A 57,671-nucleotide genomic window follows, 5' to 3' on the forward strand; every position below is an offset into this window, starting at 1 on the left:
ACCGGCTCCCCAATCAAGCAAGGAACCGGCTCCCCAATCAAGCAAGGAACCGGCTCCCCAATCAAGCAAGGAACCGGCTTCCGAATCAAACAAGGAACCGGCTCCCCAATCAAGCAAGGAACCGGCTCCTGAAAAAAACGCAGATCCGGCAACCAGGAAACCAGAAGATCAGATGCCCGGAAAGAAAAAGGAGACAGAGGCAACCTCGACGGCATCCCCGGTCCCACCGGCCCCTCAGGCAACCCCACCTGCAATGCCCCCTCCGGCGTCAACCCCCTCCCCCGCTCCAGCAGCGGTCCGCAAAGAAACCAGCTACTCCAACAGCGACCTCTTGATTGACACCGAACCTTCCACCCCGGTCAAAAAGAAAAAGTAGAATACAATACGATCAACCGTGCAGGGCGCGCTGCACCAGCCAGCCAATCACTTCAGACCGGGAGCCGCCACCCAGTTTTTTGGCCACAGTATCCAGGTCCCGGACCAGATCCTCACTCAACATCACATTGACCTGGGCGTTTTTGTCGATCACGTAAAAAACTTCGACGAAGAAAGGCTCTTCCTGCAAACGAAAAAATTTGCGGATGCTTTCCAGATCGCTTCGGTAGTCCACTTCATAATCAGCGCCGACAATCACGGTCGGCGGCGTCAGGTTGATCTGACCACAGTTGGCAAACCCTTCCATGCGCGTTTGAATGCCACCGGAAATCATATTGCCCAGTTCGGCAAAACCGTCCCTGGCCTCATCCGTCAGGGTGCGATACCCCTCACCGGAAAGGGCACCGGCCAGAATCCGTGCCACCTTGTTGGAAGTGACCAGACGCACGCCACCATTAAAGCCCCCATTCATGCCCACCATGGCCGAGGCCTCGGCCCGGGCCGCCACATGGGGCACATCCGAGGGTTTGGCCACCCCCTGGGCGGGCACCACATCCAGAAACAACATGGTATTGACAATCTCCATGACCGAATCTTCCGCAGCCTGGAGAATCAAATTCTTCAGTTCAGGTTTCATCTCCTCCCCCTCCTCCCCTGCCCCACACAAGCAGCCAGGGGCTGCCCCCCAACAGATATCATGCAGTACGGCATCAATCCAACCCCGCGCCACTCCCTCCCAGACCGATACCAGCCGTCTGGAATATTTCACTGTTGGCGGTGCTGATCCTCTGGATGCTCTGGATCATTTCCCCGGCGGTACTGGTCGCTTCCGACGCATTGGATTGGATTTCATCCACCCGCTCGGCAATCATGTTGGTGGCCTCGGCGGTCTGCCGGGAGAGATCCTTCACTTCGTTGGCCACCACGGCAAACCCCTTGCCCGCCTCACCTGCACCGGCAGCTTCGATGGAGGCATTCAAAGCCAGCATGTTGGTCTGTCCGGCAATGTTTTTGATCACCTTGACCGCCTTGCCGATTTCCTGACTCGACACGGCCAGTTTTTCGATCACGGCAAAATTGCTGCGGGCATGCTGAATCGCCTGTTCCAGTTCCCGATTGGTCTCTTCAGCCTTGCGATACAAGGCATCAACCAGCGCCTGTGCCTCTTCCAGTGTACCCACTTTCTTGGCCATAAACTCTCTGCCTCCCGGATCCCTGTTGGAAAGAAGGGTATATGGTACCGACTTCACCGGTCCAGGTAAATTGCTTTTGATCCTCCCGGCAATCTGGACGAACAAAAAGTTGGAATGGGAAAAACAGAGAGATCAAAGTGGTCGCGATTCAAAGGCTGGAGGCTGAAGAGATCGGTGAAAACTCCAGCCAGAAAGTCACCGGTCCGTCATTCACCAGCTCCACGTCCATATGTGCGCCGAACACACCCCGTTGCACAACGACGCCTTCGCCTTCCAAAAACGCACAGAAACGATTGAACAGAGGTTCCGCAACCTCCGGAACCTCGGCCCCCCCCAGGGAGGGGCGATACCCTTTTTTCAAATCAGCCGCCAGCGTGAACTGGGAGACGGCCAGAATTTTTCCCTGGATATCCCGGCAGGAGAGGTTCATGCGTTCCCGGGCATCGGCGAAGATGCGCAAACCGGCCACTTTGCGGGCGGCACGCTGTGCATCTTCCTCGCCATCCCCGCGTTCCACGGCCACAAATACCAGGATGCCCTGACCAATCCGTGCCACTTCCGCACCAGCGACCCGCACCGCCGCCTGCGAAACCCGTTGCACGAGCAGGCGCATCGCCCGTCAACCCGGTTGCAGAGCTGCGGCAACAGCCGCCAAAATTTCCTGGGATGTAAACGGTTTGGCAACCATGATGCAGGCCCCCAACCGTCTGGCAACATCCAGGCTCGTTTCTGCGGTGAGAACCCGCCCCCCACCCGACAAGGCAATGATGCGCATCCGGGGTTCCAGGGTTTGCAGTTCCCGGATCACACCGACACCATCCAGTTCCGGCATCAGCAGATCGGTGATCACCACATCAGGCCGCATCTCCTTGTAAAGAGCCATGCCGGCACGACCGTCAGGTGCCACGCGCACCGTGTGCCCTTCTTCCAGCAAGATTGCCGACAACAATTGACGAATGACAGGATCATCATCCATGACGAGAATCTGCGCCACGCTCCACCTCCCTGCCCCCACCCTTTGTACGACTATCCGTTGCGTTCTTTTTCCACTCTGGAGCAAAACACGTATCCGGCACTCCGCACCGTTTTGATCAATTGTGGTGTACGCGGATCATCATGCAACCGGCGTCGCAGCCGGCTGACCTGCATATCGATGGTGCGATCAAAATGGTCGGTTCCGCGACCCTGGGTCAAGTCCAACAATTGATCACGCGACAACACCCGATTGGGATGATTCAAAAAGATGCTCAACAAGAGGTACTCACTCCCTGTCAAAGCCACCGACACCCCTTCTGGAGAGGTGAGATTCCGGGAAAGGGCATCCAGTTTCCAGCCCGAGAAAGCATAGATGATGTCATCGAGATCTTCGGATTTTTGCTCCGGGGACAATCGAGTCCGTCGCAAGACACTTTTGACCCGAGCCAACAATTCACGCGGATGAAAAGGCTTGGGCAGATAATCATCAGCCCCCATTTCCAGGCCAATGATCCGATCCATCTCTTCGCCTTTGGAACTGAGGATGATGACTGGAATGCTGGAGCGGGCACGCAGATTCCGGCAGAGTACCAGACCATCTTCTCCGGGCAGGACAAGATCGAGAATGATCAGGTCCACCTGTTCAACACCACGCTCCAAACCCCGCCCATCCGGGGATGTGGTGACACGATACCCCTCTTTTTCCAGACAACTCCCCACGAGCTTCCGTATATCCGGGTCGTCATCAACCACCAGAATATGGCTTGCGGATTCCATGGTCATTCAGGTCCTGGACACCGGACACGGAGATGTGAATCAAGAGGCATCGGTTCAATCATAGCAGACTTCCACCCGTTGCAGGTACGCCACCAATTCGTCAATTTCATGTGAAATTTCAGAAATATGCCCATCTCTGGCAGCATTTTCCACCTTGCGGCCGATCTCCGTGATCACATCAAACCCGTAACCCGCCCCGGACCCTTTCATGCGATGACCGATAATCCGGAGACCATTCACGTCATTTGCCAGTATGGCTTGGCGCATGACATCCACATCGCGCCACCGATTTTGGATATATCCCGGGACGATCTCTGCCAGATCCTTGTCAATGCGAACCAATATTTTTTCGGTATCTGCTCCCATGGAACACCCCCCATTCGCATTTGTTAACCGCCTGATCATCGGAAAACAAAATCAAAAAAGCAATTTTCAACTGATAGACGGCAATCACTGAAAAAAAATGAAAGTCCCCTTGCAAAAAAGGTTGGGTCGTTAAAAATGCCCCGGTTTCTTCGTCGCGTCAAGTTCCTCTTGCACAACCTGCTGCAACTTTTGGCGGATCATGGCTTCTGCACCCGGCATATCGCCACCCAGGAAGCGCTCTGCCACTCCACCTTCGAGGATACTCTGCCAAAAACGCCCTCGTTCTGATAGATTCGGAAGATGTGTCGAGATGGTTTGCCGCCAGGCACCGAGCCATGTTGCCAGTGCCCCCATATGTTCAGGAAGCGCCTTGGCAATATGACGCCGCAGATAACCGGCCAATGCCGGACTGGCTCCACCCGTTGAAAAAGCCACTGTTACCGGATCCCGATGGATGACTGCCGGCCACAAAGCGGAACAATACTGGCGTTGATCGACGACATTCATGAAAATCTGGCGTCGTTGTGCCTCGGCCTGGACTGTCGAGTTGAGGATCGGATCGGTCGAGGTACTCAAGACAAACCATATCCCATTCAGGTGATCTGGACGAAATTGTTCCTGTGACCATTGCAAAGATCCATCGGCCACTCTTGTTGCCAGAGATGGATCGATTTTTTCAGCCAGAATGAGGACTTGCGCCTGGGCGAGCAGCAGTGCCCCAACTTTGGGCACGGCCTCCCCTTCCCCGCCCAGCACCAGGCAGGCTCGTTGCCTCAGATCCAAAAAAATCGGCAAACCGGGAATGATTTCCTTGTCAGATATTGTCATGAACGACACCATCCGCTTAAGATCATCGTCAAACCAGCCCACTCATGGCCCACAGAAGAGGATCTGCCATGGCTTCGGAAATACCGGCAACACGGTTCCTGGATGTGCGTGATCTGCCCGCCCCGGAGCCTCTTTTGCAAATCATGCAATACACCGCCACCCTGACCCCGGGTGAGCGTCTGATTGTGCATCACAACCGTGTTCCCTGTCTTCTCTATCCCAGGCTGGCCGAGCGAGGGCTTGAGGTCCATACCGAGCAACAGGCCCCCGACCTGGTCATCCTGACCATTCAACGGCCACTCCCGGGATGAAGATTTTTCAAGCATCCATCCGCGTCGCGAGGTATTTCAGGCATGACTGAAGAGGAAGTCATTCACAGGGTCGGCACGCTGGCCCGGAAGTACTATGCTGATACGCATTATTCCTGTGCCGAAGCCATCGTCAAGGCCTTTACCGAGGTCTTTGCGCCACACCGTTTTGACCCGGCCACCATCACCCGGATCGCCACACCGCTGAATGGCGGCTTTTCCGAATTGAAAAAGACCTGTGGTGTGCTGACCTCCGGCTTATTGGCCATTGGTATTGTCGCCGGGCGCGAAAAACCCGGCGACGAGGATGCAAAAGAGGAAGCATACACCCTGGCGCAAATTTTCCACCAGCGTTTCATGGAGAGCGTCGGAACCGACTCTTGTCAGGAATTGTTGACGCGCTGGCAGGCTCAGGGAGAGGAAAAGGGCCTCTGTAAGGAGCATACCCGGAAAATGGCCGAAATGCTCGCCCGGACCATTCTCCAGGTTGGCTTCCATGACCTGCAGTTGGATGACGACCAGGATGATCCATCATAAAACGGGTCGGCCTGGACCAAAAAATCAGAACTCCTTGAATTTCGCAACGACCACGCCACAAAACATGGTCTTTTCATCGATGGAGATGATTGGATAGCGTGGATTCAAGGGCTTCAGATAGCGCTGACCACCGTCGATGATCAACTGTTTGAAGGTACATTTGTCCTCTCCGGCCAGACCCACCACGACATACTGTTTGTGGGCCGGTTTCTTCGTGGGGTCCACCAGGACGATATCCCCTTCCGTAAACTCGATTTCCATGGAGTCGCCGCTGACTTTCAGGGCGAACACCAGGGGATTGATTTTGTGTACGGCGGAGACCCAGTTGGCCACCTTCGGCGAAATCAGGGACTTGCCCCAGTTGACAGCCTCTTCCCAGGTGATCAGGGGCACCCGGGACGGAGAATCGACCTCTTCAGCCCGATAGGTTTCGGCCTGCTCTGCCACGGCCGGCAACGGCTCATTACTGTAAGAGGGCAGATTCATCCCTATGGCCATGCTCATGCCACCACCGGCCACCATGTCGCCCTGTCCGGTCTCCAGCCACACCGGGTCCACTCCACAGGTCATGGCAATGGCCACCGTGCGCCGGGAGGATCTGGAACGGCCACATTCCAGTTTATGAACTGCTGTCTGGCTGATTCCCACGCGGTCGGCCAATTCTTTTTGGGTAAACCCGGCGTGTTCCCGCGCAATGCGGATACGACTGCTCAATTTGTTCGGCTGCTTCAGATTCAGATTCATGGTTGTCTGCTTCTTATCGTTGGGGTGTTGAAAGAGGAACCAAATCTCTTGGAACTTAGTACGTTACGCTGATTTTCCGGAATGTAAGCGCCATCTTTTTTGCAATTTGCATCTCAAACTGCAAACCGAAAATTGCAAATTGCAATAAACCCTCAAGGACGACTTGCCTATGACTCTGGGGGAGAGTCACCCTCCATCGATTCATCGTCTGTGAGTATACATACACTTTCAGGTTATTTAAACTATTTATTTTCATCAAGGGTCTTTTTTTTTCTCCTTGCACGGACAGAACCTGTCATACCCCATTCCATCGCCTGGTTGACGGGTCTGGATTACTTTAGAAAGAGTTTACTGAAAAAATTTTCACAAAGGAAGAAATTTCCGCGTCCGTGCCTTGCATCCATGGATTTTTATTCCCGGATATAAGACCATGCGGCTGTTTCACCAGCGCCAGAGGCCACCAAAATCAATAAATGGGGTTATCAATTCATGGCAACGACCAGATCATTCGGCAACCTTCGGCCAAAACGTGGACAGAATCGTCCGGAAAAAAGCGACGCCATCGTCGCCGAAGCCCGCAGTTCTCGCAGCACCCGGGAAAGCGGCTATCGGGATCAATCCCTGAAAATCCATCCGTGGGTTTGTACCCGTTGTGGTCGTCAATTCACCCGGGAAACGCTCCACGAGCTGACAGTTCACCACAAGGATCACAATCACGACAACAATCCACCCGACGGCAGCAATTGGGAAAATTTATGCATCTATTGCCATGACAATGAACATGCACGCTATCATGATCATCTGACCGCAGGGGGCTTGGCCGATGCGCCGGAAGAAACCCCCGCTCCTGCCACCCATTCACCCTTCGCAAACCTGCGTAACTTGATGATTAAAAAAAATTGATGTGTTACAAATCAACCATGCTGTCCTGTTGAAAGAAATCAACCATGCCAGAACCTGAAATCCAAGAAAAAAATTCTCCCATCAACTATGATGAAATCATCAATGAACCCAACCGCATCCGATCACTTCTGCAACTCTGCCTCTTGCATCAGGAAAAAGTCGAGCTGCAAATCGGCGAGCAGGTGCGGATCTATTTTTCCAGAATGGCACCCCCCCCTATTTCAGACGGAACAACAGCAGCAGAAGGTCGTCCACCGGTAGAGACAGAACAAAAACCAGCCAACCCAGCCAGCGGTCCAGGCACCCCGGTAAATCCAAAAGACAATATTTTCCTGATCCCCATGGAACCACCCATCGGTAATGTCCAGCTCCGCAAGCATCCGGATATTCCCCTGACCCTGCGTTTTTTCAACCGCATGCAAACCATTGAGGGAAAAATTTTATTCCAGGGAACCTGTCAGGGCGGCGAGGGAACCCTTTTGCGCTTTTCCCTGCCTGTCGAGTTGGGTTCCTATCGACAGAGGCGCCACTACCGCGTCCAGGTCATTCCAGACTACCCGGCAAAATTGACGGTGCAGCTCCCCGGAAAAAAAATAGTAACCCCCAGGCTCCAGGATATCAGCTTCGGTGGCATTTCCTGCATTTTCCCCGGTCCGACCGATCTCCCCTCTCTCGGAGCAAAACTCAACCTCTCCCTGGAAATCCCGGATACAGCCAAACTGGATCTGGTTGGTTATGTCCGCAACCATGAACCGGTCCCCCATCAACCCGGATCCACGTTGCCCGCCAACTCCATCCGGGTCGGCATGCAATTGGACCAGGTCAACAGGAGTCAGGAAGATCGCCTGAACAACATTGTCGCCCGTATTCAGCAGGCTTTTCTGGCCAATCTCCGGCAAAAGGAGGCCCAATCACCCCAGAATGCAGCCGATGAGAAAAAACCTTCGGAATTATCAAAACTCATGGTGCTGAAAAAAAAGAAAAAATCTTCGATTATCGGTTGAAGCCGGCCAACCCCGGCGGGGTTGTCATACATCGATTTGGCAGATTGCTGGTCGCCAAAATGAACTTTTCGTCACTATTCAGCACCCTTGCAAGAGAAACCTGGATATGAAAGCCTTTATCAGGGCTTCGCCCCGAACCCACCAGGACTCTGTCCTGGACCTGCCAGGGAGCCAGCCCCCTGGACCCCAATCCGTTGCCGGGTGGTGGACAGTTACAACTTTTCACAACCGCTTCATTCCGTTGTCTTCTTTTCCTTTCCGCCGACCGTGATCGTCACGAAGCGCTCGACATCCAGAAACCGCCGGGCCACCCGGGCGATATCTTCCCGGGTCACAGCTCGAATCCGTTCCGGCCACTTTACAAGATAATCCGCCCCGCGCTGATAAAAACCAATCGCCGCCCAGGTGGCAGAAAGCTTGTCCAACCCATCCAGATGCAAGGGAAAAGATCCGGTCAGATACTGGATGGCATCCGTCAGTTCCTTCTGTTCGACCTCTTCCCGGGCCATGCGTTCGATCTCTTTGCGAACCAGGCCCAGGGCCTCCGTAACGGAAGTATTTTTGGTTTCCAGTGCAAAGACCAGAGGTCCCAACGCACTGAGCGGAGAGAAAGCCGAAGAAACCGAATACGCCAACCCCTTTTTTTCCCGAACCTGCTTGAACAGACGACTGGTCGATCCTCCCCCCAGGATATGGTCCATGACCGTTAATGCATAAAAATCGGGGTCCTGACGATTGATGCCGACCCGCCCCAGACGAATCGCCGTTTGGGGAACATCCAGGTCCAGATGCCGGGTCTGCCCCTGCGCCGCCACAACAGCCGGCGCAATGACCGGCCACGAGGAAGGCCGATTGTCCATACTTGTAAAATGGCGTTCCAATAACTCTTGAAGCCGCTGTTGATCGATATCGCCTGCCACCGCCATGACCATGTCTGGCCCACGGAATCCCTCTTCCCGAAACCGGCGCACATCTTCCAGTGAAATACTCTCCAGACTCTGCAAGGTTCCATTGATGGGGTGACCGTAGGGATGTCCGGCATAGAGCATTGCATAAAGGAGGCGTTCTGCCTGAACCGTCGCTTTTTCCTTTTCTTGAATCAGATCGGATCTTTTATCGGCAACGGCCCGCGCCAGGGCGTCCGCATCATAACGGGGCTGCAAAAGGGCCAAGCCCAGGCTTTTGAAAGCCTCATCCAGATAGGCAGTCAACGTGGTCAGACTCACCTGAAAAAAATCTCTTGCCGCAAGCCCCTGGAGACGAATGCCAAAAAAGTCGAGCTGTTCCTGGAAGGTTTCGGCGGTCTTCTCCCCGGCCCCTTCATTGAACAGCCAGGCCGTGACATCGGCCAACCCCTCCTTGCCGACAGGATCATAGGCACTGCCGGCCCGGACCATGAGACGCACTTCAACCATGGGATTGGTATGACTCTCCACGAGCAGGACTCGCATCCCCCGGGAGGTCACGAATTCATGGGCAGAAAAATTCATCTCACCAGCATAAACCGGACGGAGCAAAAGTCCGACTCCCAGCAGCAAACCCACCACAGTCATCAGGAGATGCCGAATCATTCCTGTACCTTCCTGGGCGTTGGCGTTGGCAGGGGCAGCAACACCCCCACAATCCACCTGTCTGGTTTCAGATAACGCACGACGGCCTTCTGGACAGCCTCTGCTGTCACGGTACGGATCCGGTCCGGATAGTCGATGAGCATTTTTTTCCAGTCAACACCGCTCGTGATGGCCCGCCCGATGTTCCAGGTCAGGGAATGGATCGAATCCTGATCATAGACATGTTCGGCAATGATCGAATTCCGGGTTTTGGCCAACTCCCGTTCCGGAACCGGTTCCTGTCCCAGGCGCTCGACTTCAGTACGCACGATCTCTTCAAGGCGTATCAAGGATGCGTCCTTCCTGGGTGTGACCTGAATCATGAACAAAACCGGATCCCGACTGAGGCTGGCATAATCCGCACTGACGGAGACCGCCAATTTTTCTTCGGTCACCAGGCGTCGATAGAGGCGACTGGACAACCCCCCTCCCAGAATGGTACCCGCCACTTCCAGGGCAAAGGCATCACTCTCTGCCTGGATGTCGGCAAAGGTTGGTGTCAGAAAGCCGACCATCCACACGGGGATTCTGGCTTCCGGATCCAAAACATACAACTGTTTCTGGGCTGAGGGGGTCGGTTCCTGGGTAAGCGGTGAACGGGAACGCTGCCCAGTGCCAGGCAAAGAGGCAAAATGGTGCCGGATCCGCTCTTCTGCCGCCGCAAACTCCAGATCCCCTCCCACCACCAGGGTGGCATTGTCGGGAGCATAATATTTCTGGTAGAAGGCCTGCATGGCCGCCACCGAATGCTTGCGGATATCCGCCATCCAACCAATGATTGGCCGTCCATAGGGATGGACCTGGTAGGCCATGGCCCGATACTTTTCCACCATCCGTGCCGCAGGGACCGCATCCGTGCGCATCCGTCGCTCTTCCTGAACCACCTTGTTCTCGGAAATGAATTTTTCTTCCTTCAGGACCAGGTTGCGCATGCGGTCCGCTTCCATGCGCAAGGCCAGATCCAGATGTTCTGAACCCAACTTGATGTAATAGTTGGTATAATCCTGAGACGTGGAGGCATTATCGACACCGCCGTGGCGGGCAATGATGGACGAAAACTCTTCCGGGGCCAGCGTGCGGGTTCCCTGGAACATCATATGTTCCAGCATGTGGGCCAAACCGGTCTGGCCGGCCACTTCATCTGCCGAACCGACACGATACCAGACCTGAACCACCACCACCGGTGCCCGTTTTTCCTGGAGGAGGACAACCCGCAAACCGTTGTCCAGGGTAAAATCCCGATAGGCAAGGGTGGCGGCATGCACTGTCTCGGCTTGCGCGGCACCTGCCTGTACAGGCAGGGCGCAAAACAGCAACAGGCCGGCAAACACACCCAATCCGACAAAACCGGCAAACCGTTTCCGACAGGAGATCATGACACCTCACTCGCCACGTTTTTTGATCCACCCCGGCAATTTTTCTTTCTGATCGCGTGACACCGGATCTGTCTGTTTGGCAACCCTGGTACCGAACAAAATGTTGCCGGCCGTCGGCGGCACATCCTGCGTCAGGGTATCGGTGCCAGCCGTTTTGGGTTGGGATTCTCCCCCACTCCTGGATTTGGCGTCCATGGTCCCCGCCCCCGTACCGGCACTCCCCGGCAAGGGGGGAAGCAGGTCCAGGTCCGGTGGAATTTCCAAGGGTTCCCTTGTCGCAATCCGGTTGATGTCCGGCATGTCATTTTCCCATGGCAGGCGGAATTTGCCGGAGCAACCGGTCAGCAGCAGGGCCAAAGCCAGGAAGGAAAGACACCCCGTTGATCTCATGATTGCGCATCTCCTGCGTGGAAAAAATGTTCCCAGAGCAACAAACCAATCCCCAGGGTAATGGCACTGTCCGCCACATTGAAGACCGGCCAGGAGAGATCATGCCAATGAAGGTGAATAAAGTCCACCACCCATCCGAAGCGCAGACGATCAACAAGATTGCCGACTGCTCCTCCCAGAACCAGAGCCAGGGCTGTGACTGACCAGTAGTTTGTGGCCTGACGGATGAGATGGAGCATCAACACAACGGCCAGGGAAGCCACCCCTACCAGGATACCAACCCGCCATGCGGATGGCAGATTGGTAAAGAGACCAAAAGCGGCTCCCACATTATGTACAATCACCAGATCGACAAATCCGGGCAGGATGATCAGACTGCCCTGTTGCAGGGTATGGACCGCCAGCCACTTGCTGACCTGATCCGCAACCAGGACCACGAACGCCAGAGCCATACCGAAACTGGTCATTGTCGCAGGCCGTCATGATACGACACGATGTCATGTCCCATGCCACTCTCCCGACCTTCCGGCGCGAGGAAACACCACAAATACCGGCTTTTACAAAAATTCCGCATCACAGGCAATCACCAGAGAACTTTTTACAAATCAACATGAATGATCCGTAAACCAGGCACGGGCCTCAGCCACATCCCGGGTAATCCTGGCCCGCAGGGCACCGGGATCCGGAAAGTGAATTTCATCCCGCAGGCGCTTACGGAAACGAATTCTCAAAACCTGACGGTACAGATCACCACAGGGAACCAGCATGTGAACCTCCAATCGGAGACCTTCTCCACCGAACGTGGGATTATCACCCAGATTGGCCACCGCCGCCAGCCAGACTCCGTTTACCAGGGCCTCCACGACGTAAACCCCTGGTGGCGGATGGAGAAGTCCATCCAGCCGGAAGTTGGCGGTGGGAAACCCGAGGCCGCGTCCCCGGCTGCGACCATGCACGACGCGACCCTCAATCTCGAACGGATTTCCCAGCAACCGTTCGGCCATGGCAAAATCGCCAGACTGGACAAACTCCCGAACCCGGGTGGAAGAGACGGTGATGCCTTCGATTTGACAGGCCTCCTGACGATGCACCCCGAAACCGTACCGGTTGCCCAGATCCTGGAGCAGGGCGAAGGTTCCCTTTCCCCCGGCACCAAACCGGAAATTGAACCCCACCAGCACCTCGCGTGCCTGGAGAGCCTCCACCAGAAAACGATCCACAAAGTGATCCGGCCTGAGAGCCGCCACTTCGGGAGTGAACCGGACCACAAACATGCCATCCACACCATGCTGCCCCATGCGTCTGGCCTTGCCACGCAAGCCGGTGATGCGCGGCGGCGCACCCGCCGGAAACAACAGACGCTTCGGATGCGGCTCGAATGTTATGGCAACGGCCTTGGCGTCATGGTGCCGCGCCAATTCCCGCAAGGTCAGAAAAACCGCATGGTGTCCCAGATGAACCCCGTCAAAATTGCCGATGGTGACCACCGCACCCCGAAAATCTTCCGGAAGATTTTGTATACCACGCATGATTTGCATACAGGATTCGTGCCGACCTCACTGACCAACGTCCTCCACGACCATCGGTTTCCACCGACCAGGAACCACATCAGGGGAGGAAGCTACCCAATGCCGGTTTATCAGTCAACGCAGGATGCAGGTTGAAATGCGCGACAGACCGGATTAAATTGCTCTTCCTGCCAGATTGTCCTGGTGCCTGAAGGGAGCCGGATTCCATGTTGAACGTCTTGCGCAAAAGTGCCAAAAGCATCGTCATCAAAATTCTCCTGGTCTTTCTGGCCATCTCCTTTGGCATCTGGGGAATCGGCGACTACGCCCAGCGGGCAGCGGAAGAACCCGTCGCCAAAGTGGCGGGATATGACATCTCACCCCGGGAGTTTCAGCGGGCCTACGATACATTTTTTGACAATCTCCGGCAAAACTCCGGTGGCAAACTGGACAAAAAAACCGCTGAACTTCTGGGTCTGAAACAGCAGTTCCTGGCGCGCATGATGCACCGTCTTCTGGTCCAGGACACGGCCCGTCGTCTGCGTCTCACGGTCTCCCCCGATCATTTACGCACCGTGATTGCCACCACCCCGGGTTTTCAGTCCAACGGCCACTTCGACGAAGAGCGTTACCGTGCCCTCCTCCACCGGGAGCATCTCACCCCAACCCAGTATGAAGCCAATCTGACGGTCGATATGGCCATGTCTCAACTCGAAGGAACCCTGAATCAAATTCCCGGCATCCCCAAAGTACTGCAAAACGACCTGCTGCACATGGAAACCGAGGAGCGAACCGTCCAGACCCTGACCCTGGATCCACACATTCTCGAAGCAGAGGTCAAGATCACGCCCGACGCCATCCAGGCGTATTATACCGCACATGTCAACCAATTCATGACTCCTTTGCAGGTCAAGGTCGCCTATGCAACCCTGAATGCCGCGAGCGTGCGTGACGATATTCAGGTATCCGATCAGGAAATCGAGGCCCATTATCAGGACCATCAAGCCGACCACCAAACCAGCGAATCGCGCAAGATCCGCCATATTCTCGCCCAGACTACCGCCGACGAACAATCATCCGCCAAGGCACTGGAAAAAATTCGTCAGGCCAGGACCCGTATCCAGGGTGGAGAATCTTTTGCTGACGTTGCCCGTCAACTCTCCGACGATGCCACGGCAGCCCAGGGCGGTGACCTGGGCTTTCTGACCCGGGGCGTCACGCAACCTGAATTTGAAAAGGCAGCCTTCTCTCTGACCGAGGGAGCCATATCCGAACCGGTGCGGACCGATTTTGGCTATCATCTGCTCCAGGTGGAGCGCATCCAGCCAGCCACGGTCCGGTCCCTGCCCGAGGTCAGTGCCGACATTCGCCGGAAACTCACGGATGAAAAAATCCAGGATGCCATCTATGCCCGTTCCGTCGTCATGGACGACCAGTTGGCCGCAGCCGCTGAATTGAAAAACATGGCCAAGGATCTCCGTCTCGCTTACCACGAGACCGGTTTCATCCAACGGGATGATCCAAAACTGCAAGGTGTCGAAAAGCAGCCAAAATTTTTGGAATCTGCCTTTTCCCTTGCCAAGGGGGGTGTTTCGCCACCCATGGAACTGGAAGATGGTTCCTTCCTGGTGGTGCAGGTGCTGGACCGCCAGGAACCCCAGACCAGAAAACTGGAAGAGGTCAAGACCGAAGTGGAAAAGCGGGTGCGCAGGGAACAGGCCGACCAGGATGCCCGCAAAACCATGGATACCCTGCTCCAGGCCTTACGCAAAGGCGACAAGCCGTGGGATGAGGCCAACTCCTTCCGGGTTGGCGTGACTGGCTGGAAATCCGAACCGTTCACCTACGGAGGCAAGGGGCAAAAACCACCGGCGACTGCCGTTCGCCAGGCCGCCTTTCAATTGACCATGGAAAATCCCCTCTACCCAACCGTGGTACGCGATGGCGACATCTACACTGTAATCCGCCTCTCCGGCATCCACCATCCCACGCTTGCCGCCGGCAACGACCCACAAAATCAAAAAATGCTCGATGCCTTCCGTACCGAGCTGGGCGAGGAGATATGGGACCGTTTTCTGGCTGGCCTGCGCCAACAGACAGAGATCAAGATCAATCATAAAGTTCTGGATTCCCTGTAACATGAAGGGCCAGCGTCCGCCCATCACCATTCCCATCGTTGACGCCGCGTCTGCGCGGATTGCAGGCGGCTTTTGTGCATCACGGGAGGCCGTCACCGCTGACGAACTGACGGCATTGCACCATTTGCGCACCTTGCGTGCCGAGGCTGAAACGATCAAAACCCGTCTGGCGGAAACCCTGGATGCCCCAACGCGAGATACCCTGCAACAACGCCTTGATACGTTGCGTCAGGAGGCCAACCACTGGCGAACAGTGCGTTCCCAGGCCACCCTTGACAAGCATATTGCCCTGGGACACGCAACCCTGCCTGTCCTGTCTCTCGATTCGCATTGAAGCGGCATCTGTTTTATCAAGGCTCTCGTTTGATTTTTTGTCGCAGCCGGTTCGAGTATCGTTATCTTGCTGTTTTCCAATACATGAATCTCGCCAACAACCCGTGAAACCTTCCTGACATGGCCTTTTTTTCCGATCCAGCCCTGTGGATGATGGCCGGTGTCATTTTTCTTGGTGCCGTGGTTCAGGGGAGCGTGGGATTTGGATATGCCCTGATTGCAGCACCTGTGGCCATGCTTGTGCAACCGCAACTCATTCCGGGACCTCTCACCCTCATCAGCCTTGGCATCACCCTGGCCACCACGTTTCGCGAACGTCGCAGCATGGGGCGTCCTGCCGGACTCCCCTGGATTGTGGTGGGTCTGTTGCCTGGTTATTGGCTGGGTTCCCATGCCCTGGTGTTTCTGCCTCCCCGGGAGACGGCCTATTTTTTTGGTTGTGCCGTGTTGATTGCCGTGGGCATTTCCTTTTCCGGTTTGCGCATGCGTCCCAGGCCGGTCACCCTGCTCCCGGCCGGCTTTCTGGCCGGATTCATGTCCATCACCACGACCATGGGTGGACCGCCCCTGGCCATTGCCCTTCAGGATCTCCCCGGTCCCCAACTGCGTGGCACGCTGGCTCTCGCCTTTACAGCCGGCTCTCTGATCTCGCTCTCCATCCTCCATGCCATTGGCCGCTTCGGCCCCGATGAATTTTGGCAGGGCATGCATCTCCTTCCCTTCGCCATCCTGGGCCTCATGCTCTCCGGCCCGTTGAGTCGCTGGCTTGACCGGGGCAGCACCCGGGTTGCCGTCCTGCTGCTCGCCGCCCTCTCCGGCCTGGCGGTCATGCTGCGCCAGTTTTTTTCCGGGTGAATGATTCCCTTGGACCTTTTACAAAATTTCGTCAAGAATTATGATGCTTTCGTTGCCAGAGACAATGCCATTCCATCTCCCTGCCAGGATTGCGGGCCTTGTTCAATTCACAAATCATCGAGCAGATATCGACACTTTGGGGGCAAATCGAGGAGAGCCAGCAACCTGGTTCCCGCATCTCCCCGGCTCACGTTCAGTGCATTCTGGAGCGGGTCTTTCTGGCCGGACTGAAACGCGAAGAGGATCGGCCTGTCCAGATCAGTGTCTCTTATGTCGATCCCAGGGAACTGAACGACACGGGATGGTCGGGGGAGAGTGTCGTTTTCGAGTTGGCGGACCCTTTGCCGTTTACAGTGGACTCCATCGTCAAGCTGGCGGCGGCCTTTGATCCCATCACCACGGCCCTGGCTGTCTCCCCGGTGGTTGACAAGGAGGAACCTCTGCACATTTGGGGAGGGGTTTTTGCCAGCATTCGTGGCCGCAATCGTTTCGACGCCCTTTCCGAGGGGTTTACGCCTCCCGATTTATTGACCATTTCCACCTGGAAACCCGGATCCTTGTCGGTTTTTCGTGGGCGACGGATCATTGCCCGTTTCAATTCCGGGCGTTTTACCCGCCCCACCTCGGCCCCTTTCACGGCCAGCCTCATGGGATGGAGTCTGCTCAAGGTCGTCAAGGGTCATCCGGAATTCCGGCGTCTTGGCGTCACCTATTGGCGAACCTATCGGGACCTTGTGGACCGTCTGCTCGTCGAATCCCGCAACCGGGGTCATGGTGGTACCATCATCTGGGTCCCCGAGGATCGCCTCGAAGCCGCGCAGGATTTGATTCTCCCCTCCACCACCATTGCCCGCATTCCGGAAGGGGCACCCCTGATTGCCGATCTGTGCGACATGGAGTTGAAACGCCAGGAAGAGGCCGCCCAGCGCAAGGCAGGCAATCCTTTGGTGGATTCACGGATTGTGGAAGAGACCATTCTGGAGTGCAAGCGCCGTATCGTCGAACACATCGAGTTGTTGGCCCAGATGACCCGGGTCGATGGTGCCCTGATATTGACCGACCGCTTGCGGGTCAAATCATTTGGTTCTCTCCTCGTCGCCCCTCGCTGGTTGCGCAAGACCGTCCATGGTCCCGAAGAGGAAAACGGCGTCGCCGTCGATGTCAACCTCTCCCACTATGGTACCCGGCACAACTCGGCAGTCAATTTCATCGGTCATTGTCCGAGTTGTGTGGCCTTTGTTCTCTCCCAGGACGGTCCCATCGCCGGTCTCACCCTCAAGGATGAAGAGACCGTCTACTGGTGGCCGGATTGCCTGAGTCAATTATGGGCCATTTGATCCCTGATCCGCTTCATGTTGCCACTTCCCTGGCAATGGAGCGCCGCCATTCGGCAAGAGCGATGGCAAGCGAACTTTCCAGCCATTCCTGAAAACGTTTTTCAACGCTTTCCTGCGACTCGACATAATTGAACTGGAAATAATCTGGTGATGCAGGCTGGATGTCCGTGGTTTCTGTCCCTTTCTGTCCCTCACGGGGCACCCTGAACAAGGTAAAACCGGACGCAGCCATGATTCCCTTGTGGACCGGACCCATACCGTGCAGTGCCACGACAAACTGAAAATGATTCATTGTCTGAATGGTCATGGATGCCCAGGAACAGTTTTTTGAAAAATTGACGTGATATTTGTATTTCCCGGCCACCTGAATAATTTCATTCCGAAAATACTGACGTTTTTCCGAATGGTTTCCCTGGGAATCTCGCAAGGCACGGTAGGCACGAGGTAGCCCAGGTGGCGTGAGGGCAGACAGTTCGGTATTCATTGTATCCACAATTGCAGCAAAACGGTTCTCGGTCTTTTTTCGCAGTGTTTCAGCATACTCGAAAACCCTGTCCATGCGATTGGTTTCAGAGGCAAACCGCTCCTTGAGAAGCTGCAACCCGGAAGCAAGAATTTCTTCGGCATGGCGTGCCTGATGCACGCTTTGTTCGATCCCCAGCGCAGCCAGTATCGATTCCCGCTGATTGTACGCAAACAAGTCGCAGAGAGGTTTCAAATCTCCCTGATCCGCATTTTCAAGCGCCTGGATATACATCTTGCGATCCCTGTCCCGGATCACCACGAGAAACAAGCCGCTTTTCAAAAACACCAGACTCGCCAGGGCACGGGCAACACGACCATTGCCATCCTGAAAAGGATGTATCTGTGTAAAGCGATGATGAAGAAAGGCTGATAAAAATTCAGGAGGAGCCTGTTTTTCTTCCCACTCCTTGTACCAGGAAACCAGGTTGTTCATCTCCTGTTGAACATGTTCTGGCGGACAATAGGTATGGATGGTGTCATCCTGGCGAAGCGGATTGTTCGGCTGTTTCTTGTACTCCCCTTTCAGCAAGGGAAGCCGCACAGGTCGGCCATCCTCTGTCTGGGCCTCGATAGAGTCCTGATGTATGGTAAATTCGGCATGCAAGGTCCTGATATAATGTTCGCTTAAAGTCTGCTCATCTTTTACAAAAGAAAAAAGCCCCTCGACAATGTTGTAATGATCCTTGATCATTGAAGAGATATGTTCGGCCTCCTCCCGGTGGACACCGCCACGATGCGCAATCAGGGCCGCTTCGATCCCCTGCTCGATCAAGGTCTCTGTGACACCACGATCCCAGGTATACAGCCGTTCAATGATGCCGGTTTCAATCGCCCATTCACGCTGCATTTTTTTCAAAAATTCCTGATATTCTCCACTTTCCTGCAATTGCCCTTTGCGCTCCCGCCAGATTTCCGCCAGCGCTCTGAGTTCCATGTTTTCCAGATGGGCAATCTCTTCCGGATTGACAATGAAGTCATACATGCGGCATATCTCCCCCGAAAAACGTGAAACAATTCATAAAGATCATGACCAGGCCATCCATGATCCCGGCACCTGCCTTGATCCATCATCCCGGCACAGGTATTTTAGATGTGGAATATTCTAACATCAAACCGAGTCTCCGCACCCTGTGCAGTTTGGAAAAAAAAAGAACAAAACAATCATTTTTCTTCTTGCCGGGGGGCGCAATTTCGTCCATCATTTGACACGAGACTATGAAAAGTCTTTGCAAGTCCCAACTGTAACCTGCCAGAGGCTCATGGAACCCCTGTGTTCCGGTCGTACCGGGCGGGATTTCACCATACCCAGGTTGCATTCGTGACATAAACCCCTCCAGGTCTCCTGGAGGGGTTTATTGTTGATTGGGCATTTTCATAACCGGGCCATCAAAACAGCCTGGCATTTTGCCGTGTCTTCGGAAAAATTTCCGGAGGCGATTGGGTGATTTTTATTGTCTTGCAAAACCAACCTCGCATAGAATAGGAACTGAACATGAGCATTCGTGACGATGAGAACAATCCCATGAACCCCTGGGCCGCCAACAAACTCTGGGACGGTATGCGTCAAATTCATACCCAAAACGAACCTTTCGGCCAAGGCGTGGCCACCTGGCGACTCCACATGGGACTGGGCAATATTCTCGGTAAGAGTCAATTGCCACCCCCGGATTATGTACTCTCCCGGCTCACGGACAATCCCGCGCAGTTGGCAGCGCGGCGACAGGACCAGAAATACGCCCAACAGATGAAAAACTGGGACCAGGTTGCGCAAATTGATCAGGAGTTTGCCAACATTGCGCCATTCAACAAGCAATACGGTCCCATGATCGACCAGTTTAAAAAGTTGTACCAGGAACCAACCGTCCAGAATACCCAATCTCTTTCCACAACCACCACCCATCCGTCGGCATTTTCAGGAACGGATCCTGTTCCGACCGACAATCCTTTTGATCGCAAACCTCTGCCTGCCAAAAAGCCGAAATACGTCGTTGATATCACACCCAAACCCTCTCAATCCCTTGCGGAAATGGGTGCTGGCCTTGTCGGTGAGCAACATGCTGATGATTCAGGATATTCCTCTATACAACAAGGGGAATGGGGCGATCCCTCCGCCAGAAAATCTGCACGAGGATATGGCATTGATGACTGTGTACGGATTCCAGGGATGCATGATCCTTCTGTCGCCCATACTTCCTGGTCTATTCCTCGCAACGGACTGTTTACTGACCAAATCATGAAGCGCGCCCAAGCTGCGCGATTCAATCAATATGCTGCGCTGGATGGGGCATACGGCCAGAGTGAACCGGAAACCATTTCCGATGCCACGCCGGACCCTGGCTCGAATGACTATTTGCATGATAATGCAGGCCCCCAGTATCAAACCAACCAAAAGACCGATGACCAGGAGAAGCGCACGTTCGTATTCAACTATGCTTTGAAACCAAACGGTCTATATCCAAAATTGCCATGGAAGATTTTTCAATCAGAACTTCCTGCTCTATACGCCTTGACAGTGGGGACAACGGACCGGAAACAACCTGAAGCAATAGAACTGCATCCAGCATTGAAGGCAATACCGTCCAAGGATATACAATACCATGACTTGTTCCATGACGTGGTTGACCCGGAAACGAGAAAACAGGTGGATGATCTTGGTTATGAGGTGGTTCCACCTGGATACGAAGGACCACTTGCGAACAACCAGATAACCTTGCCACAATACGAAGCTCTGCTCCGGGAAGAAGGAACGAAGCACAATTGGGGAGCGTTGGATGCTGTTCAAATGAAGGCGGAAAACATGTATCGTTCGGCAAAAAAAACGGTAAATACGGTGCAGAAGAAAGCCGAAGATATATATCAAACCGTCAATGATCAGTTCGAGATGGATGTTGAGAAGAAAGATAGAATGAAAAAAGCGTGGGAGGAAAACAGAAAAATAGACTACGATAACCTTGGATATCACCCAGATGGCGCACAAGATACGCATTTAAGAAATGCGAAAGATGCGTGGATTCGAGGCCATAAAAACACAATAAATATTACGGCGAGAAGATATGGTATTCCACCAGAGGTCTTGGCTGGAATTGCTTTCTCAGAGGTGGGTGGGGATCCCGATTGGATTGATAATGTAGCTTATCCAGTACGTAAGGTGGTTCATGGTTTCCTGGAACCAGAAACCATTAAAAATTTTCCGGATTGGATGGATAAGATCAAGAAAACTCCTCTAGAAACCTCAGCAGGCGATGTTTCCATCCAGATCAGAAGAGTTGCCGAGGTTGAGGGATTGGATGCGTATGATCCCAAAATTCAAGCAGAGATCCTCGACAGGCTCCAGAAAAGTAAAGCTTATAATCTGGATGTTTCTGCCAGACATGTCAGAGACTTTTTTGTCAAAATGTATCCAGATCACCAAGGCGGTGACTGGAACGAAGAACAGGTCAAGCGTATGGGATATTATTACAATAAGGGACCTCACGATACAATTAAAAATCCAAAAAAAACCGCAGCAGATCTGGATACTGAATTTATCGGTGGTGGCAAAACCAGTTATGGAAGAGACTTATGGAGAAAAATCCCTTATATGAAAAAATTGTTGGATCCGGGGTTGCTGAGAGAGTAACTGGAAAAACGGAAACATGAGAGATGCCGGTAATGGTAAATCCTGTGCATCTCTCATTGTTCCATATAATACAAAATTCACAATAAAGGATTATTATAGTGAAACGCAATCCATCAAAAAAGCCAGCATCTAAATTTATTATGGTTGTAAAATTATTTTTACTTATATTATGGGCAATGTTCTTTAAACTAACAATAGAATTAGCTGATGATTCATTTATTATTAAAGAAGATAGAGAAAGAGTTATTGAATATATAAAAAGTGAAGGTGATTATAATGATAATAGCGATGTAATAATCATTTTGTTTTATCTGTTTATTATTCTATTGTACATAATCTCATTAATCTGTGTTCTTATAATATTTGCAGTTAAAAAAGATAAATTAAAAATTACACTCGTTGCTTTAGAGTTGTTGCCAATTTTGTGTTATATTTTAGTATATAATATTAATTCATCAGTATATCACAAGTGGCCAACATCAAGTGAAAAACAAGAAGATCTTGTGATGAACTCTACAATAAATGCAATAAATTTCTGGTCATACTGCGAGGCAAGATATGAATATGTTGAAGATGCTGAAGGTTCCTGCAAAACAGTTTTGCTAATTATTAGATCTTATAAAAATAAAGAAAAATTTAAAGAAAAAATTGTGATTCATTGACATTTATAAATAAACATGCAACACAGAATTCACAATAAAGGATTACCAAGATGATGCATAATTCATCAAAAAGACCTACATCTAAATTTTCTACAATCATGAAAATGTTTTTTCTTAACTGGTATTCACAAACTTCGCGGAAGATATATACCTATAACACATCACGAATGCGTCTTTCGCAATCTTTTTAATGTTTATTCACCGTAAATACGCTGAAATTATAAAATACGAGAGCCAATAAATGCGCCATATACCAAATAAAATAGGCACATTAGTCTTTATATTTTTTAAACTGTGTGTGCTTTCCATATGGTTAAATGCTACAATTCAAATAATTGAATCTGCAGATTACCCATTCATTATTAAAGACAGCGAAGTCTGCATGGAAAATCGTGAATATGTCGAAGTATGTGAACGTGGAGGTAGCCAATGTAATGAAGATAGGATGTATTCATTTTTTTTAACGTTATGCGTATTTATTTATTTTTTGTCATTAATTATTTTTCCGATTATTGTTTATAAAATAAAAGGATGGGAAAGAAAAATTCTTTGGGTGACAGTAGAATTAATTCCACTTTTGTTACATATGTTAATATACAATATTAATGAGTCTATATACTATGAATGGCCAAAAGAGAAAGCAATACAAGAAGAACTTCTTAAAGACCCTACAAAAAACGCAATAAATTATTGGTCGTTTTGCAATGCAAGATCCAGAAGTTTAAATTATGTAAAAAGTGCAGAATGCGATAAAATATTGATTATTACTAAATCTTATAAAAATTAAAGAAAAATTTAAATAAAAAAGCCGCCAATGGGGATGGTTGAGGACAAGCATATCATCCGCTATACAAAATGCCAATACCTTAATAAAAGATGAAAACATTCTCACCGTTCCCGCAAGGCATTGGATTTGGCCTTGAGAATGGGTTTCAGTAGATAATCCAGGACGGTCTTTTTGCCGGTGATGATATCCACCACGACCACCATGCCGGGAATGATGGGCAGGGGTTTTTCCGGGGAGCCAAGATGATTTTTTTGGGTGCGCACCTGAATCCGATAAAAATGCTCGCCCCGTTCGGTACGTTCGCCGCTGTCATCGACGATGGTGTCGGCACTGATGTGAACCAGTTCCCCTTCCAGCCCGCCATAAATCGAATAATCGTAGGCCGTAAACTTGACCATGGTCTTCAAACCCGGATGGAGAAAACCAATATCGGCAGGCCGGATGCGGGCCTCGATCAGCAAAGAATCCTCCAAAGGCATGATTTCCATGAGATCCACACCGGGACGAACCACCTGACCAATGGTGCTGACCTTGATTTGCAACACCGTGCCCCGCACAGGTGACCGAACCGCCGTGCGCGTCACCCGATCCTCCATGGGGGTCATGGACTCCCGGATGCTGTTCAATTCCCCCTTGGCCGTATTCAAATCGATGAGGGTTTGCTTGCGAAACTCCAACAGGGGTTCATTGGCCTTGGAACGCACCTCTTCCAGGGCAGACCGAATTCGGGGAATGGCCAGGGTAGCATTTTCATGGGCGGCTTCCAGTTCGGCGGCTTCGCGTTGCAGACGCAGCAGCTCCACCTGGGACATGACCCCCTGTTTGACCATCGGTTCGGTGATGGTCAACTCCTTGCGAACCATGCTCAGACGGCGATCAATCTGCTTTTGAGATGCGGTCAGCTCGACAATCTCCTGCTCTTTCTGCTCCACCTGACTGCGCAAAATACGCTGGCTGGACTCCAACGACCGCCGCCGACTCAAAAAAAGCTCTTTTTCGCTGTTGGCCAGACCAGGCTGCTCTTTGACAACCTCGGCAGGCGGCACAAACTCTGTGGCCCCCTCGGCCTCGGCGGTCAAACGGGCCGTCCGGGTGAGCAAACCGAGATAACGCATATGATTTTCGCGAAATGTGGAACGGAACTGGGTGTCGTCGATGCGGAGCAGAACATCCCCTTTTTGCACCACGTTGCCTTCCTTGACAAGAATTTCGGCAACGATACCCCCTTCCAGATTCTGCACCACCTGGACCTGCCCCGATGGAATGACACGCCCATTCCCCACGGTGACCTCATCCAAGCCGGCATACCAGGCCCAAACCACCGCTGCCACAAAAAACACTGTGATCAAAAACAACAACAGGTGCGAGAAAGGGTGCAGACGCCTCTGCCGGGCGGCGGCGGTCTCGGGATAGAAATCACTTTCCTGCCAGGCGTCGCTCATCTCACCCTCCAGCCTGCCGGAAGCGACCTTCGGCGAGTTGCCGCAGGACCACATCCCGGGGTCCGTCAGCCAGGATGCGCCCATCCTCCACCAGGATCAACCGTTCCACCAGGGTCAGCAGGGAGGCCTTGTGGGTCACGAGGAGCAGGGTTTTTCCGGGCAGAATGGCCGAGAGATTGTGTTTGAAACGCTCTTCGGCACCACTGTCCATGGCGCTGGTCGGTTCGTCGAGAAGGAGCAGCGGCGGATCGGCCACCAGGGCACGGGCAATGGCCAGACTTTGGCGCTGTCCGCCGGAGAGGCCCCTCCCCCCCTCGCCTATGGGCAGATCAAACCCCTGGGGGTGCCTGCCGATGAAAACGTCTGCCCCAGCCAAGGTCGCGGCCCGCAGGACATCCAGATCGTCGGCAAACGGATGCCCCAGGGTGATATTGTCCCGGGCGGTTCCAAAAAAGAGCAGCGGTTCCTGGGGGACACAGCCGATGCTGCGCCGCAGATCAGCCGGATCAATCTGACGAATATCGGCCCCATCCGCCAATATGGCCCCTTCCTGGGGTTGGAGAAGACCCAAAATCAGCTTGAAAATGGTGCTTTTCCCCGACCCGATCCGCCCAATGAAGCCGACCCGTTCCCCGGCCCGGATATGAAAAGAGACCTGGCGCAGGACCGGGGCAGAGAGACCCGGATACTGGAATAACACCTCCTGGAAGGTGATGCCGCCAGAAAGTTGCGGGCGATGGAGAAAGCGGACTCCCGGGGGACGTTCCACCGGCAGGGTCATGATCCGGTTGAGCATTTTCAGGGAGACCAAAGATTGCTGAAGGCGGACCAGAATGCCGGCAATCTGGGACAAAGGTGCCAGGGCACGGCCCGTCAGAATGGAACAGGCCACCAGGGCACCCGTGGTCAGCTCGCCGGCGGCGATGAGATAGGAACCATGGACCACGACCGCCACCGTGGCCAGATTGGTGGCCAATGCCGCAAAATTGACGGCCAGCGAGGAGATGAAGCGCGATTTCAGGCCCGAATCCGCCGTCATGGCCACGCACTGTTCCCATTTGCGTTGCATGACCCCGGTGGCACCCAGGGTTTGAATCGCTTCCAGACCATTCAAGGTTTCCACAAGAACGGCATGTTTCTGGGACGACTCTTTGAAGCTTTTTTTGACCTCGCGCCCCAGGGGAAACTGCAACAGAATGCCCACCAGCAGAACGACCGGCACGGTCATGAGCGGAAACCAGGCCGCCGACTTGCCCAAAAAGGCCACCATCCAGAGGAACAACACCAGAAAGGGAAGGTCCATGAAGGCCGTCAGGGTGGCCGAGGTAAAAAAATCCCGCAAAGATTCAAATTCATGCAGATGCTTGGCCAAGGCACCGGTCGAGCCGGGCTGGGCCACCATGCGCAGACCGATGACATGTTCGAAGAGCATGCTGGCCATGAGCATGTCGGCCTTTTTGCCGGCCATGTCCAAAAAATAGCCCCGCAACGAACGAAGAATAAAATCAAATAGATAAACCGATGTGACACCAATGGCCAGGACCCACAGGGTCTCCATGGCATTGTTGGGCACCACCCGATCATAGACATTCATCACAAACAACGGACTGGCCAGGGTGAACAGATTGATCAGGAGCGAAGCAATGATCACCTCGCCATAGATCGGCCAATAACGGCGCAGGGTGCCCCAAAACCAGGTCTTGGGGGGGGGATCGGTATGCTCTTCGGCGCGGGAATCGAACTGAAACGCCGGTCGCACAAAAATGGCATGTCCGACATAGTGTTGTTTCAGTTCTGCCAGGGAGATTTCCGCCGTGCCGGTGCCGCTGTCGGGTTGAATGACGTGTGCCATTTTTGTGACATCATCCCGTTTGGTCAGGATGCAGGCCTGCCGCTCCTTGAGCAACAGGACGACCGGCATGGTCAGGGGAGAGATGCGTTCCAGGGATTTGCGCATGGTACGAGCGGCCAGGCCGGCCCGGGTGGCGGCACGCATGAAAAGCTCCGGGGTCAGCCGGTTATCGACCAGAGGCAAACCCGTCCGCAGAGCCTCTTCCGAGGCCGGACGGTGCCAATGCCGGGTCAGGATGACCAGACATTGCAGCAACGGATCATCCCAGGTCGCCCGGCCTGAGGGTGTCTCCCAGGCAGGGGATGCGGATGCCGTTGTGACAGGTGCAGAAGCGGCAGCCGATGTCGTTGTGACGGGTTCGGGCACCGCAGCCGATGTCGTTGCAGCAGACCCGGACGCCGCAGCCGATGTCGTTGCGACAGGTTCAGGCACCGCAGCCGATGTCGTCGCGGCAGGTTCAGGCGCAGCAGAAGAATGGGGCGTCATGCCAAAATTGGTCCCGATTTTGTTGTTCTGTTTGAACACATGGAAATTGACTTGCATAATAGCATAAACATGGGTGGGATGCCTGTCGATCAGAACAGAGAAAAAAAACGGCACGAGTCACGAGGCAAGCATGCTGGGTATCATTTTTTTGGCCATGGAAGATTTTCTCGAAACGACCATCGGGGCAGGATCCTGGACGCGCGCCCAATCCCTGGCCATGCTCGAAGGGAAGGAGTACGTCCCGGAAATTGATTATCCGGATCAGGAAATCATGGCCCTGTTCCGGTCGGCCACACGCCTCATGGAAACCGATCTGGAAACGGTCCTGGAACGCATGGGGATTCATATTGCCAGCGGTCTGGTGGAAATGGGCATTTCCATGGGATTGATCGAGACCCATTGGACCACCATGGATATTCTGGAAAATCTCCCCTTGATTCTACAGGGGGCGGTGGATTCGCAAAATCCCAATGTTGTCCCCCCCCCCATTCGTACCCTGCGTTTGCGGCATGGTGAGGCAGCCATCGTCTACTTTTCAGAACGCCAATTGTGCCCCCTGTTGAAAGGCATCGTGCAGGGAATTGGTGAGTATTTTGATGAACCGATCACGCAGAGGGAACTTCTCTGCATGAAAAACGGTTCCCCGCTCTGTCGTTTTTCGGTGGCTTTCAACGATCCCATTCTCATGCGTTTTGTGGATGTGCCACGGGAATTCGAGACCTGTCGTCAACGGGGTGATGAAATTATCTTTTTCAATCAATTCAAGGGAGTTCCTCTTTCCGGCAAGGGCAAGGTGGAGGGGTGTTCCGAAAACGAGGCCCTGGTGCGCGTGATGCCTGGACAGTTGCAGGCCATGCAGGCGGAAGGTCGCACTTTTTTGTCCATGCCGCATTTGCCGATTGGCCTTGTGGCCTATGTGCGCGATGTCTATCCCCATCTTGGTGTGGTGCGCTTGTTCCGGATCAGCATGGCCGAGGGCTATTTTGGCCATCGGGTCTTCAACCGGGTCGAGCCGTCGCAACCCATTGATTCCCGTTTTGTCCTCAACGGTCAGGAACACAAGGCCACCCTGCAAAACCTCTCCGCCGGAGGGGGGTCCTTCTCCCTGCCCTTGTCTGCTGCCGTGGATGATCTCTCCCTCTTCGATCCTGTCTGGGTCAGCTTTTCCCTGCCCCTGAAATGGTTTTCGCAGGGCGATACCCTGGAACTCGGCCCCCAGGATTTGGAAGTCTGGGGCAATCTGCTTCACGTCCAGGTTCGGGAGCAGGAGCGCCTGGTGCGGGTGGTCTTCAACGACTTGACCCACCGGGATTTGGCAGTGATCGATGAGTATCTCAGGAGTCGCCAACAGGAAGTCCTCCCGGAAATCAAACAGTATCAGGGACCCTGAATGCATCCCAACCCGCAAACCTCACAAATTGTTACAATTGGTCTGGGACTTGCTAATAGAGGCTTCGAGACAGTTGCATGACTCTGTAAGGTGTTGGCAAGGTTCTGGCTGAATAAAAGTCAAAAGCTGGAAAACAATGGGAGCCGAGGCCATGTCGGGAAGCAGGTCGCAAAAAAAATGGCAGCAAACGCGGGATTTGGGATCCAGGATCCTGGCGGCGGTCTATATTGGCGGGGCTTATGGATTGATCCTGATCTCTGTTGTGCAAGCGTTGGTACTCTTATCCTGGCTGCGGCATTGACTTTCCCTGCCTTGCAATCATCCCGAAAAATCTCTCCAAACCGCATGAATCCTTCAGCAACACGCTGAAAAACCTTGAACTATATTTCACACCGAGCGGTGTTGAATTTCCGACAGCAGGGCATAAAGCGTTTCGATGCGCGGGATGGCCACGCCCAGTGCCCTGGCAATCCGGACGGTGTTGCCCAGAATGGCCTCGATTTCCATGGGACGCTTGGCCTCGTGGTCCAGAAGCATGCTTGTCTTATAGGGCTGCATGGTCCGGGTTTCGGCCAGATTTTTTTCCACCACCTCCGACGGCAGGGGATGGCCGGCCGCATGGGCCGTGACCAGTACCTCTTCCATCACGGCCCGGGCGAGGCTGGTCAATTCCGGTGAATTCATGATCTCCCGGGTGGTCAAGCCACCCCCCAGGACCGAAATGGGATTGAAAGGGGCGTTCCAGACCAGTTTTCGCCAACGATCCGTCACAATGGATTCAGAAACCAGACAGGGAACCCCTGCCTTGCCGAACCATTCTGCCAGATTCCGGGCCGCCAATGACTCCCCTCGCGGATAACGTCCGATGGCCAGCCGACCATAGCAGGTGTGACGCAGCACACCGGGTGCCATGCGACTGACACAAATAAAAGCCAAACCGCTCAGAATTTCCTGGTCAGGAAAGGCGGCGGCCACGGCAGATTCAATGTCAACCCCATTCTGAATCAACAGGATGACCGTCTTGGGCCCCACCACAGGGCGAATCAGGTCAGCAATGACGATTTCCGGCAGCACTTTCAGGGTGACGAGGATATAATCCGGGTATCCGTCGTAGTCGGCGGCCTGGCGCAGGACGGAGGCGGGCGTAAAATGAAACCCTCCCTGGGGCGTTTCGATGCGGATTCCCTGGGCATGCACGGTTGCAAAGTCCGAGCGGCACACGGCGGATACTTCCAGACCGGCCCGCGCCAAATGTCCGCCATAATAGCCGCCAACCGCACCACTTCCCACGACAAGAATCCGGGGAATGGGGGTTGCTTTGGTATCCTTGGCTGCATCAGAGTGAGTTACGTGCATGGATTCAATCTTTCACCCGGAAGGAAACATCTCATGAAGAAGATAATGGCCGGCATGTTGCTGTCAACCTTTTTGCCTTTGGTCGCAGGCTTTTCCGGCAGCGCCGCAGCAGCAGATGTGGAAAAAGGCCGTACCCTGCATGAAAAGTCCTGTATGACCTGCCATGCTGCCAAATTCGGCGGAGACCCCCATCGTATCTACACCCGCCCGGATCACAAGAAGAAAAACAAAAAAGAGCTGGTTGCCATGGTGGCATTCTGCAACCAAAACGTCGGCACCAACTGGTTTGACGAAGAAGTGGCAGATGTGGCAGAGTACCTCGACAAAAGCTTTTATAAATTTCCCTGACCAGGGTAACAGCTCCGGCAGAAGTCGGCTCGCTTCTCCGACGCTCAAGGTACATTTCCTTCCACCTGAATAGCATCGGTCGCCCAGCGGTATACTTCCTCCATGATCCGCTCCACTTCAAACAGAGTAAGTTCTTCAACATCCAAATCCTCATAACGTAATTGTGCAGCGAAAGGAGTCAGCAAACTTAAATACTCAGATGAAAATGGCAATGTGATGCCATTGTCGATGATCCTGTCAACCAATTCGTCCAAATCATGGGTTCGGCGAAAGACGGCTCCTTTCGCCATCAAGACCGCTTTCAGACTTTTTTCTACTGCCTGTTGGGCATGGAAACAGACTGCCTCGCTTTCGATATTGGGATGATTTTTGATGACATGAAAAATGGTTCGGTCCTGATCGGCTTTTCTCAACAAACGGCGGGCTTCATCCCAATGAGTCATGGATGGTTTTCCCCTCGCGTAATGCCCAATATATGGCCCCACTGGGCAGGTTGCCGCATTCGTTCAGTTCTGGCACGGAGCAAACAAGAAGATCCACGGGAACGCGCATGGGACGCAACACCTGACGCAACCGCGAAATCTCCCGCAGGCGATTATTGACGACTGGTTTGACAACCAATAAATCCAAGTCCGACTGATCCCCGGCATCACCCCGGGCATGGGAGCCAAACAGGATGATCCGGGATGGCCCGGCAGTATCAGCCAACATGGCACCGATTTTTTGAATTGTCTGCTCATCGATCATGAAACGTCCTCCTCGTCCAACCCGATTTTCGGTGGTAACCCACGACAACCTGACCCGTTGCCACGATGCGCTTCATCTTATCCGATGACTCATTGATTTTGAAGCACTTTCAAGCCAAGTGCATGATGCTTCTCCGGGTGTGGAATTGTCACGCAAATTCAAGGTGAACAGGTCATGGCATGGCACCACCAAAAAAAACAGCCCTCCCTCTTGGACATCCATCCCTGTTTTTCATTCGTTTTTTTGAAATTAACAAGTTATTAGACAGCCTCTCAGACAATCAAGGCCATGTTGATTGATCGATCATGGAAAATCCGGTACAACTCCCTGGTCGTTGAGGTATTGTCTCGCAGTCGTTTCCATGTGAGGAATTTCCAGCCGCACGATATCCCAGACCATATCCGGATCAAGGGTATAGTAATGATGGGCAACAAGATTACGAAATCTGGCAGCCAAAGACCATTCCACTCCTGGCATGGCCAGTTTGGCTTCATCCGGCAAGTGCTTGCTCGCTTCTCCAACGATCAGGAGATTGAGAACCACAGCATCAAATATCAATGGGTTGTTTTGGAATTCCTCCAGACTCATTCTGTCAGTGTATCTCACGACCTTGTGACAGGCGTCAATAATATCCTGCAAGAAATGAATCCAGTCACGCGACATGGAGCAGGTCCTTCTTGATATGCGCCCATAACCATGGTTTGATCATGGCATGTGTGGCCAGGTCCACTCTGACACCCAAAAGCTGCTCCAAATAATCCAGGACACCAAAATACCCTTTGACCGTGGTGCTTCCATCAAATTCCACCAACAGATCTACGTCACTGTCCGGTCGAGTATCGCCCCTGGCAGTCGAACCAAACAAGGCCAGATGCTTGACCCCGAAGAGACGAATCATTTCTTCCTTATGGGCGGTAAGCAGGTCAAGAACTTCCTGGCGGTTCATAGGTTTGTTTCCTCGTTTCATGCCAAGGAGTCCGGAAGGCTCTCCTCTCGCGCATGGCCCAGTCAATAGCCCCAACGGATTGAACAACGCTGACCGTATCCCATTCTATCCCCGATCCAGCGAACTTTCCAATATGGCCGCATCGGCCTTTGTAAAAGCCACCAGCAAAACCCGGCACAAGGAACCGCTCCCGGCTGCCAATGTCGCCCGAATGGTCGCAACGGCCACCTGGGCTGCGGCCTCCTTCGGATAGCCATAAACTCCGGTGCTGATGGCGGAAAAAGCCACCGAAGTCAGGCCATGGGTCATGGCCAAGCGTAGGCAGTTACGATAACAGTCGGCCAGACGGGCTGCCGGATCTTTTTCCTGGTGATAGATCGGCCCCACCGTGTGGATCACATGACGTGTTGGCAAATTGCCACCGGTAGTGATAACGGCCTCGCCGGTGGGTAACCCATCAGGGTATTGATTTTTGCGGATTTTTTTGCACTCGGCCAGGATTGTCGGCCCCCCTGCCCGATGGATGGCACCATCCACACCGCCTCCTCCCAGCAGGGAGGTGTTGGCAGCGTTGACGATGGCGTCAACTTCCAGACGGGTGATATCCCCCGTTAGTACCTCCAGGGTGTACGTGACTCCCGGCGTGTTTTGCATGGTTATTCTCCTGAAAATTTTTGATTATCAAGCCATTGTTACGATTTCGTTACAGGACGTGGGATGCGATTCCTGATAAGATGGTATGAAGATTGCATTGCACCCTGCCAGAGTGATGGATGTTTCTGCTCCCACGAATCCTTCAGACCCAGGGTAAAGAGCCATGCTGGACGTGACAAGTATTCCCTTACCAACCCTCCCTTTGGCCCAGACCGGATCCGGTGGGACCAAAGGTGGCACATCGGCTTTTCAGGATGATTTGAACCTGGCTTTCCGGGGTGTCAGTCGTTCAGCGGAAAACGCGCCCTTTTCCGGGATGCCATCGCCGGGTGCCATGGCACAGATGGAGACGCCATGGTTGACAGGTGGCGGCATGGGAGCAGCCATACGTTCCTCGGAGGGAACGACCCATCCGGCCTGGTTTCCCATGACGGACAGCACTCTGACAGGGGTCACCACCGACGCCTTTCTGCAACCCGGCCCGGCCCCGGGACTGGCTTCCCTGAGCAATGCCGAAATGAGTTGGCTGGCGGAAGGATTCCAGCAACTGTTTGTGGCACAGGGTGTTGGATCCATGGGAGTCATCCAGGGACAGGCAGGAGCAAGGGTGGGTTCCATGCCCGGGAAGGCTCCGGGACTGGCAGCGCTTTCCAAGTCTGAACAGGCTTTTCTGACCTCTGAAATCCAGTCCATGTCGTCAGCCCCCGGCCAGAAATCACGCACCGCCCAACGGGCAACCACAACCCAGCCCCTGGGCCAAAACACCGACCCGGCAGCCCTGGATGCCTTGTATCGGCGTCTGGTGCGGGAGAGCATGACCCCCGCCCAGTCCACCCCTTATGATCCATTGATCACCCGCGCTGCCCGCCAGAATGGTCTGGATCCAAAATTGTTGCGGGCCGTGGTGCAAACGGAGAGTGGCTTCAATCCCAAAGCGGTCTCCCGGGCCGGTGCGCAGGGCTTGATGCAGCTCATGCCGGAAACCGCCGAAGAGCTGGGAGTGACCGATCCTTTCAATCCGGAACAAAACGTGATGGCCGGAGCAAAGTATCTCAAACAGCTTCTGGATCGCTATCAGGGCAACCGGAATACCGCCCTGGCCGCCTACAATTGGGGCATGGGCAACGTGGATCGCCGTGAGGATCCCATGCCCAAGGAAACCCGCAACTATATTGCCCGCATCAACCGCCTGATGACATCGCAGACAACTTGATGGGATGCCTGAAAGTCAAATGAATTCAAGGAAGGGCTTGCAGACATCATGGGCCTTGACATCACTATCGTTGCGCGATAGCATTCTTCGCATTGTCAACACAGTATGGAGATATGGCTTATGCGCGTGACATTTCGGAATAAATCCGTTGACTTGCTCCATATGCATTTTTATGGAGATTCAACCAATGATCAAATCGTTTCGGTGTACCGAGACCGAAAAAGTTTTTCGTCGGGAGTTTTCACGAAAGTTTCAAAACATTCATAGAGTTGCATTAAGAAAACTGCTCATGCTTCATGCGGCTCCCAGCCTGGAGGCACTTCGTATTCCACCCGGAAATCACTTGGAAACTTTGCAAGGTGACCGGGCTGGAGAGTGCAGTATACGGATCAACAAACAGTGGAGGATATGTTTCCGGATGCAAGGGGAAAATGTTCATGATGTGGAAATTACAGACTACCATTGATCTGGAATTTCTTTTGAATGCCAGTAACAAGGTGGGTTAATGGCATCTTTTGAACTTTCATAAACTGCGTCTACGGGTGTTTTTATAAAAAATACAAATTTTGAAGTAGGTTCTTTTTAGAGTTTATTGATAATTTTTAAGTTTGCCACTTTCAGACAGTTTCCTACTCAAATGGCACACCAAAAATGAACACCAAGACAATCAAGGCCAGAATTCCCCCCATACACCCAGGTGAAATTCTTAAAGAAGAGTTCATGGAACCCTTGGGCATTACCCAGTACCATCTGGCCAAGTGTTTGGGTGTTCCTCAGATGCGAATCAGCGAAATCGTGCGGGGCCTGCGTTCCATTACAGCAGATACGGCATGGCGACTTGGACGTTTTTTCAGTATGGATCCCGGATTCTGGTCCAACCTGCAATCCCATTATGACATGGAGCAGGCACGTGACCAGTTGGATGCTTCTGGAGTTTTGGAAAGAGAAGTGACGCCTTTCCGGTATCCACCAGGAATTCACCCGAAAATTGTTTGATACATGATCCGGTTTCTGCCGCTTCTCTTGGCATCATAGAGCATTTGATCCGCTGCCTGGAAAAGGGATTGTGGGTCACACTCCGGCGTGGGAACAATACTGGCAACACCCATGCTCAGGGTGACAATGGTGTCAACCGTGGAGTGATGATGGGGAATGCGCAGGTCGGCGACCGCTTTTTGAATTTTTTCTGCCAAATGGACCGCTCCAACCATGGGTGTTGACGGTAGAATACAGGCAAACTCTTCGCCGCCATAGCGGGCCACCAGGTCGGCACTGCGCTCCAGGGTCGCCGCCATGGCACTGGCGATATCTCTCAGGCATTGGTCCCCGGCCTGATGGCCGTAATTGTCGTTGAATTTTTTAAAATAATCGACATCAATGAGAATGGCCGCCAGGGAAACATCGCCCTGCCGGATGCTGCGACCCCACTCCTGACGCAAAAATTCATCCAAACGTCGCCGGTTGGCAATGCCGGTCAGGCCATCAATTGCGGCAATTTTCTTCAGCAGATCATTCTTGAGTTTGAGTTCAATATGGGCTTTGACCCTGGCCCGCAAGATGAAGGGTTTGATCGGTTTGGCTACATAGTCCACGCCACCGGCCTCGAAACCAATCGTCTCGAATTGCTCTTCATCCATGGCCGTGACAAAGATGACCGGAATTTCGTGCGTGGTGACGTGACTCTTCAAATCCCGGCACACTTCGTAACCATCCATTTCCGGCATGATGACATCAAGGAGAATCAAGTCAGGTTCCTTGCTCTCTGCCAATTCCCTGACTTTGCGTGGCTGGGTCGAAAACAAAACGCGGTAGTCAGGCTGAAGAATTTTCGCCAATACCTCGATATTGACAGGCTCGTCATCCACAACAAGAATAACAGGTTTTTTGATTGAATTTTCCATCCGGTTTTTCTTCAGTGCCGGCAGTTTAAAGTCAGGACCCGGGCCACCCCTGGCAAGATCATCAGGATTGTTCATTATAATCAACAAGCAAATCATTCACCAGTCTTGCGCCATCCTCAAATTCAAGATTGTCCAGACAGTGTTCGATCCTGGAGACGATCAAACCATCCACATGCAAAACCAGATGCATCTTGATGGATTTAAAAACTTCCCGGGCTTGAAAATCCTGGTCTTGAATCAAGCGATGCAATTCTCTCAAGCGGTCTTCAATCTGGTGTCCATTGCCGACAAGACCTTCACTCTCGCTTGAAGAGAGCCGGACCGGAAGGGGTTGCCAATGGGCAATGGCCTGGATCACATGTGCCACTTCCCCGGTCATGGCATGGATGGCCAGTTTGCATCCTGAAATGTCGTTTTGACGAATCATTTTTTCAATTTTGCCGGCCAGGAGCGCAACCTTTTTGGCCGAGACATTCCCGGCAGAACCTTTGATGCCATGGACCAGGCGTTGGATGCCTTCCATGTCGGACTGGTCAAGAAGTGTGGTCACTTCGGCACTCAAGGCTGCGTATTTATTTGCAAAAGCCGTGAGCAGTTTGTTCAGCAAATCAAAATCCCCATCAAAACGCTCCAGGGCATCCTGAACGTCGATGCCATACAGTTCCGTCTGTGCCATCTTTTCCTGCCTGGCAGAAAGATCGCCAGGATTGGCAATCACGGGCTGGGATTTTCGTCTGCTCTCCAGGAGAGGAGCCAGAACCCTGGCCAGCGTCTTGAACAGATTTTTGATATTGACCGGTTTGGTCATGTAGTCGTTCATGCCGAGGGCCAGACACCGTTCCTGTTCACTTTTCAGGGCATGGGCGGTCATGGCAATGATGGGCAATTGTGCCGGAGTCAATTTTTCGCGCAATTTTTGAGTGGCAACGTACCCATCCATGACCGGCATTTGCAGATCCATGAGGAGACAATCGAACTGGCCGTGGTGATTCAGAATACGTTCCACGGCAACCAGTCCGTTGGTGGCCCGCTCCGTGATGATGCCTGCCTTGCCGAGAATCCCTTCCGCCACCTGCCAGTTGACATCATGATCCTCGACAACAAGAACTCTGGCACCCTGCAATATGTTCCGATGTTCCTGTGTTTCTGCATCGTCAATGGTTTCGTACAGCACCGGACTGTTGTCTCTACCATGCATATCCAGGATGGTGTTGAGCAGCACGGAAGGGGTGACCGGTTTGAGAATGACCCTTTGGATGCCGACATTCCTGGCCTCGGTCATGACATTGCGCCGGTCAAAGGCCGTCACCATGACAACCATGGACGACCGGGCAATCTGGTCATTGTTGGATATGCGACGCGCCGTCTCGATGCCGTCCATGCCGGGCATGTGCCAATCAAGCAGGACCATGTCATAGGGACGATTGTCCTGACGCATGGCCCGTTCGAGTTCACCGATGGCGGCTTCCCCCGACGTGACGGAAGTATGGGACAAGCCAAGTTCCCTGACCATGTTTTCGAGTATTTCACGGGCACTGTCATTATCATCGGCAATAAGAACCCGAAGAGACTCCAATTGGGCAGGTTTGACTGGCATCCTGGCTGCATCAACTGCGGACTGAAATTGTTTCTCGAACGATACGATAAAAGAAAATTTGCTTCCCGAACCCAATATACTGTTTACAAAAATTTCTCCCCCCATCATGCCCACAAGGCGTTTGCAGATGGCGAGGCCAAGCCCGGTCCCACCATAATTGCGTGTGGTCGAGGTATCGGCCTGGGAAAAAGCCTGGAACAAGCCATCAATCTGCTCTTGCGACAAGCCAATACCGGTATCCTTGACCGTAAATTCAAGCTTGATGGAATTTTCCATCTCTTCAATTGGATCAACACGAAAGACAACCTCGCCGGAACGGGTGAATTTGACCGCATTCGTGCCCAGATTGAGCAGAATCTGTTCCAGGCGCAACGCATCGCCAATCAAGGCACGGGGCAAAGTAGCCGGAACAGCAAACATCACTTCCAAGCCCTTTTCCTCGGCACGCAGAGAGATCATGCCGGATACCTTGCTCAGTACAGACTGGAGATTGAATGGAACGTGTTCCAGTTCCAGATGACCAGCCTCAATTTTGGAAAAATCCAGAATGTCATCGATGATGCCAAGCAAGGTCTCGGCAGCGATCTGGATTTTTTGCATTTGCACCTGTTGGTTCGGTTCCAGATCAGATTGGGAGAGCAAATACCCCATACCGATGATGGTGTTCATGGGGGTACGTATTTCGTGGCTCATGTTGGCCAGAAAAATGCTCTTGGCCTGATTGGCTTTTTCGGCGGCATTCTTGGCTTCGAGCAGGGCGGCGTTCGCCTGTTGGCGTTCGGAAATGTCGCGAATCACGGCAGAGAAAAACCGCTGATTCTCTGCACTGACCCAGGAATTCAGGGACATTTCCAGGGGAAGCTCCCGTCCATCCCTGTGGATTCCCGCCAGCTCGGTAATCTGATTGATCAGGGGTCCCCTGCCATCCTGATTCAGACAACGCAGAAAACCACGCCGATGGGCATCGCCGTAGCGCTCTGGAACCAAAAGATCCAGCTTCTTGCCAAGTATTTCTTCTTCCACATAGCCGAACAATATCTGGGCACCCTGGTTCCAGAAAATAATGTTCTGATCCTGGTCAACGGCAATGATGGCGTCCCATATGGAGGTGGTCACCGAACGAAAACGTTCTTCGCTGCTCTGGAGCAGGGAAAAGGTTTTTTCATGGCGCATGACTTCGTTGCGCAGCTCCAGATTGGCAGAAGCAGAATTGGCAATGGCATCTTCGAGAGATTTCAATATCTGCTTGCGCAAGGTGATGTCGCGCAGATAGGCAGTAAAAAAGGTGGAATCCTGGCCGGGCGTCACGGTAATGGCAACCTCCGTGGGAATGCGGGTCCCGTTGACATCCACGGAAACAAGTTCAATGTGGCGATTGATGACCCGCTTTTCGCCGGTGGCAAGATAACGGGCCATACCGCGACGATGTGCGTCGCGCATTTCCTGGGGAATGATGGTCTCACGGATATCCTTGCCCAGGACATCCTCTTTGCGATAGCCGAATATTTTTTCCGCTGCCGGGTTGAATTCCAGAATATGACTTTCGGTATCAATGGAAATGATGGCATCCATCGCCGTGTCCAGAATGGCCCGCAATCGCTGTTCACTGTGGCGCAGATCACTATTGGCACGCCGCAAGCGCCCCTCCAGGACAGTCAGGATGCGGTGAAACATCAACCCCAACAGTGCAGCGACACCCAGATTGCCCATCAAGAACATCAGTAAATGCCGATTAGTAATCTGGTCCACGCTGGTATCGTTGAAGAGTGCCACAAGGCGCGCCACCGAACGTCCACCAATGTCCGACACGGGAACGGAAACAACATGGATGTGGTCACCTTTGTAAAGGGCTTTCAGCCTGCCGGATATGAGAGAAATTTTTTGGGTTCCCGTGCGTAAATGTTCGACCACTCCTGACGGCATTTCAGCCAGGGTACTGGCGACCAGGACGGTATTGTCCAATTGTTCCCAGTCTGCACGCCGTTCAAGCAAAGACATGCCTTTTTCCCATGTCTTGCGATCAATGAACTTTTTGTTGAGAAACATCAATAAATCAAACCGCAAGATCGACTTGACCGGCTCCAGCAGTGACTGTACCTCCATGCCCAATTCAACAAATCCGATCCGTCTGCCCTCCGCATTCCATGGCATCACAACCCGCAGGGTCAGGGTGTTGCTTGATCCCAGCTCCAGGCCATGTGTCACGACGCCATTTTTTTCTGCTTCCAGCAAAGTCTGGCGCTGGACAAGATCCCCATACCGTGCAGGATCATAAACACGCAGAAAGTTGACACGATCTGGACCGTGAAAATAAAAATGGGTGATACCGTTTGCCTTTAATAAATTATCATGGAGTTTTTGAGTGTTGGCAAGCAACGTCTCCCGGTCCCGCGCCTGAAAGGGAACCCTGTAGCGTGGATCACCCTGCAACAAATTGAGAATGGTCGTCATGGTGCGCACATTTTCTGTCAGGAAACCTTGCAAAGTTCCTGACACATCCTGTTTCACCTTGTCATAGGCCTCCATCTCCAGGGCATGACGTATCCAATCGATGGAAAGCGCAAAAAAAAACAACATCAACCCGGCAGATGCGACAAACGAAACCAGCAAAGGCCGTCGAATGCGCCAAGTGGGGGTCGCCGCATCAACCGCTCCGCCGGACTTGTCCATAATACATACACCTTTTTATTCAAAATATTGCATTATAATCAACATAGAACAATAGCCGATCTGCAATCCAGTCCGAGCATTGAATTATCAGAACTACGTTAAATAGTGATAACATTTGACAAATCTGTCAACAGAATTCTCAAATTTCTGAATATTACATTGGTCAATCAATATGCTGAAAATTTAAATGCCGTCTAAAATTTTTCAGAACATCAATTCAGCTTTTCAACCAGGCAATGGCACACCGGAGCTGAACCATCCGGATTTGGGCAGAAAGCGTTGTTCGATCCGTTGCCAGGTTTTTTCGCGCAGCAGGTGTTGGTAGAGGCCGTCGGTTTGGGGAGTGGCCAAATACAGCCCCACCACGACCAGATACATCAGGCCGGTGGCCAACCAATCCCGTGAATACAATTTCAGGGCTGACCCCAGGGAGTGTTGCATGCCCACCGGGTTGAACAGATTGAATCCATAAAGTTCATCCAGCAGGAGATGCACAAAAACCCCCATTCCGATGAATGTTCCCACCAGCCAGGCAGTCTGGCGGGGAATGCCATACAAACCCCACGCCAGCAAGACCGTCAGAAACGTGAAGAAAAAAAGCGCCGGCAGGGAGTGAAAAATTCCCCGATGCACGGTGGCCCGGGTAAAAAGACGCAAAACCCCATGGCGTACCAGAAGATATCCTCCCGACCACAAAACGAGCAGTTCCAGGACCGAATACCGACCGGCCTGACTGAACATGAGCAAAAAAGAAAAGCAGATTGCCAAGGCCGTAAAAGCCATGGCCAATGGGGTGGAGTTATCGGCATCCAGATCGGGCAGGAGTCCACCGATGGTGGCTGCTGCAAAACAGGCCAGAGTCTCTCCCCAACCAATCTCCCCAGCCACGAGCAACGCCGTCGCCGCCATCCCCCCTGCCACAGCGGCCACCGAAAAATGAACGCGAAAATTGGCCATCGTCACCCTTGTTGAGAATCCTGTCACGAATCGATATCGTGGCAAGATCGAATTTCATCTTGCCAATCAACCAGAAAAAATCTTGAGATGGAACAAGGCTGTCACAACATCCGCCAGGGCAATGCCGTACAGATAGACACATACCGCCGTGGCGGGTTGATTGCCCTGTTCCAGGAAGGCAGGATGGTTCAGGTCTCCAACCAGGGAAACCGGTGTACGATCAAAGGGAAACTCCTCTTGCAAAGAGCGGGAAAGCTGTGGCATATCGTCTGTAAACGACGGAAAACGTTGCCGAAATGAGGAACCCAGCAGATAACCTCCATCCTGGGCGATAAACAGGATCGGACCATGGATGGCATCGGTTTCGATCAAATGTTCTGCGGATCGGTTGTTGGTACAGGCGACGATGACGTTACAATTGGAAAAATCTCGTATCCCGTCCGCAACTTTCGCACATTCTGGAAAGAGCGCCGCATGTTTGTTGATATGTGTGGGACTGCCACGAATCAAAAATCGCTCGCATCCCCACAAGGTACGCAGGACCCATGCCGTCATCTGATTGATGCGTCCGGTGCCAATGAAACCAATGGTCAAATCACGACGCAGTCGGGGTGTACAGCGAAAATAGCGGTCCATGGCCAGCGCCGCCATCAAACCACAACGCAGGGCAGTAATGGTTTCAGCATCCTGATCGACCAGCAGCGCGAAGGATTTGTCGTACACCACAACCCGTCCTCCCAGGCGATGGGTACCTTCGTCCACAAAGACCAGCTTGCTGCCGAAGGTTCCATCGGACAGAACGGCCATCATCTGGTTCAGGTAGACAATCGGAACACCTTGCCCGTCAGCGTGCATGGTGAGACTTGTTTTCGGAGGATTGCGGTCCGGTGTTCTGATGGTGTACTCATGATCAAGCAAACGATACGCCGCTTCCAATGCTGCGGGCAACAGTGCTTTTGCCATGGCCGTCTTGATGTCACCTCACTTCAAAAAAAGCCTGTCAAAAGCTTTTTTGGCAGGCCCCATCCTCTGCCCTGTCACCTCCATCGGGCAAAAGAGGTATGTGCCTGATCGTCTTTGCCTGTCAAGCAACAATGCGCCCCTCAATCAATTTTATGATACGATCGGCTGCATAAAAATATCGATCTTCATGTGTCACTGCGATAATCTTCTTGCCCTTGCTGCGCAGAGCCGGAGGCAATACATCATAATAATACCTCCTGAAATTTTAATCCTGATCCACCGCCCATTCGTCGAATATATAGATTTCCTTCTGAGCCAGCATGGTTGCAACATAAGACAGACGTTTTCTCTGCCCCGTTGAAAGGTCTATGTGGGTAAACCGGCCATCGATAAAATTCGTATGGCGATCAAGATTCATTATTTTCAGCAAATGTCTGAGAGGCTGTCTAATAACTTGTTAATTTCCAAAACAAAAAAAACAAAACAAAAAAATAACAAATGAAAAACTGGGATGGAGGTCCAGGAGGAAGGGCTGTGCCCTTCCTCCAGAAAAATTTGAAATATAAACCGAATTTTTACTTCCCCCATTTGAGGATCTTCTCTGTTTCACCTCACATGGGTCAACAAAAATGGGCATCACTCATTTATTCGAGGATGAATGCCCAAAAATCAGAAAGCCTAGTTTACCTGAGCCAGGGATTGGGCACAGACGCGGAAAGTCAGGTACCGGCTGCAACCGGAGAAAAAAGAGAGGAGAGGAATGCGTTTCGCCCTGTATGGATAAACTGCGGGAAGTCCGCCAAAAAGACACCGATGCGTCAGTTTGCCTTGAGGAGAAAATACCCGGTAACTATTTTATTTACTGGTAGCGAGGGGGGGACTTGAACCCCCGACCTCCGGATTATGAATCCGTGCCAAAACTTTCTTATTGCCACAAAAAGCCTCTAAAAACGTCAATTTACCATACCCCTTTTATGGGTTATAGTGGCTGTTTGTGGCATTATGGCGCTATAAAATGGACACAATGTGGACATCCCAAACCAACAGAGAATACCCAAAATCAGCGATACACCACTCCCCGATGGGCAATCTTGACCACCAGAATCAACAACTGATCATCCTCAATGGCGTACAGAACCCGATAATCTCCGACTCGGATGCGCCATACGTTGGGCATGTTTTCCAACTTCAAAGATCCCGATGGCCTGGGATTGGATTCCAAACTGACTATCTTCCGGACGATACGACTGCGCACCTTTGGGTCCAATTTGCGGACCTGCTTCAGGGCAATGTTGTCCCAGATCACAGAGTAAGTCATGAAAACTCTTCCCTGGTCAACCCACACTCTTTCAATACGTCGTCCATGGTGACAACGTTTTCAGGGTTCTGACGGTAGGCATCCAATGCCTTGCGTGCATCTTCCATATCCTGTCGGTCTTCCCACGCTTCAAGATAGTGGCTCAAGGCATCCTCGACCAACTCTTTTGGGGCCTTCCCAGTTTGGTCAGACATGAAAAGCAGTTCCTTCTCCAACTCCTGTGACAACTCAAATGTTCCCATATGGAACCTCCCTGTTAGATAGCAACTCAGCCTTGTCTTATTATGCATAACTCCATCAAGGTGGTCAATATCAATATTTTCGATGGCGTAGTTTATCGAGTTGCATCCCCTTTTTTGCCGTAGGCAAAAAAAATCAACTAAATCCTTGTGGGTAACCACCAAAAAGGACTTGCAGACACGCACCAACTTTATAGGCGGTTATCCACAAGCACTTGGTGCCTGTTGCTGTTGCTGTTTTTTGCTTTTTAGAAATCTTTTTTGAAATTTTGCGGCTTGTGGACTAACCGCTTTAGCGGTTATCCACATGCTGTTTCAGAACGTGCATCAAATTTGGATGCTTTTTCTGTGGATAACTGCAAGCTCGGATTTGCAGGCACGAACTTACTATATGCGGTTATCCATAGAAAAAGATCGTGGCTTGTGGATAACGCATCCCGGTGTGGGGAGACAATCAGAACTGGACTGAGAGAAAATAACAAAAAAACAAAAAAATCCGGGATTATCAGGGACTTTACGGGATTATGAGGGATCGCAGTCCAGCTTGAGATGTTTATCAAAAATGGACAAAACAGCGCAAAAAATGGTCTTTTTTACACCAAAAGCTGGACAGGAATGATCAGAAAATTATCCGGTTTGGTCAGTCCCTGAATCGTAAGAAATCCTCGTTACATGAGTCAATTACGGAATTTCTGATGGCTCTGGTCTGAGGCTTGGAAAGCGTTCAAGTTCCAGGTCCGAACTTGAACCTGCATGCGTAATCATCCTTGCAACTTTATAACATACTGATAAACAACAGAGTATTAAAATTTAGGTGAAAAATCCACCCGTCCGAACTTGAACCAAACTTGAACGTCAGAAACCCATCGAAAATTTATGGGCATTAGGAAGACGAATCAACCGGGTTTGTATCACCAAAAGCTGGAGAAGACCCCCAGTCCATAGGCGCGGTTCTGGAGGTGTACCGTCCAACTCCGCACCCACGATCCACCTACGAGTAGTGTACGCCAGCGGAAAAAAGATGTGAACGAAGAAAGTCTATACCGTAATTCTGTATGAAATTTCATTAAACTGAAATTTCTGGTAGGTTTTATATTTCCTCCCTGCTTCTAAAATACTCTTCTTTCTTCCTTTTTCTCTCAACACCATCCTCTTTAATTTTCTTAACAAGGTCCTCGGACATATTATAATTTTCGATCAACCCAACTTCTTGTTCTTCGTTTTCATACAGGTACATATCTGAGAAAGGGTCTGAAGGATCTGCGCCATTCATCAATAGTTCAACAAGTTTGTTTGCTTCATCACGTGCCACATCTCTAAAAACGTCCATATCATAAAGAAATTCAGATATTCTATTATATATTATTGCTGAAAAAAACGCTAATTCAGCGTCAAGAACTATTCTGTATCCTTTTTTATCTATTGCATAAGTTAGCATGCCACATATAAAAAACATGTCTCTTGGATATATTACAGTCTGTTTTTTATTTGAATTTTTTGGTTTCTGATAACGGAACCCTTCGCCAGATAACAACCATGCAGGGTTTATATTAAATTTACTCATAAGGGATTCAATGACTTCTTTTGAAAGAGATCTCTTTCCACGCTCATAATACTGGTAAGCCCTTAAAGAAGTACTGATTGTCTCGGCAAATCCTTTCTGAGAATAATCAAGACTCTTTCGAATCTGTTTAAGGCGATTCCCTATATCAGTATTGTTATCCATTAATTTAGCTTTCCGGCTGTATTCATAGATTATCGCAGAACGATCTTAGACACGTTCCACACAATTTTTCTATCACTTTCTCAGCCGCATTCCATAGCCGTTTCACGGCCTCTTTTCCGACACTGACCAACTACCTTCCTTGGGACGGCTTTCCAGGAGTCGAATTTCTCGGTGAAGACAGCCGTATTCCATTCAACATCCTTTCCTGGTTATGGAAGTTTTGACCACGTTTTTCCCCTCAACCCTTAACCAACCTGCACTGCACATTCAGATCGTACACCTATGTAGCATTGTTGCAAAACTAGCGTTTGGTCATCATAGCACCGTTCTTAATTTTTTGAAATGGTGTTTTTTCGCTTGACATGCGCACGATTGTGCGTTTTTATCCAATACGCACAATCGTGCGGATTATTCACCCAAACGAGAGGTCGAAGCCAAATGCATGCCTCCTCCAATACTCCTTCTAATCGCGAACTTTATCTCCAAATTCGTGCTGCCTTCGTGGCACAAGGGACATCCCTTTCCGCTTGGTGCCGCACCAACAACGTTATACGGCAAAACGTTATCTCTGCTTTAACAGGAGCTTGGAAAGGCCCAAAAGGACGTGCCATTAGATCCCGCATCATCGAAGACTCTGGAGTCTAAAAACATGCTGATCAAAAGCACTCAACATAGGGAAATCTTACCTTCACACATATGCATTCTGCAAGAGCAGGTTACAAGCTTGTTTGGGAAGGGGTGAATAATGTTACCCTTCTTCACCCATCCAATGGTCAAGGAGTGGTTCACCCCCAGGGATGCTGCCGGTCTTACTGGGTTACCAGAGACCCCTCAAGGAATGTCCCGCTGGATAAAAAGAGAAAAACCTAAAACCCGTCTCCGTGAAGGTCGTGGGGGAGGAGTTGAAATCCACGTCTCCTCATTCCCCTGGGAAACCAGGGAGTTCCTTGCCCGTCAAATCCTGGAACAAGACCTTGAACCGCTACCGGAAAGCACAGAAACCCTGCCGGAAACCCTCCCTGCCACGGGGCAAGCCCCGGCCCCCACCAAACTCCTCGACATTGCCGACTGGCAGCGGAAAAAAATGGGGGCACGCAAGGCCATCCTGCTCAAGCTGGCACAGATGGAAGCGACCATGGGCATTGGCCCGGCCATCAACGAACTGATCCGGCTGGCAAGGGAAAAGGCACTCCCGGAAAATTTGCAAGTCCTGATTCCGGTGGCCAACGGTTCAAATGCCTCGGGAAAACACACCCTTTCCAGATCCACCCTTTTTGTATGGCGGAAAGCCGCCCTGGAAGGCAACACCGCGATTGCTCCCAAACCCAGACCGGAGAAAAAGACCTATCTCGCATGGTCGGCGGAACTGCTCAAGCGATATCGTCACCCTTCCCGTCCCACCCTGAGCGCAGTCCTGCGCGATATGAAAGATGATGGTTTCCAACCGGTTCCAACCTACAGGCAGGCACATTTTTATCTGCAAACCAAGGTGGGAGCCATAGAGAGACTGCGGGGCCGTCTCAGCCCGAAGGAACTCAAGGCCAAACTGCCTTTCGTCCGACGGGATACCTCCAATCTGGTCCCGACCATGATTTACAACCTCGATGGGCACACATGGTGTTCCCTGGTGGCTCATCCCAATACCGGCAAGCCCTTCTCACCCGAGGTGACATCGGCCATCGATGTGGCCACCCGCCGGTTGGTGGGATTTTCCACAGGTGTTTCAGAATCTTCCGAAGTGGTGATCGATGCCCTCATCAACGCCGTCCAGACAGGCGGCGTGATGGCCGTTCTGCAAATGGACAGCGGCAGCGGCAACAAAAACACGATGATGGAAGATGCCGTCGCCGGCATCCAACCCCGGATCGGCTTTGAAATCTATCGGGCTGCCCCCGGCAACAGCCAGGGGGGTGGCATCATCGAGCGTTACCACCAGACCCTGGTGGAAGCCGCCAAGAAGATGCCCACCTTCGTTGGCAAAAGGGACACCCACCCCGAATTGCGTCGGGAGGTTGGGAAAAAACTCGGTGCTGGAAAACTCCAACTCCCAACCATGGCGGATCTGGTTGCTCTCATTCAGAAAACCATTAAGGATTACAACAACAGACCCCACCGGGAACTGCCCAAGATTCGGGATCATGTCACAGGGTCCATGCGTCATCAGACTCCCAACGAAGCGTGGCAACAACACGTCGATGAGGGATGCGAGTTCATCACCCTGGATGATGATGAATTGGTTCAGGAGTTCCGCCCCGAAAAAGTTTGCACCGTGCGCCGTGGAGAGGTCCTGCTCTTCGGTCTGCTCTATTTTTCCAAACATCTCAATGATTTCAACGATCAGGAGGTTCGGGTCAAATACGACATCCGTGACGGTGCGAAGGTATGGATCAGCACCATGGCCAACAAGCCCATCTGCGAGGCGATGCGCAACGCCAACCACAAACCTTACCTCGGAAGTGTGCTGGATGTCGGCGTTGAAAAACGCCTGCAATCCAAGATCAGACGGCTCGATGCCAAGAAGGAAAAGGCCATAGCCGAGTCCAAAAAGACCCTGGAATTGGCAGCCCAACCACCAAGCCAGGAAATCGTCGAGATTTCCAACCAGCAGTTGAAAAAGATGGGAGTTCTGGAACCTCTGCCGGAACTGGAGCCGATCCGGTTGGAAAACAACGTGATCCGTCCCAATTTCAAGGGAACCACGGCTGAAGCGGATTGGGGAAGGTGGGTTCTGAACAACTTTGACCAAGTGCCACAGACCGACCGGGCAAGGTTTTTTGAAGAGGCAAAAAACTGGAACTTCAGGACGCTTGTGGGGGTGACCGAGGAGGAGATCAAGAACCTGAAATCAAGGAAGATTCCCGACAGTCAACCCGCACAAGCGCTGAAGAGTGCAACTGGCTGACGTTAGCGCGTCAACCAGTTCAGATACATCCAAACCAGAGGGGTCAATTCTACACCATGCACACCAAGTTTTCAATCACATCGAACGTCCGAAACTTTCTGGCTGCCGTGAATGCGGTAGAGAAACGAGGCGCAGAGGAGGCCTGCCTGATGGTGGTGGATGGCCTTCCCGGCCTTGGCAAGTCGCGCACCCTCAAATGGTGGGCTGTCCACAATGGCGCTTTGCGCATCGAGGCGCAACCGAGATGGACGGTGGCCTGGATGCTTCGGGAGATGCTGGAAAAACTGGATCCGAAGATCAAACCGTTCCGGAGCATGGAACGCCTGACCAAACAGGTCTTTGAAGCCCTGGCCAAGCGGCACCGGGAAATGGCGGCCCGGGGAAGTTCCTTCGGGGTGGTGATCGACGAAGCGGAACCGGTGGTGCGCGACAAGGAGATGATCGAGACGTTGCGTCTGGCTCTCTCCGACCGGCTTGAAATTCCATTCATTCTTGCCGGGATGGACGAGATCCGCAGCGACCTGATCCGGGTGACACCCCAGGCGGCCAGCCGGGTGAGCCAATACCTCGAGTTCCACCCGGCCACCCTGGAGGACACAGTTCTGCTGACCAGGGATCTTTGTGAAGTGGAAGTCCGGGATGATCTGGTGGCCTTTCTGCACAAGGCATCCGCCGGATTCGTCCGGGAAATCAAGGAGGGACTGAAATCCATCGAGCGGTTCGGCAAAAACAATCCTGGCCCGGTCGGGATTGCGGAGATGGATGATCACCATCTTTTGAACGACCGCAAGACCGGCAAATCCATCCTGGTGAAGAGTCAGAAATGAGCGGCAACGGCTTTGTTCAGGAAAGCATTTTACGGGCCTTGAAACCTGAGAAGGTCACCACGTCAAAGCAGCTTGCCATCTCCACGGGCTTTTCTTCCCGTCAGGTTGCCAGGGGAACGGAAAGGCTGGTCAAGCGTGACCTGATCATCCGGGTCGATACGGGACGTTTTCTTTTATCCGGGAATGGATCCTTGTTCCAGACCAAAGGGAAAGAAATCCGTTCCGGTTCAAATGTATCCAAAAAACGCAACCGCAGCATAGGGCTGCGTGAACGATGAATCTCGAAAAATATGACGAACTCCGAGGAATCGGGTGGGAGTGGCAGTCCATGGATGGTTCTCTGGTTCAAACTCCGGTTCGGGAAAAAAAATCTGGCCGAGGAAGGGTTGGGTCGCAACCCAACGGACCGAGGCCGTAGTGGTTGCAAATTGCACCTGCATGTCGATCAGGACGGGATTCCGTTGGGAATTGAGTTGGTTGGAGCCAATGTGCATGACAGCCGTTTGATTGGATCCACATTGAATCTCATGGCAATTGATCGTCCGATCCCGACTCAGGACCAGCCACAGAACTTATGCTCGGACAAAGGGTATGACTACGCCAGGGTTGATCGGAAGATGATCATCCATGGGTATCAACCCCATATCCGACGGATTGGAGAGGAAAAGTTGGATGTAAACCAGGAGAAAAAACACCCCGCTGCCATCATCATTTTTCGGAAATGTCGGGCAAAGCAGTGATTAAGCAATATTTATGCCGGATGTCCTCTAAAATGTACGTGGCAAACCGGGCCAGATCATCAAAACAACCGAGACTCTGGCCGGCCAGACGCAGGTTTATGATAAACTCAAGATAAAAATTCGTTTGGCAAAAACCCGGGAATGGCGACAAACTTTGTGGATATTTCAGTTGACTTATTGTCTGATCGGCATCAGACTTCCGCAAGGGAGTGGGGGGGGATATCTTCTCAGCGGATGGTGGGTCTTACGTTGTGATACCGATGCGCATAAATTTATTCCTTTTGAATGCTACGGGAGCATGGGTTGCGCTGGTTGCGCTGCTGGTGTTGGTTGGTTTTGAACTGGCCAAAATCGGTCGGTTCTGGTCACCGGAACCAATTCTGCCAATAGCCTCACGCGCATCTGCACCCGGGAAGCAAATCGCAGAACAGGATTCTGATGCACTGTTGGCATCAGTGGTGCAAAGCTTGCGTCTTTTCAATCCTTGGGAAAATCCTCCAATTGTAGAAAACAAGCCTTCTCCAGCACAGGAATCCAGGAAGGTCGCAGTGGCAGCGAATTCGGAATTGAGTTTAATTGGAGTCATGGCTCTGTCGCGGAGATCATGGGCGGTGATGACCCGTAAATCTGCACCCAATGATCAGATTGTCCTGCAGGTTGGCGAAAAAGTGGGTGATGCAACGCTAAAAAGAATTGATCGGCATACTGTATATTTCGACAACCAGGGACGATTGGAACGAATCGACATGCTGAATGATGCCAGACCGGGAGACCTTCCTGGATCTCCTCCGGGAGATGTCATTCATGCCGACTCCTTGACGGCCAGCCAATCCATCGCACGTGTGGATTATGAAGCCATGCTTGCCAAGGGAATGAGATTGTTGACGGGTGTCAGAATCACCCCTTATTACCAGAATGGTAATTTATCTGGTTATCAGATCGTCTTCCCGGGCAGCAAATCGGAGTTTCAAAAAATGGGCCTGGCCAGCAATGACGTGATCCAACAGGTCCATGGGATACCCGTGACAGATGCATCCCAAATGACGCAATTGACCGGCAAACTGAAAGATCAATCTTCTGTGCGTATTGATCTATTGCGTGAGAGCCGGACGCTGACCATTGAGCTGAATGTTGAAAATTGAAGAGTTGGCCGCAGTGGAATTTTTGGCTCTTGAGTATCGATTTGTGCAACCTGGAATGGGCAAATGATGTCCTCGCTTTTTCTTGTTCTTATCCTGTTTTGCATGCATGTGGCCGAGGCGAACCCTGGTGTCGGGGGGATACAACCCGTTACATCTGTCAAAGGCAACACTCCTGTTCCGGGGGGTCGGGTCACCCTGGATTTTCATGGCGTGGAACTGGCACAGGTTGTACGTTTGTTGGCCGAGATGACAGGGAAAAACTATGTGTTGGACCCTCAGGTAAAAGGTAAAGTTACGGTTGTCACTCCTGCTGCGGTTACTGTGGATGAAGCGGAACAAATCTTCGAATCCATTCTGAGCGTTCATGAATTGTCCGTCGTGGAACGTGATGGTGCCTTTAAAATCGTACCATTAAAATCGAGCGTCGTTGAGGGAAGAACCCCGGTTTTTCAGAAAGGTTTGGTCCCTGGAAAAGAGGAAACCGTACTGAGTCGTCTGATCCGCTTGAAACATGTGGATGCCAACTCACTGGCCACCACCTTGAAACCTCTCTTGCATTCCTGGGGCTCCTTGACAGTACACACACCAACCAATGCCCTGATTGTGACCGACGCAACAGTCACCACCAATAAGGTGATTACCCTGATCGAGGCCATGGACGTGCCTGTGGAAATGGCTGAACGTCGTTTGTTTTCATTGCGTTATGCCAATGTGGCAATGGTCGAAAAACTGGTCAATGCCATATTTGCCGACTTCAACAGTCGGCGTCGGAAAGAGGATCATGGCGTCAAGCTGTTCAGTGATGCCCGTACCAATACCCTGGTGGTCGTGTCGGCTGCCGAGCAAATACAGGAAGTAGAGGACCTGGTTGCAGGCTTGGATCATCCAGTTGTCGCCACTCCCGGGCATTTGCATCTTTATCATCCCAGAAACATCGAGGCCGAAAATATTGCCAAGGTGCTGACCAGTCTGATTGGTACAACAGGTGTAGATAAAAGTGGGGGCGACGATCTCAAACCTCTGGAGCTGATGCGCTCCGTAAAGATTGCCAGTGAGAAGTCAACCAACACCCTGGTGATAGCAGCCACGGCGGAGGATTATCAGACTCTGTTACCCATTATCCAGGGATTGGATATGCGGCGGCTTCAGGTGCATGTGGAGGCCTTGATCATTGAGGTGTCTGCGGAGCGTGCTGCCGAGTTTGGCGTGGAATGGCGTTTCGGTAATGCGCCGACACCGGGGTCGAATGCGCTCACTGGATTCAGTGGCTCCTCCTTTGGCAATTCCGTCACAAATCCCTTGGACCTCGGAAGTGGCATGGCCGTTGGGTTGATGCACGGCACTCTGCAATGGGGAACCAATGTCGTGCCGAACATTCCAGCATTGATTCGGGCATTCCAATCGGAAGGAGATATCAATATTCTGGCCACGCCCAATATTGTGACCATGGATGGGGTGGAATCCGAGATCGTGGTCGGGCAAAACATCCCTATTGTCTCCGGAACCACGACATCGACAGCCGTTGCAGCAACAGCGACTCCGGGAGTCATATCACAGGCTGTGGAACGCAAGGATGTTGGTTTGACCTTGCGGGTCACACCACGGGTGATTGAAGACGAATGGCTGGAAATGAAAATCTTCCAGGAACAGTCCAGCGTGACCCCGGCCAGTATCAAGCAGTTGGATGCCGGAACCATGGGAAGCGGGGTGGTGACCAACAAACGTTCCATCAAGACGACCGTCAATTTGAAAAATGGCCAGACCGTCGTGCTGGGGGGATTGATCAAAGAAGAACAAAGTGAGCAGGTGGGAATGGTTCCCTGTCTTGGCGGTATTTCCGGAATAGGCGAATTGTTCAAAAAGACCAGTCGTTCAAAAAACAAATCCAACCTGATGGTATTCATTCGTCCCATAATCACCAAACGGTTCGATGATCTGGTGCAAATTTCCCGGGAAAAATATCGTTCCAGTCAGGAAACATGGGGGATGGAAAACACCAGAGGATCACGGTTGATTCCACCATTGAAACCCCAACCATTGGCGGATTTGCCGCCGGTACCGGTTCCGGTTCCGGTACCTTTACCGTTACAGACAAACCCTCCCCCGCTTGCGATAAATCCCAATGCGCATCAACCTGTTGCGCCGGAACAAGCCATCGGCAACGCATCCGCTCCAGGAGTCGAGCAACATAACTCCAGGCAACTGAAGTCCGAATGAAACCCATGGGATCACGACCGGAACGGCTCAACCCAACCCTTGCCAGGTCGCTCACATTCGCTACGGCCAAACGAGCGCTTTTTCTGCCTGCCTGGAAAACCAACGAAGGACGGCTTGAAGTTTGGGTTACCGAGCAGACCGATCCCTACATGTTTGATCAATACCGTATGGGAACAACGGAACCTGTCTGGCCAATTCAGGTGTCCAGGGAACAGCTCCTGGAGGCTTTGCATCAGGTTCATCAGGAACACGGTATGGGTGTGGAAAATGTCCTGGAGGATTTGCCACCCTCCATATTGGCAACCCAATTGGCTGAAAAGCCCGACCTGTTGGATGCCGATGATGATGCCCCCATGATTCAACTGGTCAATTCTCTCATTGTCCAGGCTTTGCGCAATCGGGCGTCTGACATTCACATCGAACCCTTCGAAGACAGAATCATTGTACGATTCCGGGTGGATGGAATGTTGCATGAAGCACTCCGTCCACCCAAACCAGTCCAGGCCCCCTTCATGTCCCGCATCAAAGTGATGGCCGGTCTGAACATTGCCGAAAAGCGTTTGCCCCAGGATGGAGCCATGCGGGTGCAGGTTGCCAATCAGGATGTGGATGTCCGGGTTTCGGTATTGCCGAGCAACTACGGCGAACGCCTGGTACTGCGTCTGCTGGAAAAACAAGAGACAAGGACCAGTCTGCTGGAGCTGGGGTTGACCGAAAGCCAATTGGCCTGGATGAAGGTCCGGATGACGGCGAGTCACGGAATCCTTTTGGTCACGGGACCCACAGGGAGTGGCAAAAGCACGACTCTTTATTCCGTGCTTTCTGCAATCAATACTTCAGAAAAAAACATCATCACCATCGAAGATCCAATTGAATATTCTCTGGTCGGTGTTGGACAGATTCAGGTTTCTCCAAAAATTGGTCTTACTTTTGCGGCTGGATTACGGTCCATTCTCCGGCAAGACCCGGATGTCATCATGGTGGGTGAGATTCGGGATCTCGAAACCGCTGAAATAGCCATCCAGGCCAGCTTGACCGGACATTTGGTTTTATCCACACTCCATACCATTGACAGTGTGGGTGCGGTCGTGCGTCTGGTCAACATGGGCATCGAGCCTTTTCTGGTCAGCTCCTCGGTGGATGGCGTGGTGGCACAACGTCTGGTGCGCAAATTGTGTGAACAATGCAAGGAAAGGTTCACCCCGGCACCCGAATTGTTGCGGAAAGAGGGAATACCGATCACCATGTCGGATCATTCCGTTTTCTTTCGACCCAAAGGATGTCAGTTCTGCATGGGAACAGGTTATCATGGAAGAACTGCCGTGTTTGAAATGTTGACCATGAGCAGTACGATCAGGGCCATGATTGATCGTCGTACTTCGGATCAGGAATTGCGCCAGGTGGCCTGTGAGGAGAACATGGTCTCTCTGCGCAAAGCCGGTCTGGTGAAAGCTGCACACGGCATCACGAGTCTGGAAGAGGTGTTCCGGGTAACTCAGGAACGTAACGAGGTGATATAATGGCTGTCTTCCGTTATGCAGGGATGCGGGCCAGAGGCGGAAGGAAGGTCAAAGGTCTGTTGGATGCGGATTCAGAACGGGATGCACGGCGCTTATTGAAACAACAAGAAATATATCCAACTGTTTTGGAAAGATTGGCATCCGTTGTCGCAGCCAGGAAGAAAAAGCGTTGGAACCCGTGGGTCCGTGACTATCAGCCACCCATGCGCGAACGGATTGTGTTTACCCGGCAAATGGCTGGTTTGCTGGCAGCCGGATTTCCTGTCACAGAGGTATTGAGTAGTATCGAAAATCAGATTCGAGCGGGTCGTTTTCGCGAAGTGGTTGCCAGTATGCGCAATGCCGTGAATGAAGGCCAATCCTTGTCAGAGGCTTTGGGGCAACATGCGCGGATTTTTCCACCGGTTTATGTCAGTTTGGTCCGGGCTGGCGAACGGGGTGGTGGTGGAGTACTGGATCGTGTGTTTGAACGTTTGGCCATTGTCATGGAGGAAGAACGCCGCATCAAAAGTCGTTTGTCGAGTGCCATGATTTATCCAGGAATCATGGCGGTGGTGGGGGGTGTGATCCTGTTTTTTCTGATTGCTGTCGTTGTTCCCAAAGTGATGATTGTATTTAAAGAATCCCGGCAGGTGTTGCCCATGGTGACACGCACCTTGTTGGCAATCAGTCAGTTTGTGCGTGAGTGGGGAGTACTGACTGCTGTCGGTTTCGCAGGTGTGGGGGGGATCTTGACCTGGTGGGCAGGGTCTGGCTCGAACCGCTCCAAAATAGAATATTTATTTTGGAAAATGCCATTTCTGGGAAATTTTTTATCCAAGCTGGCAACCATGCGGGTGTGCCAACTGCTGGGTTTGTTATTGCGCAGTGGCGTGCCCATGTTGAGCAGTTTGCAAGTGACAGCAGATGCGACTGGCTTTACCATCACACGCACAGGTATCCTGGATGTGGCCCACTCTGTGGAACGAGGCGATTCCCTGGCCGATGCCATGCGTCGGACAGGTTGTTTTCAAGACCTGGCCATTCGCATGATCCAGGCTGGTGAACAGTCCGGAAATTTGGAGTCCATGTTGGATCGGGCAGCCGCGTTGTATCGAGAGGAAATTGAGCACACCCTGGAGCGATTGATGCTTCTGGTGGAACCGGTGATTATCCTGGTCATGGGTGGTGTGGTGGGGTATGTGGTCGTGGCCGTGTTGTTGCCCATCTTTGAGATGAATCAATTTGTCAAGTAAGGATGTGTCCATAAATAACTCGAACAAAACAGTCTCCATTGGCACAGAGCAGCAGCTTGTTTGAGCGGTTGAAATATCCAACTTGCTTATGGACAGTTCCCAAGCCTTGCTGGAATATATATGTTTTCTAGCATGCACTATGAGATGCACTGTGAGATGCACTGTGATAGGTTCAGGATGGCTGCGCTTATGAATCAAAAATCAAGAAAGAGTGCGTCTCATCTGGTGACTGGATTGCTGTTTGTTCTGAATTTGCTGATTATTGGGGTTGCCTGGCCGAAAAATGCAGGTGGGGCGGATTTATATGCACCAGAGGAGGTGTTTGCCTATGCCCGTGAGCTTGAAAAGCAGGGCGATCACGGACGGGCAGCGACGGAATTTGGTCGCTATGTCTCGTTTGCCCGTCGCGTACCAAAAAATGCCCCGCATCTTCCGCAGTTGGAAGAGGCCATGTATCGGCTGGCAGTCAACCTGTCCCAGGCCGGGGAGCTGGATGCAGCGTTGCGAGCCTTTGCCAGTTTGGGGGAGGCTTTTCCCCAGAGCCGCCATATTCCTCAGGCATTATTGCGTATGGGGCTGATTTATGAACAAGGTAAAGATGTCGAGGAGTCGAAGCGGCGCTATCAAAAACTGGTGGCCATGGACCCGGACTCTGAGTGGGCGGCACTGGCTTCATTGCGTTTGGCGTGGTTATCCTTGGAACAACCGGGTGAAGATGCGATTGCCCGCCAGTATTTGCAGGCAGTGACCCATGCCAGATATGTCAAAAATGCCCAAAGTATGTTGCAGGAGATGGATGCACTTCCCCTTTTACCCTACAAAGATTCCTGGGTAGCCGGATCCTTGAGTGCCTTGTTGCCCGGTGCAGGTCACCTGTATCTGGAACGTCCCAGGGATGCTGGTTTTGCGTTTTTGTCCAATGGATTGCTGGTGGCTGGAACGTACCAAGCCTTTTCCAGGGGAATTTCCGGTTTGGGTGCGGCCCTGGCCATGGTGGAGTTGGGCTGGTATTCGGGAACGGTTTTCAGTGCGGTCAGCCTGACTCACAGGCACAACCAGAAGTTGCGTCATGATTATTTAAATCTTACAGGTTCCCTCCTGCAGGCGGACAGCCAGGCAGTTGGCGTGGAAATGACGTGGCGGTATTAGGGTTTAGTTGAGTCGCCCTGGCGGCGTTTTCCATGGACAACCCGTTACAGCAAGCCGATTTCAAAATAGAGAATGATACCTGCGGTATCCTTGTCAGCGCGTTTGATTTCACCACGAATGATGCGTACCTGGGGCGTGGATTCCAAGCGGTACAAAAACCGGATGGCGGTTTCCATGGAAATGGCCTTGAGGCTCAGGTTGGCTTTTTCCCGGAAAGCATTTGCCTCGGAATGATTGCCAGGCACAGGGGAGATTTGTTGAATTTTATCGGTCAACTGGAATGCTGCCGTTTCTCTTTCCAGCCAGGTCAGCAGAGAAACAATCGTGTCGGTCTCCGGGATGCTTTTCCGGACCTTGCCGATATGGTGGCTGGGTTTCAATTGTGCGGCCAGCGTGGTGACTTCGTGGTGTATGGTTTCCTGTGCCTTGGCCTTGGCTTCCCAGCCTTTGGCTGTACGATCAATCCAGGATATCCCCTGCACAGCCGAGAGTACCGCCAAACATACCAGAGTTGCCACCAACAGAAGAGGTTTATGGGCCTCATCCATCATGATATTCATAATACTCTCAAACGAAAGCGGACGACCTTTGTTTCGGGGAGGATACGCGCTTCATCCGTGCGTATTTCCCTTCCCCCGGAAACCTGAAGCAAGGCGGAGCGCACCCGGTCGAGGTGTTTGTACGAAGGGACCTCACCTGTCAACTGGATATCCTCAGGTTCGTAGCGCAGTTGCAACCATTTTACCTGGGTTTCGGCAGGAATAGAGGTTTGGATGGTGCTGACCCAACTTCCCAGACTAAGTTGTTCTTTTCTGGTCGCCTGGATTTGTCTCAGGGCCTGCCTCAACTGCAACAGGGGTTCCACAACCGGAACCTGGGGCAAAGCCTCATGGAAAACCATTTCTGTTTCGGCTTTGAGTCTGTTGTAGCGGTTTTTGGCCTGTGTCAAGTGCAGGAACTCCTGGATACCCCACGCCAGGAACA

The 57,671-nt window shown here is 52.2% G+C and carries 58 protein-coding genes (1 of these 58 running past the window's edge); 27 read left to right on the forward strand and 31 right to left on the reverse strand.

The annotated features are described in order from the left end of the window. The first annotated feature begins 172 nt into the window (after nt 1-172). Complete coding sequence (locus tag HQL65_03480) at nt 173-376, forward strand: hypothetical protein (GenBank protein ID MBF0135274.1); 204 nt, start codon at nt 173-175, stop codon at nt 374-376. 12 nt (nt 377-388) lie between these two features. On the opposite strand, the gene HQL65_03485 is transcribed toward HQL65_03480, so the two are convergent. The 7 genes from HQL65_03485 to HQL65_03515 form a co-directional block, all read right to left on the reverse strand. Further along, a complete protein-coding gene (locus tag HQL65_03485) occupies nt 389-1,012 on the reverse strand; it encodes a chemotaxis protein CheX (protein ID MBF0135275.1) in 624 nt (207 codons plus the stop codon). A 73-nt stretch (nt 1,013-1,085) separates the two neighbouring features. Continuing rightward, a complete protein-coding gene (locus HQL65_03490) occupies nt 1,086-1,568 on the reverse strand; it encodes a hypothetical protein (GenBank protein ID MBF0135276.1) in 483 nt (160 codons plus the stop codon). Between the two features lie 148 nt (nt 1,569-1,716). Further along, nucleotides 1,717-2,181: a D-tyrosyl-tRNA(Tyr) deacylase gene (locus HQL65_03495; GenBank protein ID MBF0135277.1), complete on the reverse strand. Its 465-nt coding sequence runs from the start codon at nt 2,179-2,181 to the stop codon at nt 1,717-1,719. Nucleotides 2,182-2,187: 6 nt separating this feature from the next. Next, a complete protein-coding gene (locus HQL65_03500) occupies nt 2,188-2,562 on the reverse strand; it encodes a response regulator (protein ID MBF0135278.1) in 375 nt (124 codons plus the stop codon). Between the two features lie 32 nt (nt 2,563-2,594). Beyond that, complete coding sequence (locus HQL65_03505; protein MBF0135279.1) at nt 2,595-3,320, reverse strand: response regulator; 726 nt, start codon at nt 3,318-3,320, stop codon at nt 2,595-2,597. Between the two features lie 54 nt (nt 3,321-3,374). Beyond that, nucleotides 3,375-3,686 (reverse strand): Hpt domain-containing protein, encoded by a 312-nt coding sequence (locus HQL65_03510; GenBank protein ID MBF0135280.1) that lies wholly within the window; start codon nt 3,684-3,686, stop codon nt 3,375-3,377. Nucleotides 3,687-3,815: 129 nt separating this feature from the next. Further along, nucleotides 3,816-4,514, reverse strand: a complete 699-nt coding sequence (locus HQL65_03515) for a hypothetical protein (protein ID MBF0135281.1) — start codon at nt 4,512-4,514, stop codon at nt 3,816-3,818. Between the two features lie 68 nt (nt 4,515-4,582). On the opposite strand from HQL65_03515, the gene HQL65_03520 reads away from it, so the two are divergent. Both HQL65_03520 and HQL65_03525 read left to right on the forward strand, forming a co-directional pair. After that, a complete protein-coding gene (locus HQL65_03520; GenBank protein ID MBF0135282.1) occupies nt 4,583-4,825 on the forward strand; it encodes a DUF2249 domain-containing protein in 243 nt (80 codons plus the stop codon). A 42-nt stretch (nt 4,826-4,867) separates the two neighbouring features. Next, complete coding sequence (locus HQL65_03525; GenBank protein ID MBF0135283.1) at nt 4,868-5,359, forward strand: C_GCAxxG_C_C family protein; 492 nt, start codon at nt 4,868-4,870, stop codon at nt 5,357-5,359. A 24-nt stretch (nt 5,360-5,383) separates the two neighbouring features. Here HQL65_03525 and HQL65_03530 read toward each other — a convergent pair whose 3' ends face one another. After that, nucleotides 5,384-6,103 carry a LexA family transcriptional regulator gene (locus HQL65_03530; protein MBF0135284.1) on the reverse strand — a complete coding sequence of 240 codons (720 nt, stop codon included), beginning with the start codon at nt 6,101-6,103 and terminating at the stop codon, nt 5,384-5,386. 489 nt (nt 6,104-6,592) lie between these two features. Between HQL65_03530 and HQL65_03535 the strand changes: the two genes are divergently transcribed. Beyond that, nucleotides 6,593-7,006, forward strand: a complete 414-nt coding sequence (locus HQL65_03535; protein MBF0135285.1) for an HNH nuclease family protein — start codon at nt 6,593-6,595, stop codon at nt 7,004-7,006. Between the two features lie 44 nt (nt 7,007-7,050). Then, nucleotides 7,051-8,010 carry a PilZ domain-containing protein gene (locus HQL65_03540; protein ID MBF0135286.1) on the forward strand — a complete coding sequence of 320 codons (960 nt, stop codon included), beginning with the start codon at nt 7,051-7,053 and terminating at the stop codon, nt 8,008-8,010. 233 nt (nt 8,011-8,243) lie between these two features. Here the strand turns inward: HQL65_03540 and HQL65_03545 are convergent, their stop codons facing one another. The 5 genes from HQL65_03545 to ribF all read right to left on the reverse strand — a co-directional run bounded on the left by HQL65_03545 (nt 8,244) and on the right by ribF (nt 12,924). Next, nucleotides 8,244-9,581, reverse strand: coding sequence for an insulinase family protein (locus HQL65_03545; GenBank protein ID MBF0135287.1), 1,338 nt, complete (start codon nt 9,579-9,581; stop codon nt 8,244-8,246). Beyond that, a complete protein-coding gene (locus tag HQL65_03550; protein MBF0135288.1) occupies nt 9,578-10,996 on the reverse strand; it encodes an insulinase family protein in 1,419 nt (472 codons plus the stop codon). The genes HQL65_03545 and HQL65_03550 overlap by 4 nt, the downstream gene beginning before the upstream one ends. 6 nt (nt 10,997-11,002) lie before the next feature. Next, the gene (locus tag HQL65_03555) at nt 11,003-11,386 is read right to left on the reverse strand and encodes a DUF3035 domain-containing protein (protein ID MBF0135289.1); all 384 of its coding nucleotides are present in this window, start codon (nt 11,384-11,386) and stop codon (nt 11,003-11,005) included. After that, nucleotides 11,383-11,853 carry a signal peptidase II gene (gene lspA, locus HQL65_03560; protein ID MBF0135290.1) on the reverse strand — a complete coding sequence of 157 codons (471 nt, stop codon included), beginning with the start codon at nt 11,851-11,853 and terminating at the stop codon, nt 11,383-11,385. The genes HQL65_03555 and lspA overlap by 4 nt, the downstream gene beginning before the upstream one ends. A gap of 138 nt (nt 11,854-11,991) precedes the next feature. Further along, entirely contained in the window at nt 11,992-12,924 is a 933-nt protein-coding gene (gene ribF / locus HQL65_03565; GenBank protein MBF0135291.1) for a riboflavin biosynthesis protein RibF, read from the reverse strand. Nucleotides 12,925-13,121: 197 nt separating this feature from the next. Between ribF and HQL65_03570 the strand changes: the two genes are divergently transcribed. The 4 genes from HQL65_03570 (at nt 13,122) to HQL65_03585 (ending at nt 17,557) form a co-directional block, all read left to right on the forward strand. Next, a complete protein-coding gene (locus HQL65_03570; protein MBF0135292.1) occupies nt 13,122-15,032 on the forward strand; it encodes a SurA N-terminal domain-containing protein in 1,911 nt (636 codons plus the stop codon). A 1-nt stretch (nt 15,033) separates the two neighbouring features. Beyond that, nucleotides 15,034-15,366, forward strand: coding sequence for a hypothetical protein (locus HQL65_03575; GenBank protein ID MBF0135293.1), 333 nt, complete (start codon nt 15,034-15,036; stop codon nt 15,364-15,366). Nucleotides 15,367-15,485: 119 nt separating this feature from the next. Continuing rightward, nucleotides 15,486-16,220, forward strand: coding sequence for a sulfite exporter TauE/SafE family protein (locus HQL65_03580; GenBank protein MBF0135294.1), 735 nt, complete (start codon nt 15,486-15,488; stop codon nt 16,218-16,220). Nucleotides 16,221-16,318: 98 nt separating this feature from the next. Continuing rightward, nucleotides 16,319-17,557: a hypothetical protein gene (locus tag HQL65_03585; protein MBF0135295.1), complete on the forward strand. Its 1,239-nt coding sequence runs from the start codon at nt 16,319-16,321 to the stop codon at nt 17,555-17,557. Between the two features lie 13 nt (nt 17,558-17,570). Here the strand turns inward: HQL65_03585 and HQL65_03590 are convergent, their stop codons facing one another. Then, nucleotides 17,571-19,064, reverse strand: coding sequence for a Fic family protein (locus tag HQL65_03590; protein MBF0135296.1), 1,494 nt, complete (start codon nt 19,062-19,064; stop codon nt 17,571-17,573). 510 nt (nt 19,065-19,574) lie between these two features. On the opposite strand from HQL65_03590, the gene HQL65_03595 reads away from it, so the two are divergent. The 3 genes from HQL65_03595 (at nt 19,575) to HQL65_03605 (ending at nt 23,150) form a co-directional block, all read left to right on the forward strand. After that, nucleotides 19,575-21,701, forward strand: a complete 2,127-nt coding sequence (locus HQL65_03595; protein ID MBF0135297.1) for a hypothetical protein — start codon at nt 19,575-19,577, stop codon at nt 21,699-21,701. Nucleotides 21,702-21,799: 98 nt separating this feature from the next. After that, nucleotides 21,800-22,363 carry a hypothetical protein gene (locus tag HQL65_03600; GenBank protein MBF0135298.1) on the forward strand — a complete coding sequence of 188 codons (564 nt, stop codon included), beginning with the start codon at nt 21,800-21,802 and terminating at the stop codon, nt 22,361-22,363. Nucleotides 22,364-22,604: 241 nt separating this feature from the next. Further along, nucleotides 22,605-23,150: a hypothetical protein gene (locus tag HQL65_03605; protein MBF0135299.1), complete on the forward strand. Its 546-nt coding sequence runs from the start codon at nt 22,605-22,607 to the stop codon at nt 23,148-23,150. A gap of 101 nt (nt 23,151-23,251) precedes the next feature. On the opposite strand, the gene HQL65_03610 is transcribed toward HQL65_03605, so the two are convergent. Beyond that, nucleotides 23,252-24,592, reverse strand: coding sequence for an HlyD family type I secretion periplasmic adaptor subunit (locus tag HQL65_03610; GenBank protein ID MBF0135300.1), 1,341 nt, complete (start codon nt 24,590-24,592; stop codon nt 23,252-23,254). A gap of 1 nt (nt 24,593) precedes the next feature. Beyond that, entirely contained in the window at nt 24,594-26,930 is a 2,337-nt protein-coding gene (locus tag HQL65_03615; GenBank protein ID MBF0135301.1) for a type I secretion system permease/ATPase, read from the reverse strand. A gap of 130 nt (nt 26,931-27,060) precedes the next feature. Here HQL65_03615 and HQL65_03620 point away from each other — a divergent pair, with 130 nt between their 5' ends. Next, nucleotides 27,061-28,320, forward strand: coding sequence for a heme NO-binding domain-containing protein (locus HQL65_03620; protein ID MBF0135302.1), 1,260 nt, complete (start codon nt 27,061-27,063; stop codon nt 28,318-28,320). A 387-nt stretch (nt 28,321-28,707) separates the two neighbouring features. Here HQL65_03620 and HQL65_03625 read toward each other — a convergent pair whose 3' ends face one another. Beyond that, a complete protein-coding gene (locus tag HQL65_03625; GenBank protein MBF0135303.1) occupies nt 28,708-29,676 on the reverse strand; it encodes a 2-dehydropantoate 2-reductase in 969 nt (322 codons plus the stop codon). Between the two features lie 33 nt (nt 29,677-29,709). Between HQL65_03625 and HQL65_03630 the strand changes: the two genes are divergently transcribed. Further along, nucleotides 29,710-30,024, forward strand: a complete 315-nt coding sequence (locus tag HQL65_03630) for a cytochrome c (protein MBF0135304.1) — start codon at nt 29,710-29,712, stop codon at nt 30,022-30,024. A 44-nt stretch (nt 30,025-30,068) separates the two neighbouring features. Here the strand turns inward: HQL65_03630 and HQL65_03635 are convergent, their stop codons facing one another. The 5 genes from HQL65_03635 to HQL65_03655 form a co-directional block, all read right to left on the reverse strand. Then, nucleotides 30,069-30,467, reverse strand: a complete 399-nt coding sequence (locus HQL65_03635; GenBank protein MBF0135305.1) for a HEPN domain-containing protein — start codon at nt 30,465-30,467, stop codon at nt 30,069-30,071. After that, complete coding sequence (locus tag HQL65_03640; protein ID MBF0135306.1) at nt 30,451-30,771, reverse strand: nucleotidyltransferase domain-containing protein; 321 nt, start codon at nt 30,769-30,771, stop codon at nt 30,451-30,453. The genes HQL65_03635 and HQL65_03640 overlap by 17 nt, the downstream gene beginning before the upstream one ends. 303 nt (nt 30,772-31,074) lie before the next feature. Next, a complete protein-coding gene (locus HQL65_03645) occupies nt 31,075-31,410 on the reverse strand; it encodes a DUF86 domain-containing protein (protein MBF0135307.1) in 336 nt (111 codons plus the stop codon). A 13-nt stretch (nt 31,411-31,423) separates the two neighbouring features. Then, nucleotides 31,424-31,717: a nucleotidyltransferase family protein gene (locus HQL65_03650; GenBank protein ID MBF0135308.1), complete on the reverse strand. Its 294-nt coding sequence runs from the start codon at nt 31,715-31,717 to the stop codon at nt 31,424-31,426. 105 nt (nt 31,718-31,822) lie between these two features. After that, nucleotides 31,823-32,371 (reverse strand): O-acetyl-ADP-ribose deacetylase, encoded by a 549-nt coding sequence (locus HQL65_03655; protein ID MBF0135309.1) that lies wholly within the window; start codon nt 32,369-32,371, stop codon nt 31,823-31,825. Nucleotides 32,372-33,062: 691 nt separating this feature from the next. Here HQL65_03655 and HQL65_03660 point away from each other — a divergent pair. The 3 genes from HQL65_03660 (at nt 33,063) to HQL65_03670 (ending at nt 34,580) form a co-directional block, all read left to right on the forward strand. Then, nucleotides 33,063-33,584 (forward strand): lytic transglycosylase domain-containing protein, encoded by a 522-nt coding sequence (locus tag HQL65_03660; GenBank protein MBF0135310.1) that lies wholly within the window; start codon nt 33,063-33,065, stop codon nt 33,582-33,584. Between the two features lie 187 nt (nt 33,585-33,771). Further along, nucleotides 33,772-34,050, forward strand: coding sequence for a type II toxin-antitoxin system RelE/ParE family toxin (locus tag HQL65_03665; GenBank protein ID MBF0135311.1), 279 nt, complete (start codon nt 33,772-33,774; stop codon nt 34,048-34,050). 185 nt (nt 34,051-34,235) lie between these two features. Then, nucleotides 34,236-34,580: a HigA family addiction module antidote protein gene (locus HQL65_03670; GenBank protein ID MBF0135312.1), complete on the forward strand. Its 345-nt coding sequence runs from the start codon at nt 34,236-34,238 to the stop codon at nt 34,578-34,580. Here the strand turns inward: HQL65_03670 and HQL65_03675 are convergent. From HQL65_03675 to HQL65_03690, 4 genes are all read right to left on the reverse strand, one after another. Continuing rightward, nucleotides 34,562-35,485 carry a diguanylate cyclase gene (locus tag HQL65_03675; protein MBF0135313.1) on the reverse strand — a complete coding sequence of 308 codons (924 nt, stop codon included), beginning with the start codon at nt 35,483-35,485 and terminating at the stop codon, nt 34,562-34,564. The genes HQL65_03670 and HQL65_03675 overlap by 19 nt on opposite strands. 61 nt (nt 35,486-35,546) lie before the next feature. Continuing rightward, nucleotides 35,547-39,752 carry a PAS domain S-box protein gene (locus HQL65_03680; protein MBF0135314.1) on the reverse strand — a complete coding sequence of 1,402 codons (4,206 nt, stop codon included), beginning with the start codon at nt 39,750-39,752 and terminating at the stop codon, nt 35,547-35,549. A 225-nt stretch (nt 39,753-39,977) separates the two neighbouring features. Beyond that, complete coding sequence (locus HQL65_03685) at nt 39,978-40,715, reverse strand: metal-dependent hydrolase (protein ID MBF0135315.1); 738 nt, start codon at nt 40,713-40,715, stop codon at nt 39,978-39,980. A 60-nt stretch (nt 40,716-40,775) separates the two neighbouring features. Continuing rightward, the gene (locus tag HQL65_03690) at nt 40,776-41,672 is read right to left on the reverse strand and encodes a hypothetical protein (protein MBF0135316.1); all 897 of its coding nucleotides are present in this window, start codon (nt 41,670-41,672) and stop codon (nt 40,776-40,778) included. 498 nt (nt 41,673-42,170) lie between these two features. Here HQL65_03690 and HQL65_03695 point away from each other — a divergent pair, with 498 nt between their 5' ends. Then, nucleotides 42,171-42,557, forward strand: coding sequence for a hypothetical protein (locus HQL65_03695; protein MBF0135317.1), 387 nt, complete (start codon nt 42,171-42,173; stop codon nt 42,555-42,557). A gap of 175 nt (nt 42,558-42,732) precedes the next feature. On the opposite strand, the gene HQL65_03700 is transcribed toward HQL65_03695, so the two are convergent. The 3 genes from HQL65_03700 to HQL65_03710 form a co-directional block, all read right to left on the reverse strand. After that, the gene (locus HQL65_03700) at nt 42,733-42,990 is read right to left on the reverse strand and encodes a type II toxin-antitoxin system RelE/ParE family toxin (protein MBF0135318.1); all 258 of its coding nucleotides are present in this window, start codon (nt 42,988-42,990) and stop codon (nt 42,733-42,735) included. Then, nucleotides 42,987-43,184 (reverse strand): hypothetical protein, encoded by a 198-nt coding sequence (locus tag HQL65_03705; protein ID MBF0135319.1) that lies wholly within the window; start codon nt 43,182-43,184, stop codon nt 42,987-42,989. Before HQL65_03705 ends, HQL65_03700 begins: the two co-directional genes overlap by 4 nt. 1,135 nt (nt 43,185-44,319) lie before the next feature. Then, a complete protein-coding gene (locus tag HQL65_03710; protein ID MBF0135320.1) occupies nt 44,320-44,955 on the reverse strand; it encodes a helix-turn-helix transcriptional regulator in 636 nt (211 codons plus the stop codon). A 745-nt stretch (nt 44,956-45,700) separates the two neighbouring features. On the opposite strand from HQL65_03710, the gene HQL65_03715 reads away from it, so the two are divergent. From HQL65_03715 to HQL65_03755, 9 genes are all read left to right on the forward strand, one after another. Next, nucleotides 45,701-47,857: a transposase gene (locus tag HQL65_03715; GenBank protein MBF0135321.1), complete on the forward strand. Its 2,157-nt coding sequence runs from the start codon at nt 45,701-45,703 to the stop codon at nt 47,855-47,857. A 56-nt stretch (nt 47,858-47,913) separates the two neighbouring features. Then, the gene (locus HQL65_03720; protein MBF0135322.1) at nt 47,914-48,684 is read left to right on the forward strand and encodes an ATP-binding protein; all 771 of its coding nucleotides are present in this window, start codon (nt 47,914-47,916) and stop codon (nt 48,682-48,684) included. Next, nucleotides 48,681-48,962 (forward strand): hypothetical protein, encoded by a 282-nt coding sequence (locus HQL65_03725; protein MBF0135323.1) that lies wholly within the window; start codon nt 48,681-48,683, stop codon nt 48,960-48,962. Before HQL65_03720 ends, HQL65_03725 begins: the two co-directional genes overlap by 4 nt. Before the next feature lie 12 nt (nt 48,963-48,974). Further along, on the forward strand, nt 48,975-49,424 hold the full coding sequence (locus HQL65_03730) for a transposase (GenBank protein ID MBF0135324.1): 450 nt from the start codon (nt 48,975-48,977) through the stop codon (nt 49,422-49,424). 251 nt (nt 49,425-49,675) lie between these two features. Beyond that, nucleotides 49,676-50,566 carry a hypothetical protein gene (locus tag HQL65_03735; protein ID MBF0135325.1) on the forward strand — a complete coding sequence of 297 codons (891 nt, stop codon included), beginning with the start codon at nt 49,676-49,678 and terminating at the stop codon, nt 50,564-50,566. A gap of 63 nt (nt 50,567-50,629) precedes the next feature. Next, complete coding sequence (gene gspD, locus HQL65_03740; GenBank protein ID MBF0135326.1) at nt 50,630-52,783, forward strand: type II secretion system secretin GspD; 2,154 nt, start codon at nt 50,630-50,632, stop codon at nt 52,781-52,783. After that, nucleotides 52,780-54,303: a type II secretion system ATPase GspE gene (gspE, locus tag HQL65_03745; protein MBF0135327.1), complete on the forward strand. Its 1,524-nt coding sequence runs from the start codon at nt 52,780-52,782 to the stop codon at nt 54,301-54,303. The genes gspD and gspE overlap by 4 nt, the downstream gene beginning before the upstream one ends. Next, nucleotides 54,303-55,538 (forward strand): type II secretion system F family protein, encoded by a 1,236-nt coding sequence (locus tag HQL65_03750; GenBank protein ID MBF0135328.1) that lies wholly within the window; start codon nt 54,303-54,305, stop codon nt 55,536-55,538. The genes gspE and HQL65_03750 overlap by 1 nt, the downstream gene beginning before the upstream one ends. 189 nt (nt 55,539-55,727) lie before the next feature. Beyond that, nucleotides 55,728-56,687, forward strand: coding sequence for a tetratricopeptide repeat protein (locus HQL65_03755; GenBank protein ID MBF0135329.1), 960 nt, complete (start codon nt 55,728-55,730; stop codon nt 56,685-56,687). 44 nt (nt 56,688-56,731) lie between these two features. Here HQL65_03755 and HQL65_03760 read toward each other — a convergent pair whose 3' ends face one another. Then, on the reverse strand, nt 56,732-57,247 hold the full coding sequence (locus HQL65_03760; GenBank protein ID MBF0135330.1) for a hypothetical protein: 516 nt from the start codon (nt 57,245-57,247) through the stop codon (nt 56,732-56,734). Then, on the reverse strand, nt 57,244-57,671 hold the 3' end of the coding sequence (locus HQL65_03765; protein MBF0135331.1) for a hypothetical protein. Its footprint extends 895 nt past the window's final position; the window shows 428 of its 1,323 coding nt (coding positions 896-1,323); the start codon falls outside the window, past its right edge; the stop codon is at nt 57,244-57,246. The genes HQL65_03760 and HQL65_03765 overlap by 4 nt, the downstream gene beginning before the upstream one ends.

The sequence above is a fragment of the Magnetococcales bacterium genome (assembly GCA_015228935.1).
Lineage (GTDB): Bacteria > Pseudomonadota > Magnetococcia > Magnetococcales > DC0425bin3 > HA3dbin3.

Coding starts and splice junctions, on each gene's coding strand:
- gspD (MBF0135326.1), top strand. CDS start 50,630: ATGATGTCCTCGCTTTTTCTTGTTCTTATCCTGTTTTGCATGCATGTG.
- HQL65_03725 (MBF0135323.1), top strand. CDS start 48,681: ATGAGCGGCAACGGCTTTGTTCAGGAAAGCATTTTACGGGCCTTGAAA.
- HQL65_03620 (MBF0135302.1), top strand. CDS start 27,061: ATGCTGGGTATCATTTTTTTGGCCATGGAAGATTTTCTCGAAACGACC.
- HQL65_03495 (MBF0135277.1), bottom strand. CDS start 2,181: ATGCGCCTGCTCGTGCAACGGGTTTCGCAGGCGGCGGTGCGGGTCGCT.
- HQL65_03480 (MBF0135274.1), top strand. CDS start 173: ATGCCCGGAAAGAAAAAGGAGACAGAGGCAACCTCGACGGCATCCCCG.
- HQL65_03485 (MBF0135275.1), bottom strand. CDS start 1,012: ATGAAACCTGAACTGAAGAATTTGATTCTCCAGGCTGCGGAAGATTCG.
- ribF (MBF0135291.1), bottom strand. CDS start 12,924: ATGCAAATCATGCGTGGTATACAAAATCTTCCGGAAGATTTTCGGGGT.
- HQL65_03730 (MBF0135324.1), top strand. CDS start 48,975: ATGACGAACTCCGAGGAATCGGGTGGGAGTGGCAGTCCATGGATGGTT.
- HQL65_03710 (MBF0135320.1), bottom strand. CDS start 44,955: ATGGATAACAATACTGATATAGGGAATCGCCTTAAACAGATTCGAAAG.
- HQL65_03555 (MBF0135289.1), bottom strand. CDS start 11,386: ATGAGATCAACGGGGTGTCTTTCCTTCCTGGCTTTGGCCCTGCTGCTG.
- HQL65_03695 (MBF0135317.1), top strand. CDS start 42,171: ATGAAAAACTGGGATGGAGGTCCAGGAGGAAGGGCTGTGCCCTTCCTC.
- HQL65_03505 (MBF0135279.1), bottom strand. CDS start 3,320: ATGGAATCCGCAAGCCATATTCTGGTGGTTGATGACGACCCGGATATA.
- HQL65_03630 (MBF0135304.1), top strand. CDS start 29,710: ATGAAGAAGATAATGGCCGGCATGTTGCTGTCAACCTTTTTGCCTTTG.
- HQL65_03615 (MBF0135301.1), bottom strand. CDS start 26,930: ATGACGCCCCATTCTTCTGCTGCGCCTGAACCTGCCGCGACGACATCG.
- HQL65_03760 (MBF0135330.1), bottom strand. CDS start 57,247: ATGAATATCATGATGGATGAGGCCCATAAACCTCTTCTGTTGGTGGCA.
- HQL65_03490 (MBF0135276.1), bottom strand. CDS start 1,568: ATGGCCAAGAAAGTGGGTACACTGGAAGAGGCACAGGCGCTGGTTGAT.
- HQL65_03635 (MBF0135305.1), bottom strand. CDS start 30,467: ATGACTCATTGGGATGAAGCCCGCCGTTTGTTGAGAAAAGCCGATCAG.
- HQL65_03525 (MBF0135283.1), top strand. CDS start 4,868: ATGACTGAAGAGGAAGTCATTCACAGGGTCGGCACGCTGGCCCGGAAG.
- HQL65_03755 (MBF0135329.1), top strand. CDS start 55,728: ATGAATCAAAAATCAAGAAAGAGTGCGTCTCATCTGGTGACTGGATTG.
- HQL65_03535 (MBF0135285.1), top strand. CDS start 6,593: ATGGCAACGACCAGATCATTCGGCAACCTTCGGCCAAAACGTGGACAG.
- HQL65_03640 (MBF0135306.1), bottom strand. CDS start 30,771: ATGATCGATGAGCAGACAATTCAAAAAATCGGTGCCATGTTGGCTGAT.
- lspA (MBF0135290.1), bottom strand. CDS start 11,853: ATGACCAGTTTCGGTATGGCTCTGGCGTTCGTGGTCCTGGTTGCGGAT.
- HQL65_03545 (MBF0135287.1), bottom strand. CDS start 9,581: ATGATTCGGCATCTCCTGATGACTGTGGTGGGTTTGCTGCTGGGAGTC.
- HQL65_03530 (MBF0135284.1), bottom strand. CDS start 6,103: ATGAATCTGAATCTGAAGCAGCCGAACAAATTGAGCAGTCGTATCCGC.
- HQL65_03705 (MBF0135319.1), bottom strand. CDS start 43,184: ATGTCTGACCAAACTGGGAAGGCCCCAAAAGAGTTGGTCGAGGATGCC.
- HQL65_03580 (MBF0135294.1), top strand. CDS start 15,486: ATGGCCTTTTTTTCCGATCCAGCCCTGTGGATGATGGCCGGTGTCATT.
- HQL65_03660 (MBF0135310.1), top strand. CDS start 33,063: ATGTCGTCAGCCCCCGGCCAGAAATCACGCACCGCCCAACGGGCAACC.
- HQL65_03590 (MBF0135296.1), bottom strand. CDS start 19,064: ATGTATGACTTCATTGTCAATCCGGAAGAGATTGCCCATCTGGAAAAC.
- HQL65_03700 (MBF0135318.1), bottom strand. CDS start 42,990: ATGACTTACTCTGTGATCTGGGACAACATTGCCCTGAAGCAGGTCCGC.
- HQL65_03510 (MBF0135280.1), bottom strand. CDS start 3,686: ATGGGAGCAGATACCGAAAAAATATTGGTTCGCATTGACAAGGATCTG.
- HQL65_03570 (MBF0135292.1), top strand. CDS start 13,122: ATGTTGAACGTCTTGCGCAAAAGTGCCAAAAGCATCGTCATCAAAATT.
- HQL65_03750 (MBF0135328.1), top strand. CDS start 54,303: ATGGCTGTCTTCCGTTATGCAGGGATGCGGGCCAGAGGCGGAAGGAAG.
- HQL65_03675 (MBF0135313.1), bottom strand. CDS start 35,485: ATGGAAAATTCAATCAAAAAACCTGTTATTCTTGTTGTGGATGACGAG.
- HQL65_03595 (MBF0135297.1), top strand. CDS start 19,575: ATGAGCATTCGTGACGATGAGAACAATCCCATGAACCCCTGGGCCGCC.
- HQL65_03610 (MBF0135300.1), bottom strand. CDS start 24,592: ATGAGCGACGCCTGGCAGGAAAGTGATTTCTATCCCGAGACCGCCGCC.
- gspE (MBF0135327.1), top strand. CDS start 52,780: ATGAAACCCATGGGATCACGACCGGAACGGCTCAACCCAACCCTTGCC.
- HQL65_03605 (MBF0135299.1), top strand. CDS start 22,605: ATGCGCCATATACCAAATAAAATAGGCACATTAGTCTTTATATTTTTT.
- HQL65_03690 (MBF0135316.1), bottom strand. CDS start 41,672: ATGGCAAAAGCACTGTTGCCCGCAGCATTGGAAGCGGCGTATCGTTTG.
- HQL65_03515 (MBF0135281.1), bottom strand. CDS start 4,514: ATGACAATATCTGACAAGGAAATCATTCCCGGTTTGCCGATTTTTTTG.
- HQL65_03655 (MBF0135309.1), bottom strand. CDS start 32,371: ATGCAAAACACGCCGGGAGTCACGTACACCCTGGAGGTACTAACGGGG.
- HQL65_03520 (MBF0135282.1), top strand. CDS start 4,583: ATGGCTTCGGAAATACCGGCAACACGGTTCCTGGATGTGCGTGATCTG.
- HQL65_03540 (MBF0135286.1), top strand. CDS start 7,051: ATGCCAGAACCTGAAATCCAAGAAAAAAATTCTCCCATCAACTATGAT.
- HQL65_03650 (MBF0135308.1), bottom strand. CDS start 31,717: ATGAACCGCCAGGAAGTTCTTGACCTGCTTACCGCCCATAAGGAAGAA.
- HQL65_03550 (MBF0135288.1), bottom strand. CDS start 10,996: ATGATCTCCTGTCGGAAACGGTTTGCCGGTTTTGTCGGATTGGGTGTG.
- HQL65_03680 (MBF0135314.1), bottom strand. CDS start 39,752: ATGGACAAGTCCGGCGGAGCGGTTGATGCGGCGACCCCCACTTGGCGC.
- HQL65_03715 (MBF0135321.1), top strand. CDS start 45,701: ATGTTACCCTTCTTCACCCATCCAATGGTCAAGGAGTGGTTCACCCCC.
- HQL65_03625 (MBF0135303.1), bottom strand. CDS start 29,676: ATGCACGTAACTCACTCTGATGCAGCCAAGGATACCAAAGCAACCCCC.
- HQL65_03575 (MBF0135293.1), top strand. CDS start 15,034: ATGAAGGGCCAGCGTCCGCCCATCACCATTCCCATCGTTGACGCCGCG.
- HQL65_03670 (MBF0135312.1), top strand. CDS start 34,236: ATGAACACCAAGACAATCAAGGCCAGAATTCCCCCCATACACCCAGGT.
- HQL65_03665 (MBF0135311.1), top strand. CDS start 33,772: ATGATCAAATCGTTTCGGTGTACCGAGACCGAAAAAGTTTTTCGTCGG.
- HQL65_03720 (MBF0135322.1), top strand. CDS start 47,914: ATGCACACCAAGTTTTCAATCACATCGAACGTCCGAAACTTTCTGGCT.